The 57,671-nt window shown below is 32.2% G+C and carries 49 protein-coding genes (1 of these 49 running past the window's edge); 12 read left to right on the forward strand and 37 right to left on the reverse strand.

Annotated elements, in window-relative coordinates; translation table 11 throughout:
- Nucleotides 1-36 precede the first annotated feature (36 nt).
- From D9V42_RS12455 to D9V42_RS12465, 3 genes are all read right to left on the reverse strand, one after another.
- Nucleotides 37-582: a trypsin-like serine peptidase gene (locus D9V42_RS12455; protein WP_122065210.1), complete on the reverse strand. Its 546-nt coding sequence runs from the start codon at nucleotides 580-582 to the stop codon at nucleotides 37-39.
- A gap of 299 nt (nucleotides 583-881) precedes the next feature.
- Nucleotides 882-1,916, reverse strand: a complete 1,035-nt coding sequence (locus D9V42_RS12460) for a M42 family metallopeptidase (protein ID WP_107556042.1) — start codon at nucleotides 1,914-1,916, stop codon at nucleotides 882-884.
- 119 nt (nucleotides 1,917-2,035) lie between these two features.
- Complete coding sequence (locus tag D9V42_RS12465) at nucleotides 2,036-2,962, reverse strand: D-2-hydroxyacid dehydrogenase (protein WP_122065212.1); 927 nt, start codon at nucleotides 2,960-2,962, stop codon at nucleotides 2,036-2,038.
- A 353-nt stretch (nucleotides 2,963-3,315) separates the two neighbouring features.
- Between D9V42_RS12465 and D9V42_RS12470 the strand changes: the two genes are divergently transcribed.
- Nucleotides 3,316-4,407 (forward strand): prephenate dehydrogenase, encoded by a 1,092-nt coding sequence (locus tag D9V42_RS12470; protein WP_107556040.1) that lies wholly within the window; start codon nucleotides 3,316-3,318, stop codon nucleotides 4,405-4,407.
- A gap of 146 nt (nucleotides 4,408-4,553) precedes the next feature.
- Here the strand turns inward: D9V42_RS12470 and D9V42_RS12475 are convergent, their stop codons facing one another.
- Nucleotides 4,554-5,816: a Y-family DNA polymerase gene (locus tag D9V42_RS12475; protein WP_122065213.1), complete on the reverse strand. Its 1,263-nt coding sequence runs from the start codon at nucleotides 5,814-5,816 to the stop codon at nucleotides 4,554-4,556.
- Nucleotides 5,817-5,967: 151 nt separating this feature from the next.
- Here D9V42_RS12475 and D9V42_RS12480 point away from each other — a divergent pair, with 151 nt between their 5' ends.
- Nucleotides 5,968-6,153, forward strand: a complete 186-nt coding sequence (locus tag D9V42_RS12480) for a 2-hydroxymuconate tautomerase (protein ID WP_017724403.1) — start codon at nucleotides 5,968-5,970, stop codon at nucleotides 6,151-6,153.
- Nucleotides 6,154-6,410: 257 nt separating this feature from the next.
- On the opposite strand, the gene D9V42_RS12485 is transcribed toward D9V42_RS12480, so the two are convergent.
- Nucleotides 6,411-7,391, reverse strand: a complete 981-nt coding sequence (locus D9V42_RS12485) for an LCP family protein (protein ID WP_107556038.1) — start codon at nucleotides 7,389-7,391, stop codon at nucleotides 6,411-6,413.
- A 139-nt stretch (nucleotides 7,392-7,530) separates the two neighbouring features.
- Between D9V42_RS12485 and msrA the strand changes: the two genes are divergently transcribed.
- Nucleotides 7,531-8,046 carry a peptide-methionine (S)-S-oxide reductase MsrA gene (gene msrA, locus D9V42_RS12490; RefSeq protein WP_107531579.1) on the forward strand — a complete coding sequence of 172 codons (516 nt, stop codon included), beginning with the start codon at nucleotides 7,531-7,533 and terminating at the stop codon, nucleotides 8,044-8,046.
- Nucleotides 8,047-8,238: 192 nt separating this feature from the next.
- On the opposite strand, the gene D9V42_RS12495 is transcribed toward msrA, so the two are convergent.
- The 8 genes from D9V42_RS12495 to D9V42_RS12530 form a co-directional block, all read right to left on the reverse strand.
- On the reverse strand, nucleotides 8,239-9,153 hold the full coding sequence (locus D9V42_RS12495) for a D-ribose ABC transporter substrate-binding protein (protein WP_107556037.1): 915 nt from the start codon (nucleotides 9,151-9,153) through the stop codon (nucleotides 8,239-8,241).
- A gap of 13 nt (nucleotides 9,154-9,166) precedes the next feature.
- Nucleotides 9,167-10,111 (reverse strand): ABC transporter permease, encoded by a 945-nt coding sequence (locus D9V42_RS12500; protein WP_107556036.1) that lies wholly within the window; start codon nucleotides 10,109-10,111, stop codon nucleotides 9,167-9,169.
- Nucleotides 10,098-11,588, reverse strand: a complete 1,491-nt coding sequence (locus D9V42_RS12505) for a sugar ABC transporter ATP-binding protein (protein ID WP_122065215.1) — start codon at nucleotides 11,586-11,588, stop codon at nucleotides 10,098-10,100. Before D9V42_RS12505 ends, D9V42_RS12500 begins: the two co-directional genes overlap by 14 nt.
- Nucleotides 11,589-11,602: 14 nt before the next feature.
- On the reverse strand, nucleotides 11,603-11,992 hold the full coding sequence (rbsD, locus tag D9V42_RS12510; protein ID WP_107556034.1) for a D-ribose pyranase: 390 nt from the start codon (nucleotides 11,990-11,992) through the stop codon (nucleotides 11,603-11,605).
- A gap of 42 nt (nucleotides 11,993-12,034) precedes the next feature.
- A complete protein-coding gene (locus tag D9V42_RS12515) occupies nucleotides 12,035-13,009 on the reverse strand; it encodes a LacI family DNA-binding transcriptional regulator (protein WP_172592870.1) in 975 nt (324 codons plus the stop codon).
- 249 nt (nucleotides 13,010-13,258) lie between these two features.
- On the reverse strand, nucleotides 13,259-13,573 hold the full coding sequence (locus D9V42_RS12520) for a hypothetical protein (RefSeq protein ID WP_122065217.1): 315 nt from the start codon (nucleotides 13,571-13,573) through the stop codon (nucleotides 13,259-13,261).
- Between the two features lie 624 nt (nucleotides 13,574-14,197).
- A complete protein-coding gene (gene mprF, locus D9V42_RS12525) occupies nucleotides 14,198-16,723 on the reverse strand; it encodes a bifunctional lysylphosphatidylglycerol flippase/synthetase MprF (protein WP_122065219.1) in 2,526 nt (841 codons plus the stop codon).
- A 488-nt stretch (nucleotides 16,724-17,211) separates the two neighbouring features.
- On the reverse strand, nucleotides 17,212-18,438 hold the full coding sequence (locus D9V42_RS12530; RefSeq protein ID WP_107555966.1) for an AI-2E family transporter: 1,227 nt from the start codon (nucleotides 18,436-18,438) through the stop codon (nucleotides 17,212-17,214).
- Between the two features lie 447 nt (nucleotides 18,439-18,885).
- Between D9V42_RS12530 and D9V42_RS15590 the strand changes: the two genes are divergently transcribed.
- Complete coding sequence (locus D9V42_RS15590) at nucleotides 18,886-19,017, forward strand: hypothetical protein (RefSeq protein ID WP_279634289.1); 132 nt, start codon at nucleotides 18,886-18,888, stop codon at nucleotides 19,015-19,017.
- A 14-nt stretch (nucleotides 19,018-19,031) separates the two neighbouring features.
- Here the strand turns inward: D9V42_RS15590 and D9V42_RS12535 are convergent, their stop codons facing one another.
- From D9V42_RS12535 to parE, 5 genes are all read right to left on the reverse strand, one after another.
- Nucleotides 19,032-20,123, reverse strand: coding sequence for an acyltransferase (locus D9V42_RS12535; RefSeq protein WP_122065221.1), 1,092 nt, complete (start codon nucleotides 20,121-20,123; stop codon nucleotides 19,032-19,034).
- 293 nt (nucleotides 20,124-20,416) lie between these two features.
- Nucleotides 20,417-21,280 carry a glucose PTS transporter transcription antiterminator GlcT gene (gene glcT, locus D9V42_RS12540; RefSeq protein WP_107555964.1) on the reverse strand — a complete coding sequence of 288 codons (864 nt, stop codon included), beginning with the start codon at nucleotides 21,278-21,280 and terminating at the stop codon, nucleotides 20,417-20,419.
- Between the two features lie 140 nt (nucleotides 21,281-21,420).
- On the reverse strand, nucleotides 21,421-22,863 hold the full coding sequence (alsT, locus tag D9V42_RS12545; RefSeq protein ID WP_107555963.1) for a glutamine transporter AlsT: 1,443 nt from the start codon (nucleotides 22,861-22,863) through the stop codon (nucleotides 21,421-21,423).
- Between the two features lie 238 nt (nucleotides 22,864-23,101).
- Nucleotides 23,102-25,504, reverse strand: coding sequence for a DNA topoisomerase IV subunit A (gene parC, locus D9V42_RS12550; protein WP_107555962.1), 2,403 nt, complete (start codon nucleotides 25,502-25,504; stop codon nucleotides 23,102-23,104).
- Nucleotides 25,501-27,495, reverse strand: coding sequence for a DNA topoisomerase IV subunit B (gene parE, locus D9V42_RS12555; protein WP_167456110.1), 1,995 nt, complete (start codon nucleotides 27,493-27,495; stop codon nucleotides 25,501-25,503). The genes parC and parE overlap by 4 nt, the downstream gene beginning before the upstream one ends.
- A 200-nt stretch (nucleotides 27,496-27,695) precedes the next feature.
- On the opposite strand from parE, the gene plsY reads away from it, so the two are divergent.
- Together plsY and D9V42_RS12565 are read left to right on the forward strand one after the other, a co-directional pair.
- Nucleotides 27,696-28,304, forward strand: a complete 609-nt coding sequence (gene plsY / locus D9V42_RS12560) for a glycerol-3-phosphate 1-O-acyltransferase PlsY (protein ID WP_017724388.1) — start codon at nucleotides 27,696-27,698, stop codon at nucleotides 28,302-28,304.
- Nucleotides 28,305-28,598: 294 nt separating this feature from the next.
- Nucleotides 28,599-28,895 (forward strand): HesB/YadR/YfhF family protein, encoded by a 297-nt coding sequence (locus D9V42_RS12565; RefSeq protein ID WP_107531526.1) that lies wholly within the window; start codon nucleotides 28,599-28,601, stop codon nucleotides 28,893-28,895.
- Between the two features lie 227 nt (nucleotides 28,896-29,122).
- Here the strand turns inward: D9V42_RS12565 and menI are convergent, their stop codons facing one another.
- The 3 genes from menI to D9V42_RS12580 all read right to left on the reverse strand — a co-directional run bounded on the left by menI (nucleotide 29,123) and on the right by D9V42_RS12580 (nucleotide 34,543).
- The gene (gene menI, locus D9V42_RS12570; RefSeq protein ID WP_122065225.1) at nucleotides 29,123-29,581 is read right to left on the reverse strand and encodes a 1,4-dihydroxy-2-naphthoyl-CoA hydrolase MenI; all 459 of its coding nucleotides are present in this window, start codon (nucleotides 29,579-29,581) and stop codon (nucleotides 29,123-29,125) included.
- Between the two features lie 337 nt (nucleotides 29,582-29,918).
- Entirely contained in the window at nucleotides 29,919-32,621 is a 2,703-nt protein-coding gene (acnA, locus tag D9V42_RS12575) for an aconitate hydratase AcnA (protein WP_107556197.1), read from the reverse strand.
- A 278-nt stretch (nucleotides 32,622-32,899) separates the two neighbouring features.
- The gene (locus tag D9V42_RS12580) at nucleotides 32,900-34,543 is read right to left on the reverse strand and encodes a BCCT family transporter (RefSeq protein ID WP_122065227.1); all 1,644 of its coding nucleotides are present in this window, start codon (nucleotides 34,541-34,543) and stop codon (nucleotides 32,900-32,902) included.
- 204 nt (nucleotides 34,544-34,747) lie between these two features.
- Between D9V42_RS12580 and mscL the strand changes: the two genes are divergently transcribed.
- On the forward strand, nucleotides 34,748-35,101 hold the full coding sequence (mscL, locus tag D9V42_RS12585) for a large conductance mechanosensitive channel protein MscL (RefSeq protein WP_017724383.1): 354 nt from the start codon (nucleotides 34,748-34,750) through the stop codon (nucleotides 35,099-35,101).
- Between the two features lie 131 nt (nucleotides 35,102-35,232).
- Here the strand turns inward: mscL and sbcC are convergent, their stop codons facing one another.
- From sbcC to sosA, 8 genes are all read right to left on the reverse strand, one after another.
- The gene (gene sbcC / locus D9V42_RS12590) at nucleotides 35,233-38,262 is read right to left on the reverse strand and encodes an exonuclease subunit SbcC (RefSeq protein WP_122065229.1); all 3,030 of its coding nucleotides are present in this window, start codon (nucleotides 38,260-38,262) and stop codon (nucleotides 35,233-35,235) included.
- Nucleotides 38,263-39,393, reverse strand: coding sequence for an exonuclease subunit SbcD (sbcD, locus tag D9V42_RS12595; protein WP_122065231.1), 1,131 nt, complete (start codon nucleotides 39,391-39,393; stop codon nucleotides 38,263-38,265).
- A gap of 229 nt (nucleotides 39,394-39,622) precedes the next feature.
- Nucleotides 39,623-40,090 carry a CcdC family protein gene (locus D9V42_RS12600; protein WP_107531353.1) on the reverse strand — a complete coding sequence of 156 codons (468 nt, stop codon included), beginning with the start codon at nucleotides 40,088-40,090 and terminating at the stop codon, nucleotides 39,623-39,625.
- A 247-nt stretch (nucleotides 40,091-40,337) separates the two neighbouring features.
- Complete coding sequence (locus D9V42_RS12605) at nucleotides 40,338-40,523, reverse strand: hypothetical protein (protein ID WP_029377392.1); 186 nt, start codon at nucleotides 40,521-40,523, stop codon at nucleotides 40,338-40,340.
- A gap of 1,029 nt (nucleotides 40,524-41,552) precedes the next feature.
- Entirely contained in the window at nucleotides 41,553-41,792 is a 240-nt protein-coding gene (locus D9V42_RS12610; RefSeq protein ID WP_017724378.1) for a YneF family protein, read from the reverse strand.
- Between the two features lie 207 nt (nucleotides 41,793-41,999).
- Nucleotides 42,000-43,988 (reverse strand): transketolase, encoded by a 1,989-nt coding sequence (gene tkt, locus D9V42_RS12615; protein WP_107555678.1) that lies wholly within the window; start codon nucleotides 43,986-43,988, stop codon nucleotides 42,000-42,002.
- A gap of 76 nt (nucleotides 43,989-44,064) precedes the next feature.
- Nucleotides 44,065-44,313 carry a DUF896 domain-containing protein gene (locus D9V42_RS12620; protein ID WP_107531355.1) on the reverse strand — a complete coding sequence of 83 codons (249 nt, stop codon included), beginning with the start codon at nucleotides 44,311-44,313 and terminating at the stop codon, nucleotides 44,065-44,067.
- A 128-nt stretch (nucleotides 44,314-44,441) separates the two neighbouring features.
- Complete coding sequence (gene sosA / locus D9V42_RS12625; RefSeq protein ID WP_122065233.1) at nucleotides 44,442-44,675, reverse strand: DNA damage-induced cell division inhibitor SosA; 234 nt, start codon at nucleotides 44,673-44,675, stop codon at nucleotides 44,442-44,444.
- 142 nt (nucleotides 44,676-44,817) lie between these two features.
- On the opposite strand from sosA, the gene lexA reads away from it, so the two are divergent.
- On the forward strand, nucleotides 44,818-45,441 hold the full coding sequence (gene lexA, locus D9V42_RS12630; protein WP_122065235.1) for a transcriptional repressor LexA: 624 nt from the start codon (nucleotides 44,818-44,820) through the stop codon (nucleotides 45,439-45,441).
- A gap of 197 nt (nucleotides 45,442-45,638) precedes the next feature.
- Here lexA and D9V42_RS12635 read toward each other — a convergent pair whose 3' ends face one another.
- The 3 genes from D9V42_RS12635 to rpsN all read right to left on the reverse strand — a co-directional run bounded on the left by D9V42_RS12635 (nucleotide 45,639) and on the right by rpsN (nucleotide 48,110).
- Nucleotides 45,639-46,652 (reverse strand): CAP domain-containing protein, encoded by a 1,014-nt coding sequence (locus D9V42_RS12635; protein ID WP_208639079.1) that lies wholly within the window; start codon nucleotides 46,650-46,652, stop codon nucleotides 45,639-45,641.
- Between the two features lie 20 nt (nucleotides 46,653-46,672).
- The gene (gene guaC, locus D9V42_RS12640) at nucleotides 46,673-47,650 is read right to left on the reverse strand and encodes a GMP reductase (protein WP_122065239.1); all 978 of its coding nucleotides are present in this window, start codon (nucleotides 47,648-47,650) and stop codon (nucleotides 46,673-46,675) included.
- Nucleotides 47,651-47,840: 190 nt separating this feature from the next.
- The gene (gene rpsN / locus D9V42_RS12645; RefSeq protein ID WP_107555682.1) at nucleotides 47,841-48,110 is read right to left on the reverse strand and encodes a 30S ribosomal protein S14; all 270 of its coding nucleotides are present in this window, start codon (nucleotides 48,108-48,110) and stop codon (nucleotides 47,841-47,843) included.
- Nucleotides 48,111-48,260: 150 nt separating this feature from the next.
- On the opposite strand from rpsN, the gene rpmG reads away from it, so the two are divergent.
- The gene (gene rpmG / locus D9V42_RS12650) at nucleotides 48,261-48,410 is read left to right on the forward strand and encodes a 50S ribosomal protein L33 (RefSeq protein WP_017724369.1); all 150 of its coding nucleotides are present in this window, start codon (nucleotides 48,261-48,263) and stop codon (nucleotides 48,408-48,410) included.
- 402 nt (nucleotides 48,411-48,812) lie between these two features.
- On the opposite strand, the gene D9V42_RS12655 is transcribed toward rpmG, so the two are convergent.
- Nucleotides 48,813-50,300: a catalase gene (locus D9V42_RS12655; protein ID WP_107555683.1), complete on the reverse strand. Its 1,488-nt coding sequence runs from the start codon at nucleotides 50,298-50,300 to the stop codon at nucleotides 48,813-48,815.
- Between the two features lie 226 nt (nucleotides 50,301-50,526).
- On the opposite strand from D9V42_RS12655, the gene D9V42_RS12660 reads away from it, so the two are divergent.
- On the forward strand, nucleotides 50,527-51,972 hold the full coding sequence (locus tag D9V42_RS12660) for an amino acid permease (protein ID WP_122065241.1): 1,446 nt from the start codon (nucleotides 50,527-50,529) through the stop codon (nucleotides 51,970-51,972).
- A 287-nt stretch (nucleotides 51,973-52,259) separates the two neighbouring features.
- Nucleotides 52,260-52,574: a hypothetical protein gene (locus D9V42_RS12665; protein ID WP_017724366.1), complete on the forward strand. Its 315-nt coding sequence runs from the start codon at nucleotides 52,260-52,262 to the stop codon at nucleotides 52,572-52,574.
- A 263-nt stretch (nucleotides 52,575-52,837) separates the two neighbouring features.
- Here the strand turns inward: D9V42_RS12665 and D9V42_RS12670 are convergent, their stop codons facing one another.
- From D9V42_RS12670 to D9V42_RS12685, 4 genes are read right to left on the reverse strand one after another with little or no spacing between them, the layout of a single operon-like run.
- Complete coding sequence (locus tag D9V42_RS12670; protein WP_122065243.1) at nucleotides 52,838-53,644, reverse strand: Cof-type HAD-IIB family hydrolase; 807 nt, start codon at nucleotides 53,642-53,644, stop codon at nucleotides 52,838-52,840.
- 44 nt (nucleotides 53,645-53,688) lie between these two features.
- Nucleotides 53,689-54,609, reverse strand: coding sequence for a homoserine kinase (gene thrB, locus D9V42_RS12675; RefSeq protein ID WP_122065245.1), 921 nt, complete (start codon nucleotides 54,607-54,609; stop codon nucleotides 53,689-53,691).
- Between the two features lies 1 nt (nucleotide 54,610).
- On the reverse strand, nucleotides 54,611-55,672 hold the full coding sequence (gene thrC, locus D9V42_RS12680; protein ID WP_107555687.1) for a threonine synthase: 1,062 nt from the start codon (nucleotides 55,670-55,672) through the stop codon (nucleotides 54,611-54,613).
- A 5-nt stretch (nucleotides 55,673-55,677) separates the two neighbouring features.
- The gene (locus D9V42_RS12685; RefSeq protein WP_107555688.1) at nucleotides 55,678-56,958 is read right to left on the reverse strand and encodes a homoserine dehydrogenase; all 1,281 of its coding nucleotides are present in this window, start codon (nucleotides 56,956-56,958) and stop codon (nucleotides 55,678-55,680) included.
- A gap of 188 nt (nucleotides 56,959-57,146) precedes the next feature.
- Here D9V42_RS12685 and D9V42_RS12690 point away from each other — a divergent pair, with 188 nt between their 5' ends.
- Nucleotides 57,147-57,671 carry the 5' portion of an aspartate kinase gene (locus tag D9V42_RS12690; protein ID WP_122065247.1) on the forward strand. The gene runs 843 nt beyond the window's last position, so only the first 525 of its 1,368 coding nucleotides appear in the window; its start codon is at nucleotides 57,147-57,149; the stop codon falls past the right edge of the window.

Here is a 57,671-nt window from a genome sequence, read left to right on the forward strand (position 1 = left end):
CAGAAGACTCCTTTTTGTTAAAATTATACTATAAATTCAACTTTGCAACAGAACCTCTTTTTCTCTATTTCCAGGATAGCCAGCTATATGAAATTTATTGTTACTAGTTGTTAACCATTGGTCATCAATATAATTTGCATTACCAATATTTGCTGGCGCCACTACTTTATTAAGGGGCAAATTGTCTTGTTTAGGTTTAACTTTAAGAATAGCTACATCTTCCTCTGCATTTGAAGGATAAATTGCAGAAACTACATCATACGAACCTAATATTTTCTGGCCTTTATTATGTCTATTAAGTGCTAACTTAAAATCTCCAGTTCCTTGATTCAAATTATTTGCTACATGCCTATTCGTGAGTATTGTGTCTTGTCCTATAACAAAACCGGTAGCAGAAAAACCAGTGCTAAAATGTAATTTACCAACAATATTATGTGGCGGTTGATCTGAGTTGCTAATTGGATAAACTTCCTCTTGTGTTGCTGATGCTGTTGAACTGACTTGATTATCTTGTGACAATGTTACAGGTGGTATTACTAATAACATCAATAATGCTACTACAAATTTTTTACAAAATTTCACATAAATAACCCTCTTTCTTTAATTTTAATTGTACAAAATAATAATATATCCATTTATATAAAAAATCAATACAATTTTAAAAGGATTATTTTAAATTTAAAGAATATTACACATTAATCTTAACTGTATTCATTTTTTATCTAGAATAAGTATTGAATTGTAATAAGTAATAATTAATCTTTACTTTTATCAAAATAAAAAAGCGTACCACAAAAGTGATACACTATAATAATCATTTATTATTACCTGTCTCTATATACAAACTGTTCAGGTTACAGTTCTCTTCGAATATATCTAAATTATTGTATAGGAGCTAAACAATACGCATGAAGTAGCGCCTGAGTTGCTTTTAAAGAATCTATATGCGTACGCTCTAGTGCATGCGAAGATTCAATACCTGCACCAAACAATCCATGTCTGATATCAGCGCCTGCCTTTAATGCTGCAGAGGCATCTGAACTATAATATGGATAAATATCTACTTTATAAGGGATATGATTAAGTTGGCATAAATTAACTAATTGTTCACGTAACACCTTATGATAAGGTCCTGATGCATCCTTCGCACAAATGGATACTGTATATTCATCGGATGCTTGACCATCACCTAAAGCCCCCATATCAAAAGCTATAAAATCAACAATTTTGGGTGAAATTGAAGCATTTGCCCCATAACCAATTTCTTCATTGTTTGAAATATAGAATTGTGTCGTATGAGGTAGTGTTAAGTTTTCATTGTTAATTGTTTTTAAAAACTCTATAATCATTGCAACACTAGCCTTATCATCTAAATGACGTGATTTTATAAATCCTGATGATGTGATTTGAGTCCTTGGATCAAAACTTATAAAGTCTCCTACATCTATACCTAAACTTTCAGTATCTTCTTTTGACATTACTTTTTCATCTAATCTGACTTCCATATGTTCAATATTTCTTGATATATCGTCATTATTTCGATACACATGTACACTCGTCTCGTGTAAACAGATGGTACCAGTATAAGTTTGTCCTGATGAAGTTTCTATTTCACAATATTCTCCTTCAATTGCGTTATAACTAAAGCCACCAATCAAGTCCAAGGCTAATCTTCCATCTTCTTTAATTTCTTTGACCATAGCACCGAGCGTATCAACATGTGCAGTGATACATTTTTGGGCTTCATCGTTCTCACCTTTCACAGTGATCAGCAATGCCCCTTTGTTCGTTAGCGTTGTTGTATAACCTAAATGTTCAACTTCAGCTTTAACGTAATTAATTGCCTTTTCTGCGTGTCCTGATGGACTATTAATTTCTGTTAATGCTTGAATTGTGGTGAAAATTGATTCAGTCATGCAATCCCCTCCTAATATATGTAAGTCTATTTTAACTTTTATCTTCGAAAATTGGTATAATTGTACTAAAATCCTTAACAGTTATAATTAAAATAAACTTGTTTAATTCTTAACTAAATTTAGTATCCTTTATTGAAATCAACTTGATTAGATACTGATTCATTATTTTCTAATTTTTTCAATGTGCTACAAAAGCATGATATCGCATCATCGATATTTGTTAACGCTGAAATATGAGGCGTCATCGTAACATCTTCCCTTTCCCACAACTCAGAGTTCTCTGTTAATGGTTCTGACTCAAAGACATCTAATACAACATGCCTTAACTTCCCTTCATTTAAAGCATCTAGTAAGTGGTCTGTATCAACTACTTTTCCTCTACCTACATTTATAAAATACCCATTGTTTAAATAATCAAAATGATGTTGATTTAATAGCTTTTCTGTATCTTGTGTTAATGGTAAGGTACTAATTATATAATTTGAGTGTTCAAGTATAGTATGAGCATTTTCTATGTTACTTATTTGATGAAAATACGCTTTATCTTGGCCACTTTTTGAAATGCCATTTACAGTTGCCCCAAATGTTGAGAATACTTCTGCAATCTTTTGACCAATCTCACCTGTCCCCAGTATTGTTATGATTTGATCTTTCAATGACCTTGGTGTTTTAATAGACCAAACTTTAGCTTTTTGCTGTGCTTCGAATTGGGAGTGATATTGTAAATCAGCTAATATATAACTCAAGCAATACTCACTCATTTTTTCTCCGAAATCACTGATTGTTCTAGTTAACAGTGTATGATCCCAACCAGAAATGGCTAAATAATTATTCACTCCTGCATTAAAAGTGTGCACCCATTTGAATTTAGAAGGTTCAAAACTTTCATTAGGAACAAACCCTACATATGTATCTGCCCAATTCATATCCTCTTGTGAAATGGTATCGGTCGCCTTAAAACGTAAATTATAATGCTCTAGCTGTTTCAAATATGGATGAAAATCAGATTCATATGGACCTGCAATTAAAATGTTCTTTATTTTCAAATTTCACACTCCCTTTATTTTTTGAATATCCTTATAAATAGTCTTATTTTTAAAAATTATTACTATCCTTGTCATTGATTATGTTGTTCATTGTTTACTTTCTCTTACTTTATCATAATTCTATTTGGTTTATGTTCTTATGTTTCACACATTCATTTCTTATCTTTTTGTTTTAGGTCATATTTCGTATTATGAACGTTAACAATTCATTTCCAATAAAATTATCACTACGATTTTGAAGTTCTCAAAATATCATTGGTGGTTAAGCAAAAATTTCATCACGTATTGCGTATTAGTAATACCTACTATACAATGTTACTATTCTGAAAATTTTGATAGAGGTGATTCGCTTAATGAAACAAATACTTTTCGTTGGTCTCGGCCTAATCGGCGGCAGTCTAGCGAGTAATTTAAGATACTATCATAATGATATAGAAATTACAGCATTTGATGCTGATACATCTCAATTAGATAAAGCTTTATCTATTGGTATCATCGATTTTCAATCGACAGACTATAAATCAAGCGTCGAAAATGCCGATATCATTATATATGCCACACCCGTACAACAAACAATAAAATACTTACAAGAATTACCAAGCTATCAATTAAAGAAAAACGTTATTATTACCGATACTGGTAGTACAAAATCAACGATTCAACAGTATGAACAATTTCTTTTAAAATATGATATTCACCTTATCGGCGGCCATCCAATGGCTGGGAGTCATAAATCTGGTGTATTAAATGCTAAAAAACATTTGTTTGAAAATGCTTTTTATATACTCGTGCATAATGAACCAGCTAATGATCTAGCTTTTGAAGAAATCCAAGATCTATTAAAAACAACTGATGCTAAATTCATTTCAACAACTGCAGAAGAACATGATTTTGTCACTGGGATTGTTAGTCATGTCCCGCACATTATCGCTTCAAGTTTGGTTCATTTAAATGCGCAACATGTGGATGATTCTGCTTTGGTGAAAACATTGGCTGCTGGTGGCTTTAGAGATATCACTAGAATTGCAAGCAGTAACCCCGTTATGTGGCGTGATATTACAGTTGAGAATAAAGACACTATATTAAGTATCTTAAAAGAATGGAAAGATCAAATGGGAGAAGTTATATCGTTAATTGAGCGTAATAACGCTGAAGATCTCCATGCTTTCTTTAATGATGCTAAAACTTATCGTGATGAACTTCCCCTTAAACAACAAGGGGCACTTTCCGTAGAGTATGATCTATATGTTGATATTCCGGATAAACCAGGTATGATTAGCAAAGTGACAAACATTCTGAGTTTACATAATATTTCTATAAGCAACCTTAGAATTTTAGAAGTTCGCGAAGACATATATGGGGCATTGCGTATTAGTTTTAAAAATCCTGATGACCGTAAAGCTGGCGCTGAGGCACTCAATGATTTTGATACTTATATTGGTTAATATATGAAATTTTATAAGTGGGGCTACGAAATCATTTTTGGTAGCCCCACTTATTTAATAGATTAAACAGTGATTTTTAGGTTTACCTGAGGTATTGCTCATGCATCAATCCCATTAACTCAACTAAATTGAGAAGAAGTGAGACTTTACATTTTATGTCCTGCCATAAGACCAAGACGACCATGTTTTGTACCTGCATCTGTATAAGATACCGCTTTAGATACAATTCCTCGTCCAAATTTCCGATGTAAGGCGTCTATAGTTTTAGCTAGCTTTTCTTTTCTTTTTCTTTCATACTCATCAATAAATAAATTCAATTGTCTATCCTTCTCATCGATGAACTGAGTTAAAGAAATGCTTACTGTACGGAATAATGCATAAGGGTCACATAATTTATCTGCAAATCCTTCAACCACTTTATACATATTATCTTCTAGATTGGTTGGATCTTCTAACGTATACTGTTTGCTTATACCTCCTTCATCACTGTAACCAAATGAAAAGTGAATCGTCTTAGCTAATTGATTTCTCCCTCTAACACGACTAGCAACATCCTCAATCAATTCACGCATAACTATTTTGGCTTCGTTATATCGATAATCTCGCATGAGTATTTGACTCTTACAAATAGATGGATTCATCACTTTATATTTATCTCTCACTCTACTTTCATCAATTCCATTTGCATGTAAATGTAAATCGATACCAATGATACCTAAGTCTCTTTTTAAATACGTATATGAATAATGTGCTAAGTCACCAACAGTAAAGATTCCCCTTTTATTCAATTTAGCTTCTGTTCTTCTGCTAATCCCCCAAAATTTGCTCAATGGTTGAATTGGCCAAAGTTTTTTAGGTACATCTTGATAACGCCATTCTGCAATTAAACTATCGTTATGTTTGGCTTCTATATCCATTGCAATTTTACTCAATAACATATTTGAGCCTATGCCTATGGAACAATTAATACCTGTTGCTTCTTTAATCTCAAGTTGTAATTTTTGACAAAATGAATGAACTCTACTACTAAATCTATGATAACTATTCGTCACATCCATAAAGAATTCGTCTATACTGTATTGATGCAAGTCTTCTGGTGCAATATATTGCAATGCGATTTTTGATATTTCTATAGAAACTTCCAAATATTTTCGCATGCTTGGATTAATTATATAAATGTCATTTCTATGTGGTATTTCAAATAATCTAGATCCAGTTTTGATGCCTAGTGCTTTTAATGGTCCTGTCGCAGCTAATACTACTGAACCTTGTCTTTTAGTATCAGCAACCACCGCTAATTTTTCAGTCATAGGGTCTAATCCTTTTTGAATACAAGATACACTCGCAAAGAAACTCTTTTGATCTATACACAATACGTCTCTTTCTTCCACTAGATTATAATCATACATATCAAACAACCTCCCTGAATTAATTCTATTATATACGAACGTTTGTTCTTAATCAATACGAAAAGGAACATATGTTCTCGCTTAGTTATTTTTATAATTTTTCGAATTTTCGTGATATAATATCTTTAAATTATTTTAGGAGGAATTACATATGCCAATCGTCAATGTGAAATTATTAGAAGGTCGTTCAGATGAACAACTCAAAGATTTAGTAAGTGAAGTAACAAATGCAGTTGAAAAAACAACTGGTGCTAATAAAGAAGCAATCCAAGTAGTTATAGAAGAAATGAAATCATCACATTATGGGGTTGCAGGAGTTAGAAAATCTGACCAATAGTAATACTCATTCTATTAACAGAATATAGATAATAAATAGCTAACACTATAAAAAAATCCCCCTTACTATGACAGTAGTAAGGGGGATTGATGTATTAATGCTAACCTTTTTCTTTAAATCTGTTATAACATAATGCAAAAAACTTAAACAGCGCTATATTTCTTACTAAGCATCTTTACTTAGACAGAAACTAACGAAATATGATAAAAATCAAGTGCTATATTACTTCTTTGTCTTACACTTACATAGTAGCAATACTATTCATCCAAGAATTTTTTAACTGCTTCTTTGTTTTTCTCTTTATCAATTTCTAAAGCACTGCCATCCGTTGGTGACTGGATATCTTGATAAGTACCCTTAATTGGTAATGTGATAGAATCTACATTCTTATCACCACGAATACCGAAGTTTAATCCTGATTGCACCAATGCAGAATCTGGCATATTGGTGTTTAAGTAGCCTCTTAAAATACCTGCAACTCTAGGTAACTTGAGAATTGAATCTACACTCACAAGTTCCTCTTTTAGCGATTGCATCACTTGTTGCTGTCTACGGACACGTCCAAAATCTCCTTCAGGGTCATGTCTAAATCTCGCATAACCTAAGAGCTCTTTACCATTTAAACGATGATGACCTTTTTTCAACGATACGCCAATATTTTTTGACATGTCTTTTTCAACATCAATCGGTACACCGTTCGGTTCCAGTTCATCTATCATTTTTTCAAAACCAGTAAAATCTAAAACAGCGTAGTATTCAGGATCAATACCTAAATTTTTCTTCAACGTTTGTCTCAATAACTCTGGTCCACCTATAGAATATGCAGAGTTAATCTTATGTTGACCACTTCCTGGAATGTCTGCATAAATATCACGCATGACAGACACCATCTTCATCTTTTTATTAACATAATCATATTGAGCGATCATAATAGAATCTGTTCTAGAAATACCACCGTCTTCGGCGTCTGCTCCTAATACCATTACCGTAATCTTACCGTCATTTTTAGCGGCACCATTAAATTTTTCTTGTTTTAATGTTTTACCGTGGTCTTTCGCATAATTAATACCGGAATTATAACCATGCACTGCATAACCTACGATAATTGCTAAAATCACAATAAAAATTAAAATGATTATCGGTAATTTCTTAAGCCGCTTCTTCTTAACCCTACGCATAGGCGCTTCTTTAGTGTTGTTGCTTGAGTTTGTATTACTTCTTTGTTTGTCTTCATTCATTAGTATCAACCTTATATCTTCAAAATTGCACTTCTATGTACTATAATTAACATATATTAAAGTTATATAAAAAGAGTATAAAAATCAAGTGATATCTTTATATATGGTACTAAGGTCTAATACGGAAAGGATGTTAAGCATGAATATTAATAAAGCATACTTCGCTGGAGGTTGCTTTTGGTGTATGGTTAAACCCTTTGATACATTTGAAGGCATAGAAAAAGTAACCTCTGGGTATATGGGAGGACATGTAGATAACCCTTCATATGAACAAGTCAAAAGTGGTAATACCGGCCATTTGGAAACTGTCGAAATCGAATATGATGTCGCATTGTTTTCCTACAATAAATTATTAGAAATTTTCTTTTCTGTAATAGATCCATCTGATGAAGGCGGGCAATTCCAAGATAGAGGTTCACAATACAAAACTGCTATCTTCTACACAAATGAAGATCAAAAAGAACTGGCAGAAATTTATATTGAGAAATTAAAGGATACTATGGATAAAGACAAAGCGATTGCAACAAAAATTCTACCCGCTTCTACATTTTACGAAGCAGAAGCTGAACATCAAGATTTTTATAAAAAGAATCCTGAGCGTTATGCAAAAGAACAACAAGATCGTCAAAATTATGAAAAAGGGTTAGACATCTAATTTACATCAAACCCTTTTTTTAACTTCATTGAAATGATAGTAACTTTAATTTTATAGTCAATTCGTGTCAACGCAATAAATGAGACAAAACTATTGATATCATTCTGTCTCATATAAATAATCATCAGTTATATAAATTTTAAAGCCGGAGTAGTGTTTACTACATCCGGCTTTATTATAGATGATTACCAATTAATTTTGTCTTTTCATTTCTAATGGAATTTTGTTTTTTTGCTCTACTTTCTTACCATCAAATAAATTCATTACTGTTTTAATACTTTCTTCACCCATTAAATGAGGTTGTTGCGCAACAGTAGCATATAATTTATTGTTTTCTACCGATTTAATTGCATCCTCGTTACCATCAAAGCCAATAACTTTAATATCCTTATTACCAACCGCTTCTACAGCACCTAATGCCATTTCATCATTTTGTGCAAAAATAGCTTTGATATCTGGATGTGCTTGTATAATATTTTGCGTCACATTCAAACCTTCTGTTCTATTGAACTTAGCACTTTGTTTCGATACTACATCAAGCGATTTATCTGCTACGTTATGAAATCCTTTACCACGTTCTCTCGTTGCACTTGCACCAGGTATACCTTCTAATTCAGCAACTTTCGTATTTTTACCGAATTGCTCTACAATGAGTTGGCCACCCATTTCTCCACCTTTAACATTATCTGAAGCAATAAATGATGCAACCTCCCCTTTAGCAACTTCTCTATCCAAAGTGATTACTGGGATATTTTGATCATTCGCAATTTGAATGCTACCAGAAATCGCATCTGAATCTGTTGGGTTAACAATAAGGTAGTCTACATTTTGTTGAATTAAATCATCAATATCATTTGATTGTTTTGCTGCATCATCTTGTGCATCAGCAAATTTCACTTTGACTCCTTGTTTTTTCGCTTCATCCTCAATACCATCTTTTATTTTTACAAAGAACGGATTATTTAATGTAGATATACTGACACCAATCACAATTTCAGATTTTTTCTTGTCTGATTTATCTTTGCTATTATTTTCTAATGGAGATTCTAGGGAACACCCTGCTAAAAGTAACAATATTGCAATAGCACTAATAAATAACTTTTTCATTAAATGACCTCCTCTATGATTTATTCTTTCTATCTATTAGCACTGCAATAATAATCACAACACCTTTAACGACTTGTTGATAAAATGAAGATACACCCAATAGATTTAAACCATTGTTTAGTACCCCTATAATAAGCACACCGATTAATGTACCGAGAATACGTCCTTTCCCCCCTGTAAGTGAAGTACCTCCAAGTACTACAGCTGCAATAGCATCCAATTCATATGACATGCCCGCTGTTGGTTGTGCAGAATTTAAACGAGATGTTAATATTGCTCCTGCCATCGCAGACATTAAGCCAGCTAAACTATAGATCATCACCTTCAACTTATTGACTTTGATTCCTGAAATAAATGCCGCTTTTTCATTACCGCCCATGGCATAAGTTTGTCTACCAAACACCGTTTTATGTAAAATAATATATAAAATAATGAAGGTGATAAACATCGTAACTGCTGGTACAGGTATACCTAAAAAGTAACCACGTCCAAATAGTTGAAATGCATAACTACCATTTAAATTTGTAATCGGATTACCATCAGTGATAACAAGTGTGAGCCCTCTAAATACGGTCATTGTTGCTAAAGTTGCGATAAATGGCGCCATCTTACCTAATGTAATTAAAAGCCCGTTAATCGCTCCTAAAATAGCACCAAAGATACAACCAATTAACAACGCAACTATTGAATCAACACCAGTTACCATTAATATAGCTATCATCGCACTAGATAACGCAAGCGTGGACCCAACTGATAAGTCTATCCCCCCTGTCAAAATAACAAATGTCATACCAAATGCTATTAAACCATTAATAGATACTTGTCTTAATAAATTAAACAAATTAGATGGTTCTAAAAAAGCACTGTTTAATACACTTATGATAATGACTAATAATATTAATCCAATAAATGGTATAATTTTTTCTAAATATGAAAAAGATAACTTAGATTGATTCATTTATTTTCCCTCCAGTAGCTAAAGTCATGATACGTTCTTCAGATAACGATGCCTTGTCTAATATCCCTGCAATGTTACCTTCATGGACAACAGCAACATTGTCACTCATGCCAATAACCTCAGGTAATTCTGATGAAATCATAATAATAGACATTCCTCTTTCTGTAAGTTCATTCATTAATTGATATATTTCTCTTTTAGCACCTACATCTATCCCTCTAGTAGGCTCATCTAAAATCAATACGCGTGGTGCTGTCGCTATCCATTTTGCTAAAACTACTTTTTGTTGGTTCCCGCCAGATAAATCTACGCACACATCATCTTGTTTGCCTTTAATATTTAATCGCTTAATCATTTGCTGTGTATATTGTTCCATTGAACCTTGAGCTAGAAAACCTGATTTTGAAAAGCTTTTTAACGCAGGTAATGATATATTCTCTAAAATAGAATCCTGTAGAACTAATCCTTCTTCTTTTCTATTTTCAGTGATAAAAGCTAAACCATGTTTTATAGATTGATGAGGATTGTTCATATAAATAGCTTTACCATTCAATTCGACTTGCATAGTCCCTTTATCTAGACCAAACAACACGCGCATAATCTCTGACCTACCTGCACCCATTAAACCACTAAAACCTAAGATTTCTCCTTTATGCAACTCAAAGTGAACCGATTTTAGATTATGCTCATTTGAACTAAGCTCCTTAACAGAAAGTACTAATTCATCTTGCTCATAGTTCCTTTCAGGATATTGGTTATCTAAATCTCTACCTATCATCGCCTTGACGATTTGTGGATGTGTGGTAGATTCAGTAGCAGACGTTAAGATAGAGCGACCATCTCTCATAACGGTAATACGATCAGAAATACTAAATATTTCTTCCATTCTATGTGAAATATAGACAAAAGAGACGCCTTCACTTTTTAACTTTTTGATTTGTTCAAATAACACTTCTATTTCATTATTGGTTAATGCAGCAGTTGGCTCATCCATTATAATAACTTTAGCCTCTTGCATAAGCGCTTTACTAATTTCTAACATTTGTTGCATACCAACAGATAAATCTCCTGCTAATTGATTTAAATCAATCGTTATATTCAATTTTTTAAATATCTCTTGTGCTTGTACCCTCATGGCTTTATTATCTACAATACCAAAAAATTTAGTTGTTTCTTTTCCTAGAAATAAGTTTTCTAATACTGTCAAATTAGGCCAAATATTCAATTCTTGCTGTATAAACGCGACACCATGATTTTCAGCATCTTTAGTATTCTTAAAATGGATTGGTTCTCCATTTTCTACTACGTTGCCATCATCCGCTTCATAGACACCTGTTAGTATTTTCATTAATGTACTTTTACCAGCACCATTTTCACCCATTAATGCATGGACCTCTGCATCGGCGATTTCAAAATCCACACCCAACAACACATCATTTTGTCCAAACGATTTATATATTTGATGCATATTAATCATTATTAATCACCCCTTTAAAATAAAACGCCACTCTTTAATATCGCATTAGCAAAAGGTTTAGCTTCGCCTGTTCTGATAATAGCTTTAACTTTCTCACTATCCGCTTTTAACTGTTCATGAGATACAGTGCTAATATCAATGTTTTCTGACACCAGTTGTATATAGAGGTCATCATTTTGCTTAATCATTTCATTAGCAATCGTTACTTGCTCAATTACCATATGATTTTTTATTATGTGAAATACTTCTAAGAATGATGGTTTCCCAAAATCTAAGGCAAGGTCTATTTTCTTAACTCCTTGTGGTACTGGCAAACCACAATCAGCAATAATAATTTGATCTGTATGACCTAAATCACTTAGCAATTTTGAAATTTCACTATTTAAAATACCTGTTTTATACATCAAACCACTCCTTTATTTATGTAACCCGTTACATGTTACGCATTAATGACGTGTACTCGATCTCTTTATTACGGAAATGGCTACTTTTTCTAGTTCGACATCATCTTGATGATCATACAATTTAATTAACTTTGACATTGCTAGCTCCCCTAAACGATAAGCCGACTGATCGATTGTACTAATTTGGGGAAATGTCATTGTTGAAAATGGTATATTATCATACCCCACAATTTGAACATCCTTTGGAATTTGCAAGTTATGTTGTTGAAGTATCCCCATTACTTTAATTGCTAATAAATCATTACTGCAGATAATACTATCTATATTGTGTGACCTGATTAAATTAATAAATGAACCTTCATCGTTTAAATCCTGCGCTAAATATGTTTTATAGTTAATACCATGTTCTTTAAAAATTGACACTACACCTTTGACGCGATGTTTAAAAGCATCAATCGTTAAATCTTCATGTACGACTAGACCATCATTACAGCCTCCTTCAATAACTAATTCTGCTTGACGTTGTCCACCTTCATAATGATCAGTTGAAACACCTGATATTTCATTATGAGTTCTATCGACAAATACAAAAGGCATATGAAGCGGTTCTAACATATTTTCAATTATATTTTCGTTAAGTGCAGTAGTAATCATGCCAGCGCAATTATGAGATACAAATGTTGTTAAATAAGCCTTTGCTTTTTCTATATCATTATCACTATTACCAATTAAAACTTGGTAGCCATGTTCAACAGCAACATCTTCTACGCCTCTTGCAATTAACGTAAAGAATGGATTACTTATATCTGGTAGGAGCAATCCAATCATTTTTGATTTTCTTTTATATAATGTTCTTGCAGCTTCATTTGGTTGGTAATTCAGTTCTGCAATTGCACGATCAATTTGCGATCGCGTTTGTGCCTTAACATACCCAGTATTGTTAATCGCTCTAGAAACAGTTGCAACTGAGCAACCGGCTAATAGTGCTACATCTTTTATCGTTGTCAGTAAAATCACTCCTTATATGTAACCGTTTTCATACTATCACATATTTTCTCTATTTAACAGAGTGTTTACATGATTAAATTTTGTTCGTATAAAAATTCTACATTTCCTATATCACTAAGATTAATAGCAATATAATTCATACATTCACTTTTAATATAGATAACGCGCCTGTTAAAGATGATGATCAACTATGCAACGCACAGCACAAATTAGGTATGTTTAAATAAAATTGAATTGATATATCTTTGTACGAAGATATTATTTACTACTATTGATAAAATCTTCGTACAACAATTTATCTTTTCCTTCAACTAATTTAACCTCATAAATAGCTATATTCTTTTTACATAGTGCCCTAATTAAATCTGGTATAAATTGTTGCTCTGCTTTTAATAATAATACTGTTACATTATCAACATCTATAAATGTGTAACTATAATAGTTCGGGAGAATGGGTTTAATTAATTTTCCAATGATTTTTATAACTTTCTTACGAATTTTATACCAATCTAACCTTCCAATACTAATTATAAAAACTTTTTGTTCATCTGAATATGCTCTATAATCTATCAATTTATATACCTCATTTTTTATTTTTAATTATTATAGATTATTGGTTTATAAGAAACAATTAAAATATACATCCGCATTTTTGTAATAGCATAAAGTTTATTTATGAAGTAGGTGTTTATCCTTTTAAATCAAAAAAATATCTGTATTTTAAAAACTTACAACTTATTAAACAAATTAAACACTTACCTGTAACTATCAATACTTCTCATAAAAACAACTTGATGGTTAAAATATAAGTTCAAAAACTATCGGTAAGCCGCTTGATTTATCACTATGAGTAGAAGACATTTTTTAATTTGTCGCTACGAAAAAGTAATAATACATATAAATATTAATAAGAAAACACACGTATAATATGTTCATAATAAAATGAATAAGATTTCAATACATCATTGAAAGCGTTTTCTAATGATGATATATTTATATTGTACCTTTAACAAAGGGGTAACGAGAAATTCAAATATAGTTAGAATTAAAATGATATTTAAAAGGGTAACAATTGTTAGTTTATTAAAGTAGTTAATAACTTCTCCAAAGATTAACTACACAAACCATTAAGCACTATTAAACTCCTTAAGAAGCCCCCCACATGCATATGACATGTGGGGGGCTTCATGTTGTACTTCAACTATTTTTTCTAATGACACGCATTACTTTTAACATGCTCACCCATAATGAGTGGCGTTTACGATAAACAAGAAATCTTGGCTCCCATTTCGGATTAAATTTCTCTTTATATCTTCTGAGACCTTGGAATCTATATAGACCGTTGAAATGTTCAAATACACGGCCAGCTATTCTTTCACCATAAAATGAATAAGGAATTTGTCCCACATTAGATAATGTCGCCATTCCCATATTAAAATGTTCATAGTTATTAGTTTTTGACCAAAGTAGCATATTCAAGTATAGACTATCCATTAATGGCAACTCAATGTCTTGTTTCCAACGTATTAAATCAACTGAAATCACGCCATTATAATAAGTTGGCATCAATGTGCAGAAAGCAATGACGGATTGTTCATTATCTTTTAACACGCCTATGGGAGCTTGTGATATATAATGTTCGTCAAAACTACCAACAGAAAAATGCATTTCATTTTTATCAGCTAACCACTCATCACTTATAGCTTTTAAATCAGCAATCATCTGTTGCGAAAACGGTGGCTCCACCACTTCAAATGAATAACCCAAATCATCAAGTTTATTTAGCGTCGCTCGCAAACCACGCTTTTTCTTCCCTGACGTTGTAAATGTCGTTAAATTTATAACGGCTTCTTCACCTAATTTAAAGAATTGGTTACCAAAACTATGATAGAGTGACATGTGCTTATCCGTTACTTGATAAAAAATAATATCATAACCTAAATATTCCGCTTCTTGATAAAATGCTTCTAATAAACTATAAAATGATTCTGTATTACCAATTGGATCACCTAAAATAATATACGTATTATTATGATAGCGATACATTACAAAAGCATCTTCATTGTCATTTATAAAAAACTTCTTATCCCCACTGTACATTAAGTGACTTAAATAATTCCCATTATATTTATCAATAATCGATTCACAAGTAGCAATGTTATCTCTACTATTTGATAATCGATATCTGTATTCAAACCACCATACGATAACACCAACTATAATTGCTACTAATAAAATAGTAATCCAGAAATAATATCTCAAAATAGAAGTCAGCATTTCAATATGATAAATATCTAAAGAGTAAAACGTACTCTTAATCACAAGGTGATTAATATATAGGATGATCGCACCTGTAATAACACTTAATAATAACTTGGAATATCTAAACGGTCGTTTGATAACTCGAGCCCGTTTATAAAATACAAGCAATAATACAAAGATCACTGTAAGCCAACTTAATAGTATGAATGATGCATACGTATAAGCCGTTGCAATAAATATAAATAATACGGAAATAATTGCAAATAGTATCGCACGTTTAGATAATTTATAAACACCTATAACATTCAATAATAATAATAAACACGCACAGGTATGAATTGAAACAATAATATAATAGATATAGTGATTTGGATCATATAATCCATCATAAATAATTGTTAAATTATTTAAAAAGAATACTAAACTCGTAAATAGCAATAAAAGTGCCATAGCAAAAGATGGTATACGTGCAATTATGTCCTTTTGATATGAGCCTAACAAAGATGTCATATCTTTTACTGGTACTAATATGCGTGAATCTTCCCAGTAACGTTTAGCAGTACTACGGAATTCAAATGTAGATAAAATCAATGCAATAAGTACAGGGAATAAATAATAAGCAAAACGATAAAGTAACAAACCTAATACGATTGCTTCCTCATTAATATTTAACGCCTTTAAACCTAACAGTACAACTAAATCAAATGTACCAAATCCACCAGGAATAAAACTGATTAATCCCGATAACGCTGCTAGAATAAAAATCCCCATAAATGTAGCAAAAGGTATTTGAACACCCACGATAGCCATTGCCATGTATAACACTAATGCTGCAACAAACCATTCAACTCCTGAAACAATTGTGCAATATACACCAAGCAATCTATGTGTTTTTTGTACGGGCTTAATGATAGTAAATACCACAAATATTGGTAAAAACAATGCTACTACGTACATTAACCATTTAATCCATGGATACGGTGTGAAAATATGCGAAATATCAAAGACATGAATCACTACTAAGATAGAAAGCAAACTCAAACCAGTTAACATTGAAATTAAAACAATAGAAATGGTATGTAGCAGTGCTTTTTTATCATCAGTTGTATTTTTATAAAATAGGAAACGTACACTGGCCCCTATAAATCCCCCAAAGCCAACAACAGCATTCAAAGCATTTACAATATAACCAATTCTAATCGTTTTAGCTAAACCAATTTTTAACTTTAATGTTTTAGCTAAGATCACATCATACATTGAGAGCACTATAATAGATGCGCCACCACTAAGGAACAGTGCAACGAGCCAAAATCTATTAATTTTACTAAATGATTTTATTGCGTCTTTGAGATTAATATGTGAAAGCTCTTTGTATAAAGTAATAGCAACAATTGTAAATAACGTAAATGCGAATGCAATTTTTAATATAGAAAATAATTTGCTTCTCAATTCTTTTGACATCTTTTCACTTCACTTTTAATAATCTAATCGTTCCATAAAAATATAGCACAAGAACAATACATAATAAATAAATTTTTTAATAATAACTACTAACAAAATTGTTAGACGCATGACTCAATTTTAAATAGCATGAATCAAACGCCATTAAATAAGGTGAAATGCTCATTAATATAGCCATATAATACAAAACTTACATCAATAACGATAATCTAACTCAGTATATTAATAATACATCACGACAATAATAAAGGACGAGACAGGAACCATATTTTAGAAATTGGTTTCATCATCTCGCCCTCGATTGTTTTTATAACTAAAGTATATGATAAAAACGTCTATAGATTACAGTATGTATCTGTATAATATCTATAGACGCTTATCAATTTGTGTACTAGTCGTACCGCTTCAGTATGAACACTTTTATGATATAAAATCAAAATGAAAATAGTGTTCATTGTCAAAGCACACTGAAGAAAACTTATAATAATTTAACGAATTTCTTCGTCTGTTGTAATTTCATATTCTCCAGCATCTTCACCATAATACTTATTATATCTACGTTTAAACATAGTATATAAATGTGAAACTAATACTTTTAATATCGCATAAGCCGGGATACCTAAAATCACGCCTACAATACCTAATAAGTTACCTGCACTTAATAAGATGAAAATAATTGTTAATGGGTGTATTTTAAGTGTTTTACCCATGACATTAGGTGAAATCAGATGACCTTCGATAAACTGAACAGCCGTCCATACTACAATCAATTTCAATAGCATAATTGGAGAAGTGATTAACGCAATAATAATTGCTGGCGATATTGCGATTGTAGGACCTATGTATGGTACTACACTGGTAACAGCAGCAATTGATGCTAAAATCAAACTATAATCTAATCCAATAATGCTATAACCTATAAATAATAAAATACCAATACAAAATGAAACAATAATTTGACCTTGAATATAAGAACCAACTTGAACACTCATTTTGTCTAATAAATCATGGTAATCTTTTCTGAATTTAGGTGGCATTAATTTTGTGGAAAACTCTTTAAAACGATGTCCATCTTTCAACATAAAGAACAACACAAATGGTGTTGTCGCAATGACCACACCAACATTGACAATTGCCTCAGCAAAATTCTTTACCTTTGAGCCAAATCCATTAAAGTAATCTGAAACCATAGATGGCAATTTATTAGCCAACGCGTCCAACTGCTCTTGAATTTGACTGTAGAAATTCGATATCAATGAGTACTTCGTAACACTATCTATAAATTGATTGACCTTATCTACATATAATGGGAAATTATTACCAAAGCTTCTGAATTGAGACCCTATTACAGGGATTAAAAGGTTAATAACCAGTGTTATCACACCTACAATCAACAGGAATAATATAATTACGCCCCATAATCTAGAAATATTATAACGTTCCATTAAATTGACTAATGGATTCAATAGATAATATAGGATAACTGAAACAATAATAGGCGCAACAATCGTATTAAAAATGATAATGAATGGTTTGAAAATATAAGATACTTGATCAAATATAAATATAGCGATACCTACTAATATTAAAATTAACAAACCAAAAAGTAAGTCTTTGCCACCCGCAAACTTCATGAAGCGGGTTTCAGGGAAACTAAGTTTTAACTTGTCTTTCCCCTTCTTATTTTCTTGTTTTACATTGTCTTCGTTCGACATATAACTCACCATACCTTAAATTAATTCTAAAAATAGTAATTACTTATTATGATTATAAAAAGACGGTACAAAACTCTATCATAAAAAGCTTTAATAGTTTGTTGTACTATGCTTAATAATAACACATTCTTTAAATGACAATCATCTATTATACTAAATTATAAGTATCATCTCGCTTCTGCATAGATTATTCACTATTCCATTACAATTAAACACATTTTCTAAATTTTTCTCAATTATAATTAAATGAAAAGTGATATTGATCTTGCATGCTTGACTGAGCTATGGTTCGATCTTGTAGTTTCTCACTCATACTATTCTCCTGACGTCAACACGTTACAAAACCGAAAAAATTATATGTTTTACTACAAAAAATATGACCCTTTCGTATAATAAATTACCATCATATAATTTTAAAAGAGATGCCTTAGGTATAAAGGTTATAACATGACTCAACTTACACCACCAATGGAGACTTCAATATTTCATAAAAAACAAAGAAAACATCAATTTCTATATAACTCAGTAGAAATTGATGTTTATTCTTTAGCCAGAGATATTCAGGTCTCAGACCCTTAAAAAATACTTTCTTTTTACGTCGTTGCTTTATTACCAGTATCACTATTATCTCGAATATTAGCAAGGTGTTTACTAGCTTTCTTTTTCGGAATAGGCACAATGTAATTGCCAAATGGTAACTTGCCAATTAAGTATATAATGAATACTGATAAAGCAACAGCTGCTATAAATACACCCATAAATTTACTTTGGGCATCGATATTCTCAACAAGTGGCAAACGCTTCACGAATTGGATTGCTACATAATGTACTAAATAGATACCCATTGAGTAATTTCCTATTAATGTGAGTGTATGCAAGATGATTTTATTTTTCTTTACATGTTCAAACATGTAATTAAGAAATACAATAAAAAACGGGATATAAATTATATTTGAAACATGGATTGAACTGTGTAAATTGTCTAAATCAATACTGATTAATAAATCAATAAATAATATGCCTATAATAATTGAAAGTAACGCCTTATATTTAAATATCAGTACTTTTATTTCATTGTAAAATTTTGCATAAACAATGCCTAAAATGAAAAAGGATATCCAATTCATAATGAATAGTTTATCATTTACAAACCGTTCTACTCCACCGCCACCCAATGACATTGGTCCCATCATTATCCAAACTATATTAGCAATAGTTGCAACTACGAATAAAGCAATAATTGGCCATCCTTTTTTAAATTTGTGTACAAATGGAAATAAAAAGTAGAATTGTATTACTGTTAATATAAAATATAGATGAAAGTTTGCCTTGCCGAATACAAAATAATTGATTAATTTACCATCATCCTCTAAGTTATGTAAAAAATAAGCCCTGTATAATAAATAAAAAATGGTCCATATAATATAAGGGATTAAGATTTTGCTAAATCTTGATTTTATAAAATAATTCAAGCTAAAACCTTTATGAACGACAGAAATAGTTAATAAAAAAGCACTAATTACTGCAAAAATAGGTGTACCTAACCTTGCAATTTGATTTATATACCCTAATCCATCAGAAGTGAATGAGTCTCCTGAAAGTGCGATACTATTAACTGTATGAATGGCAACAACAAGCATAGCTGCCACTGACCTAATTATAGGAATTTCATCATAGAACTTAATACGAAAACATCCCCTTTAAACAAAACAACTTTAAAACTAATTCTATGATTTTTAGTTGGTATAGTAAAGTGAATTTTCATACATAAATAAAAATATAATACTTTCATTACACGCAATTAAAACTCTTAATATTAACTTTATAATATGCAACTAATTACACATTTATCTTCCTATAAATTCCGAATTTGTCATAGATATTAGCACTATAAATTAAATATAATTGCAAAATTAAAAATACGACATCACACTGTTTAGTGACATCGTATTTTTTGAATGTAAACTTTTTAAAGATTTTAATCATTAGGTGTATTCGTATGATCGGCATCTACCATAAAATGGTAGACATGCAAAGTTAAATAAATAACTTCTGCATCATATATTTTAATACCCAATTCTTGCTGCAACATTTTCATTATTTTTAATGCGATATTGAAGCATAAAGGATACTGAGTTTTCAACAACTCTTCAAAAGCATTTGTTTTTTGCAAATTCTCTCCAGTTCTCAATCTTTTAATTAAAAATTGAATATGCCTAATAAAACGTTGATACTGGACTGTGTCTTTTTCTATTTCATGTTTTAAGTCATGTTCTAGAATAAATATACTTTTATTAATCAACCGGTTAATCAGTTCCATTTCACGTATAGATAAAGTTTCCGTATTAGATGCTATATGTAATGCTATAAAACCTATTTCGTCTTCTGGAAAATGCACATCTAATACGTGGTTTAAACGATCAATTACTTTTTCAGCAATGCCATATGCCTCTGTATATAATTGCTTTGTTTCTACAACAAAGGGGTTATTTATTAATTGATTTTGTTTCAATCGGTTATATGCAAATATAATATGATCTGTTAAAGATATGACCAATTTTTGATTATCTATCTTCATTACTGAATTCGTAATAATATTAACAGCTTCAATGACTGCTTGAATTAATGTATCATCAGCTTGTTCAACCAGAGATTTATAATGGTCTTGTTGAGATTTTTGATCTAATATATACGTTTTCTCAACTGTTTGATTTTCTTGCAAAGTCATGCCTCTTTTTTTATTAAAGCCAATGCCTTTAGCAATGAGCACATATTCTTCTTGTGCTTTTTTACAGATAATAACATTATTATTTAAAACCTTAGTTATCAGGTAATCACTCACATGAATCATCCTTCTTTTTCTGTCAATCAATATTATATAGTGTATTTTCAAAAATTGAAAGACCTAAAAGAGCCTTTCAAATTCTCACTAACCAGTGATCTATTTGAAAGGCTCTATACGTTAATACAAATAATTTTTAATTATTTTTTCATGCCCCAACTTTCAATACCAAACAAATTAATTTCTAAGTCTTCAGGTTTGAAAACAGGTTTTTTACCAGCTTTACGTTGACGTTGGTAATCATTCATAACAGCAAAAGCGATATTTGATAATCCAATGATTGCCACTAAGTTGACAATTGCCATTAATCCCATAAATACATCAGCAGTACTCCAAACTGTTTCAGTTTTAATTACTGCACCAACAAATACTAGTACAACGACTAAACACCTAAATATGAATAAAATCGTTCTATTTTTAGATAAAAACTCAATGTTCGATTGACCATAATAATAATTACCTACAACTGAAGAGAATGCAAACAATGTAATAGCGATTGTTAAGAATATACCGCCTCCACTACCCAAATGTTCATTTAAGGCAGATTGTGTAACCGCAACACCTTGTGCTGCATTGTCCCCAAATTCTAAACCTGTATAAAGTAAAATCATTATTGCCGTAGAGGTACAAACTAACATCGTATCAAAGAATACGCCTAATGATTGAATTAAGCCTTGTTTGACTGGGTGTGGCGCAGCAGCTGTCGCAGCAGCATTAGGTGCTGACCCCATACCCGCTTCATTCGAGAACAAGCCTCGTTTTACACCTTGAAGAATTGCTGCTCCAACTGCACCACCAGTTGCTTGCTCAAAACCAAAGGCACTTTTAACGATAGTTGTTATCATTGGTATAATTTGATCATAATTAAATACTAATATCACAACAACTAAACCAATATAAATTATTGCCATAAATGGTACGATTATTGAAGATAATTTAGCTATACTACGCACACCACCAAAAATAATAGCAGCCGTAACAATTGCCAAAATAATACCGGTTACAATTGGACTTACATTATATTGCGTCTTTAATGATTCCGCGATTGTGTTTGATTGAACTGTATTAAACACAAATGCAAATGTAACTGTGATTAATACAGCAAAGACAACACCTAGCCATTTTTGGTTTAAACCTTTAGTAATGTAATATGCTGGGCCTCCACGATAACCACCGTCTTCATCAGGCACTTTATACACTTGAGCTAAAGTTGCTTCTATAAACGCACTAGCAGCACCGATAAAAGCAATAATCCACATCCAAAATACCGCTCCTGGACCGCCGAGTACAATTGCAGTTGCAACACCAGCAATATTACCAGTTCCAACACGAGACCCGGCACTAATTGCAAATGCTTGGAATGGTGAAATCCCTTTCTTACCATTGTCTAATGTTTCAGGTTTTTCACCAATTGCACGAAACATTTCTGGAATCCATCTTAATTGAACAAATTTTGAGCCGATTGTAAAGAATATACCGGCTGTTATTAACAATCCAATTAAATACTGTGACCAGATTAAATCATTCCCGACTTGAACAAATGTTTTGAACCAATCTGGAATTAAACTATCAAAATCTCTCAATTTAATCCCTCTCATCTATGTATATTTAATTTCAAAATTAGAGCAAGAGATTTATAGCTACGCTCATAGTCATACGCCTTATATTATAACTATGAGTAAGAGTATAAAATTGTGAATACTGATAACTAAACACATCTTTTATACTGCGCTATAAACCTCTTTATTAATTATTTATTGCACCTAACTGGTATTTTATCACTATATAGTTGTATTTACTAACAATTTTTTATAAGATGTTTTATTTTACTTCTAAATCTTTTATTTCACCGAAATCACTAGTATCTACGATAAAGCTACCATTTGTATATTGTTCTGATAAGTGGATATCCTTGATTAAGCCAGACTCTTGCTGTTTATCAGAGTAAATTGTATAAGTTGTTTGGTCTGATTGAATGACTGCAGCGTCTATAATACGGTGCGGTGCTTTCTTTAATTCTTTTAATAACGTAATACCACGTTGTGCGCGTTTTGCTGTTTGTAATACTTTAAAGCTGATACGTTTTAAAGATCCGCGTTGTGTCGCCATTAATATTGAATTATTTGGAGTTACAATATCTGTTAATACCGCATAGTCTTCATCTTTTAAGTTGATAGATTTAACACCTGCCGCTCTCAAGCCAGTATCAGAAAGTTCATCACTATCGTAAGTAAGCGACATACCTTTGTTTGTTATCACAGTTATCAATTGTTTCTCTGATATACGCATAACACTTATAATTTCATCATTGTCTTTCAACTTCATGGAAACAAGTGGCTTATTATATCGTGTCGTTTTAAACATAGATACGTTACTCTTTTTAATCATACCATTACGTGTCGCTAAGATATAAAATGCTTCTGGCTTAAAGTCATTTTCACAATAAGCGTTAATAACATATTCACCTTCATCAAGTGGCACAATTTGAGAGACATGTTGTCCTAAATCTTTCCATTTTATATCAGCTAATTTATGAACAGGTATAAATAGGTAACGCCCTTTATTGGTAAACACTAATGCCGTATCTAAAGTGTTGACTTCTTCATATTTCATGATTGCGTCCCCATCTTTAGTACCTACTTCATCTACACCACTTGCATTAAAACTACGTAATGAAGTGCGCTTAATATAACCATGCTTAGTGATACTCATAATTACAGTTTCACTAGGGACCATCACTTCTTTGTCAATCTTAATCTCTGATATCTCAGCCTCTATAGAGGATAGTCGATTTTGTTTAAATCTGTTACGAATTTCGGTTAATTCCTCTTTAATTACATTTAATAATGCATCGTGATTATCTAAAATATTTCTCAAACGCTCGATTAACGCTTTCAATTCATCATGTTCTTCTTGTAGCTGAACAATATCTGTATTCGTCAAACGATACAATTGTAATGTCACTATCGCTTCCGCTTGAGCTTCAGTAAAGTCATATTCAGCTACCAAATTAGCTTTAGCATCTTTTTTATTTTTTGAAGCTCTAATAAGTTTAATCACTTCGTCTAATATAGATAAAGCTTTCATTAAACCTTCAACAATGTGCATTCTACTCTCAGCATGGTCTAGTTCATAACGTGTACGTTTCGTTACGACATCTATTTGATGATTTAAATAACTATCTATAAATTGACGAATGCCCATTAATACTGGTCGCCCTTCACTAATAGCAACCATGTTAAAGTTATATGAAACTTGTAAATCTGTATTTTTGTAAAGGAAATTAGCTACAGCTTCACTATTAATATCTTTTTTCAATTCGATTGCAATACGTAAGCCTGTGCGGTCAGTTTCGTCTCTAACTTCGACGATACCATCAACCTTTTTATCAGCACGTAATTCATCCATTTTTTTAACTAATGCACTCTTATTCACTTCATAAGGTACTTCTGTAACAATGAGTTGTTTTCTACCATTTCTTAATTCTTCAACCTCTACTTTTGAACGAACTACGATTTTCCCTTTACCTGATTCATAAGCTTTCTTAATACCATCCACACCCTGGATAATACCACCTGTTGGAAAATCAGGACCTTTGATATATTTCATCAATTGATTCACTGTTATCTCCGGGTTATCAATAAACTTAAGTGTTGCTTGAATCACTTCGCCAAGGTTATGTGGCGGAATATCTGTAGCATAACCAGCAGAAATCCCAGTACTACCATTTATCAATAGATTAGGAAGTCTTGCAGGCAAGACCATCGGTTCCATCGTCGTATCATCATAGTTTGGCATAAATGGTACAGTTTCTTTGTTAATATCTCTTAAAAGTTCTTCTGAAAGACGGCTTAATTTTGCTTCAGTATAACGCATTGCTGCAGCTGGGTCATTATCGATACTACCGTTATTACCTTGCATTTCTATAAGTACATGACGTAGTTTCCACCCTTGACTTAAACGTACCATCGCATCATATACAGACGTGTCACCGTGCGGATGATACTGACCTATAACATCACCGACAGTTTTAGCACTTTTACGGAAATTTTTGTCGTAAGTGTTACCGCTTGAATACATTGCATATAGAATACGTCTTTGAACAGGCTTGAGACCGTCACGAACGTCTGGCAATGCACGTTCTTGAATGATGTATTTACTATATCTACCAAAACGATCGCCAATAACATCTTCTAGCGATAAATCTTGAATTACTTCACTCAATTTACTTCCTCCTCATTAGGCGCTTCCTGTTCCAATATTTGAATTTCATTATTATCTAAAATACTTTGTTGTTCTTGTAAACCAAATTCAACATGATTTTCAATCCATTCACGTCTTGGTGCAACTTTGTCACCCATTAGTGTTGTAACACGTTTAGATGAACGTAACTCATCTTCAACTTGTACTCTGATCAAGGTTCTCGTATCAGGGTTCATTGTCGTTTCCCACAATTGGTCAGCATTCATTTCACCAAGACCTTTATAACGTTGTAATGAGAAACCTTTTCCTAATTTTCGTTGTAATTTCTCTAATTCTTCATCTGTCCAAGCGTATTCTACTTTTTTAGATGCACCTTTTCCTTTTTCAAGTTTGTAAAGTGGTGGTAATGCAATAAATACTCTACCCGCCTCAACTAATGGCTTCATATATTTAAAGAAGAATGTTAATAATAGCACTTGAATATGTGCACCATCTGTATCGGCATCTGTCATTATAATGATTCTATTGTAGTTACTATCTTCAATTTTGAACTCATTTCCGACACCAGCGCCAATAGTATGAATAATTGTATTAATTTCTTCATTTTTAAAAATATCGTCAAGACGTGCTTTCTCAGTATTAATTACTTTACCTCTAAGTGGTAAAATCGCTTGATATTTACGGTCACGACCTAACTTTGCAGAGCCACCCGCTGAGTCACCTTCGACAAGGTATAATTCTTTTTTCTCAGTATTTTTACTTTGTGCAGGTGTAAGTTTACCAGAAAGCAAAGTATCTTTACGTTTATTTTTCTTACCTGAACGTGCATCTTCTCTCGCTTTACGCGCTGCTTCTCTAGCCTGTTGTGCCTTTAAAGCTTTTTTAACTAACGATTTGGATAATTGCCCTTTTTCTTCCAAATAATATGGCAATTTTTCGGCTACTACTGAATCTACTGCGCTTCTGGCTTCAGGTGTACCTAATTTAGATTTAGTTTGTCCTTCAAATTGTAACAATTCTTCAGGAATTCGAATTGATATAATAGCAGTTAAACCTTCTCTTATATCATTACCGTCTAAATTTTTATCTTTTTCTTTCAATTCATTAATACGACGTGCATAATCATTAAACACACGAGTCATAGCTGTTTTAAACCCAACTTCATGTGTTCCGCCATCTTTTGTACGTACATTATTAACAAAACTTAATATGCCTTCTGAATATTGATCGTTATATTGGAATGCAACTTCCACTTCAATATTATTAGCTTCCCCAGAGAAATCTGCTACATCGTGTAATACTTCTTTCCCTTCATTGACATAAGCAACGAACTCTTTAATACCATCTTCATAATGGAAGATATCTTCACGTTCTTTGCCTGCTCTTAAGTCTTTTAGAATGATTCTCAAGCGTTTAAGTAAAAACGCTGATTCTTGTAGTCTTTCACTTAAAACATCGTAATTAAACGATGTAGATGCTTTGAATATTTCTGGATCTGGTTTAAATGTCACTTTAGTACCAGTCTTTTTAGTTTTACCATGTTTTTTCAAACCAGTTGTCGGTTTCCCGCCATCTGCAAAGCTCTGAGAATATATGTTACCATCTCTATAAATTTCAACTTCCAACCATTCACTCAAAGCATTGACAACTGAAGCGCCAACACCGTGTAAGCCACCTGACGTTTTATAACCGCCTTGTCCGAATTTTCCACCTGCATGAAGTACCGTAAAAATGACTTGAACAGTAGGTTTTCCAGAAGTATGAATACCTGTAGGCATTCCACGTCCATTATCTTCTATAGTAATGCTCTCATCTTTATTTATCGTAACAGTGATTTCACTACCGAAACCATTTAATACTTCATCGACGGAATTATCGACAACTTCATATACTAGATGATGTAAACCACGTTTATCGGTAGAACCAATATACATCCCAGGTCTTTTTCTAACGGCCTCTAGTCCCTCAAGTACCTGAATGGAATCATCCGAATAATTATTTTTTTTATTCATTGCCAATCGTTTCGCCCTCCTACAAACGTACGTTCGTTTTTAAAACTATACATTAGTTATTCTTATATAAATCTTGATAAATTGCAAGTGTCAAATCAATTTTCAGTAGATAAATGCTTTTCATTTGAAATTTTTATTCGTATTATGATGCTCTTATGTGGTAAAATAATTTTAATGTCATTAAAGGATGTGGATTATATATGATGATTGTAATCATGTTAATACTAAGTTACCTCATTGGTGCTTTTCCAAGTGGCTATGTAATAGGTAAATTATTTTTTAAAAAAGATATTCGACAATTTGGTAGTGGCAACACTGGCGCAACAAATAGCTTTAGAGTACTAGGAAAACCTACTGGATTTTTAGTTACTTTTCTAGATATATTTAAAGGATTTATTGTGGTCTTTTTCCCACTATGGTTGCCTGTTCATGCGGAAGGTACAATTAGTACATTTTTCACAAATGGACTTATCGTAGGTGCTTTCGCGATTCTAGGTCATGTATATCCGGTTTATCTTGGTTTTAAAGGCGGCAAAGCCGTTGCTACAAGTGCTGGAGTCATACTAGGAGTTAATCCTGTCTTATTATTAATATTAGCAGTAATTTTCTTTGGAATATTATATTTAACAAAGTATGTATCACTCTCAAGTATCATTGCATCAATTTGTTGTGTTATCGGTGCACTATTAATTCGAGACTATATCCTCTTTGTTGTTAGTATTGGTGTAGGCGTACTACTGATAATTAGACACCGTACTAATATTGTAAGAATATTCAAAGGTGAAGAGCCTAAAATAAAATGGATGTAACTATTACAAAAGTCGCAGTATAAAAACAAATAAATTATGTAAACAAACGCTAAGCTGGGACATTAAGATGTTTCCAGCTTTTTAACATTGTATCTATTATACTACGTAAACAACGTTTTATCATAGTATTTATATCGTTCATATTTTTGTAAATCATTTGTCGAAATTAATTGAAAAATTATGTTATACTACTTTTAACGTTACTCAAAGTGGGTAATGTATAAATTACTAAATTAAAAATTAGTAATCAACGTTCATAAGTGAAATCTTATGAATCGAAAGGAGACTTTTATTATGGAAATAGAACTTTCAGATAATGCTGTATCTTGGTTTAAGGAAGAACTAGATTTACCAGAAGATGACAAAGTCTTACAATTCTTTGTACGTTATGGTGGGGAATTCCAACTAAAACAAGGATTTAGTCCTGCTTTCAGTGTAGACAAGAAAAATGATGTAGAAATTGGTTACGAAAACCATTACGATGGATTAGATGTCGTAATTGCTGAAAAAGATTTATGGTATTTTGAAGACCATAATTTATATATTGATGTTAGCAACAATATTGATGAAATTTCATATGCCACAAAATAAGCCATAAATTGTTCCAAGGTCTTTCTAATTCCCTTGGCCTTTATTTTTTGGAAATAAGTGTATGAAGTCTTTATACATTTTAAATAAATCATGATAAATAGTAAAAAGCGTTCGGGTCTTACCCCAAACGCTTTTTTATTTCACTTAATTCTAGTTTGATTGCTATTTAACAACATGAGCTCTCTTGCTCGTTTCACTGTGCTAGTCATTGAAACATAAAACAGGCCTTATATGCCTTTAATCACTTCTAAATCCTCGCCTGCCTTATTTCTTTCAGCAACTTCGCTATACACAGTGTGCCATTCAGGAAAATATTTATCTAATCGTATTGGCTTGAAGTCTTCTTTTTTAATACAAGTCAATGTAGTTGATCCTGCAGTTGCTAATTCTCCAGCTTCGTTATATATTTCATAACAATATATTGATCGTAATCTAGAATATTTTTCAACCCATGTTTTGATTTTTACGGTTTCTGGATAAAAAATAGATTTGATATATTTTATGTCCAAATCAACAACTGGGGAGATGATACCCGAATCTTCCATAGCTTTATAACTAAAACCTAATTTAGAGATATAATCTGTACGAGCTACCTCAAACCACGTAGGATAATTACCATGATAAATCACGCCCATTTGGTCAGTCTCTGAATACCGTGATTCAATTTGTGTCATACTGTAAATCATTATAAACGTCCTCTTTTCAATTGTTCATCTTATATCTTTTTTACTATTAAATATTAACATAAAAAATTAAGTATAGCATTTTACTAGTTTATCCCTAAATAATACTCCAACAAAGTATCTATAACCGATTCTATATTCATTTTTCAAAAGCCACTTACAGATAAGGCTATTTCAAAATAATGTTAATCCAAACCTTTACCCCGACTGATATAATAAAGGCATACAATATGTACATCTTCATATGTCTTCAATAACAACTTTGAGGCTGAGACATACCTATGTATGCCCCAGCCTCATTTGAATCTTCATTATTAAATTAATGCTTCTAACAATAAATTTATTCAGCTAATTTATTTCTTAATACTAATTGAAGAATACCACCATGACGGTAATAATCCATTTCAACATTAGAATCGAAACGAGCCATTGCTTCAAACTCTATTACTTCGCCATTTTCTTTCTTAGCTTGTACTTTTACAAGATCATGTGGTTTTACATTTTCATCAATATCTACTGAAATAACTTCAGTACCATCGATGCCAAGGCTATCCGAAGATTCGCCTTCTTTGAATTGTAATGGTAAAACACCCATCATTACTAAGTTTGAACGGTGGATACGCTCATAACTTTGTGCGATAACTGTTTTAACACCTAATAAGTTTGTCCCTTTAGCTGCCCAGTCACGAGATGAACCCATTCCGTAATCATTACCAGCTAAAACAACTAAACCTGTGCCGTCTTCTTTATATTTCATAGCAGCATCAAATATTGACATTTGTTCACCTGTTGGCCAGTAAGTTGTGAAACCACCTTCAGTACCTGGTGCTAATTGGTTTTTAATACGGATGTTCGCAAATGTACCACGTACCATTACTTCGTGGTTACCACGACGTGAACCATAAGAGTTAAATTGACGAATAGGAACACCATGTTCAAGTAAATATTTACCTGCAGGCGTATCTTTACCAATTGCACCTGCTGGTGAAATGTGGTCAGTTGTTACTGAATCTCCAAATTTACCCATAACTCTTAAATCTTTTAATGAATCAATAGTACCTGGTTCTTTAGAAAGACCTTGGAAGAATGAAGGATTTTGAATATAAGTTGATTCAGGATCAAAGTCATATAGTGGTTGATCCGTAACATCAATTTCATTCCACATTTCGTTATTATTGTATACAGTTTCATATTCTTCTTTAAATAGTTTCGGAGTCACAACTGTATCAACAGTGTCTGAAACTTCTTTAATTGATGGCCAGATATCTTTTAGATAAACGTCTTCTCCATCTTTACCTTTACCAAGTGGTTCATTTTGTAAATCGATATCCACAGTTCCTGCTAATGCATAGGCAACAACTAATTGTGGTGAAGCTAAGTAGTTAGCTTTAACTAATGGATGGATACGACCTTCAAAGTTACGGTTACCTGATAACACAGAAGAAACGAGCAAATCTTCATCAGCAATTGCTTTTTCAATTTCTTCTCGTAATGGACCAGAGTTCCCGATACAAGTTGTACAACCATAACCAACAAGGTTAAAGCCTAAATCATCCAGATATTCAGTTAAGCCTGAATCTCTTAAATATCCAGTAACAACTTTAGAACCTGGCGCTAATGATGTTTTAACATATTCAGGGACTTTTAATCCTTTTTCTACAGCTTTTTTAGCAACTAATCCAGCACCTAACATAACATATGGATTAGATGTATTGGTACATGACGTAATCGCTGCAATCGCTAAATCACCAGTTTTCATTGTAGTTGATGTACCATCTTTAAATTCGATTGTTGCAGTTTTATCGAATTCACTTTCATCAAAACCGTGTCCTTGGTTACCTGCTGGCGCAGTAACTGATTTTTCAAATTCTTTCTTCATATCACTTAAGAAAATTAAATCTTGAGGACGTTTTGGTCCTGATAATGATGGTTCAACAGTAGATAAATCTAATTCAACTACATCAGTGTATTCAGGGTCTTCTTTTTCAACAGTGAAGAACATGCTGTTTTCTTCTAAATATTTTTTCACTAGATCGATTTGTTCATCAGTACGACCTGTTAAACGCATGTATTTTAATGCTTCTTCGTCTACAGGGAAGAAACCACAAGTAGCACCATATTCTGGAGCCATGTTAGCAATTGTTGCACGGTCTGCTAATGGTAAGTGTTGTACACCTGGACCAAAGAACTCAACAAATTTTCCAACTACACCTTTTTTACGTAATTCTTGAGTTACACGTAAAGCTAAGTCTGTAGCAGTCGCACCTTGAGGCAACGCATTAGATAATCTAACACCGATTACTTCAGGAATTGGGAAATATGACGGTTGACCAAGCATACCAGCTTCGGCTTCAATACCACCTACACCCCAACCTAATACACCAAGACCATTAATCATTGTTGTATGTGAGTCAGTACCTACTAATGTATCAGGGAAAGCTACTGTTTCACCATCTACATCACGTGCATGTACAACATTAGCTAGATATTCCAAGTTCACTTGGTGAACGATACCAGTTGCTGGTGGTACAGCGCTGTAATTATTAAACGCTTTTGTAGCCCAATTTAAAAATTGATAACGCTCATAGTTTCTTTCAAACTCTAATTTCATATTGCGCTCTAACGCGTCTGGATTTGCATAGCTATCAACTTGAACTGAGTGGTCAATAACTAAATCTACAGGTACTTCAGGATTAATTTTATTTAAATCTCCACCTACATCATTCATTGCTTTACGTAACGACGCCAAGTCAACAACTGCAGGTACACCTGTAAAGTCTTGTAAGATAACACGAGAAGGTTTGAATGGTACTTCGCCTTCAGTGCCTTTAGTAAATTCTGATAACGCTTTAATATGTTCATCAGTAATTACAAAACCATCCTCTTGTCTTAATACAGATTCTAGTAATACTCTAATTGAATATGGCAATTTTGAAACTTTCGTTAAACCTTGTTCTTCTAAAGTGTTCAAATCATAAAAAGTATATGATTTGCCGTTTAACTCAAACGATTTTTTCGATTGCTGTTTAATATTAGAAGCCATATAAATCCCCCTTGAAATTTTTGTAATATATATGCCGTTATTTAAATTGTATAATTATATGTAATTTAAAACAACTAGCTAAAGCCAGAAACATCTATAATTTAGATTTGAATTTTCAATCAGTATGTATAAGCAAAACTTATCTTGACTCTAGTGTGTAATAAGTTATTATTATCAATTGAGAATCATTATCATCCTAATGACATACATTTTCTCATTTTTCACATAAAAAAAATGAGCATCCAAATGGATACTCATTTTTAAATTATAAAGTTTGTTTATTGATCATCTTTTTCTGCATTTCTAAGTGGTTTACGTTGTTCAATAATATCATCTTCATAATCTTCTTGTTGATGCTGTAAGTAATCTTGTAATCTATGTTTATTAGGTGTCAATGTTAAGCCTAAGAATTTACGTTCTTGGTTAGCATCTTTATAGAATGAAATCATCATCATAATTACTACAAATGAGAATGGCAAGGCACTTATAATGGCGGCACTTTGAATTGCGTTAAGTGCCTCAGCACCATTTCCTCCACCTGCAAATAGTAATACAAAAGCGATTAATGATTGTGCTATACCCCATGTAACTTTGACTACGTTTGATGGCTCTAATGAACCATAAGTCGTTTGCATACCTAATACAAAGGTTGCAGAGTCAGCCGATGTAATAAAGAATGATGCAATTAATACTAAAGCAATGATAGATAATACCATACCCAATGGTATTTCATTAAACACTCCGAAAAGTTGAGTTTCAGCAGTCATATCGAATAATTCTGGTTTTTTCTTACCAGTTTCAATACCTAACACACCAAACACACTGAACCAAACGAAACTTACAAGCGCTGGTACTAATAGTACGCCTCCGATAAATTCACGTATAGAACGTCCTTTAGATACACGTGCAATGAAAATACCTACGAATGGGCTCCAGCTTAACCACCAACCCCAATAGTAAAGAGTCCAACTAGACATCCATTCACGTTTTTGAGGGTTTTGTGCTGCAGTGTCAAACGTATTTAATAAGAATGAGTTTAACAAACTACCTGCAGAGCTCGTCATCATATTTAAAATCAATACGGTTGGTCCAATAATAAGTACAGCAATCATCAAGATTGCACCTAAACTAATGTTTAAGTTACTTAAATATTGGATCCCTTTACTTAATCCAGACCAAGCACTCATAATAAATAGAATTGTTACTACTACTATGATGATTGCTTGTACCCAAACATTGTTTGGTATACCGAATAAATAATTAAGCCCACCATTAATTTGTAAGGCACCCATACCTAGTGATACGGCCACACCTACTACTGTAGCGAATACAGCAAGTACATCAATGATTGTCCCAATTGGGCCTTCAACTTTGTTACCTAAGATAGGACGTAATGTTCTTGAAATCAAACCTGGTTCGCCTTTTCTAAATTGGGCATAAGCTAGTGCTAATGCAACAACACCATATATTGCCCACGCATGGAATCCCCAATGGAAGAATGTTGAACGTAATGCTTCTGTATAAGCTGCTGTCGTTTTTGGATCTGCATTTGGTGGAGCTGCAAAATCAGCCATTGGTTCTGCTGCACCATAGAATACAAGTCCAATCCCCATACCAGCACTGAATAACATTGCAAACCATGAAATTGTATTGAATTCAGGTTTGTCATTTGGTTTACCTAATTTTAATTTCCCAATAGGGCTAAAAATTAGAAATACACAGAAGAAAACTATAAACGTTGTAAGAATTAGGTAATACCATCCAAGTTTATCTGTAATCCATAGTTTAATCGTATTCGTAACATAATCAAATTGTCCCGGTAATACTGCACCGATAATAACCACGATTGCTACGATGATAGCACTATAGATAAAAACTGGAGATATCTTCTTACCATTAGGTTGGTTACTAGAAGAATTCATAATTAATTACTCCCTTTCTTATCATATTAAATTTTCAAGCCAAATAGAACTTTCATTTTTCAAAAAGATTCTATTTATGTATTAACCACGTATTAGAATAACAAAACAAAGCGGTAATATCAAATTTCGTTAAAAAAACTATTCTCTTACTTTTAAATATATTGTATAATAATCTTTAAAATTAAATAAAAGGGAGTTAATCATATGTTTCAAGAGTTTAAAGAATTCGCATTAAAAGGCAATGTACTAGACTTAGCTGTAGCTGTAGTTATGGGCGCAGCATTCAACAAAATTGTTACAGCTTTAGTTTCATTTATTATCATGCCATTAATTGGGTTGATTTTTGGTACAGTTGATTTTGCTAAGAGCTGGTCATTCATGGGCATCAAATACGGTATGTTCGTTCAGTCAATCATAGACTTTATCATTATTGCTTTTGCATTATTTATCTTTGTGAAAATTGCTAATACGCTAATGAGAAAAGAAGAAGAAGAAGAAATCGAAGAGAATACTGTTTTACTTACTGAAATTCGTGATTTATTACGTGAAAAAAATTAATTAAAATACTAAAAAACGAGAGTCCTAGCAGAATGACAACTACTAGAACTCTTTTTATTTAGCTTGTTTTATTGGATTTTCACACATTATATATTATTTTGAGCTAATTTAGTATATATTATTTAAGTAAATTATTGTTTCTTAAAAGTTGTTGTACTTTGATATTGTTCCGTAACTACTTCTAAAATGAGAGGAATTCTTTGTTTCAATTCACTTACATGTGAAATGATTCCTACCATTCTCCCTGTAGATTTTAAACTTAACAGTGTATCTAAAGCTGTTTCTAAAGTTTCTTGGTCTAATGTTCCAAATCCCTCATCGACAAACATAGAATCTAATGCAATACCACCTGATTCTTGTTGAACTATTTCACTTAAACCTAAAGCTAAAGCTAACGAAGCTTGGAAAGTTTCCCCTCCAGACAATGAACTGATGTGCCTAGATTGATTAGAGTGCGCATCAAACACATCAATCTCAAGTCCACTGTATCCTTGCGAAACTTGTGATCTACGTGTCAATTGATATCGCTGACCTGTCATTAAAGATAAACGTTGATTAGCTTGAGCTAAAATTCTTTCTAAATAATAAATTAGCACATAATTTTCTAATGTTAATTTTTGTTCATTTTTTCCTGCTAGAATTTCTGCTAGTTGAAAAATTTCTTGTTGTGCTTTTAATTCACTTTCTAAGTTACCAATGATATCTCTAATTTCACTAATTTTTTTATTATTAAACGCAATTTTATATTCATGTTGACTCAATTCAGTAGCGATTAATTCAAACGCTTGTTGTTGTTGTTCAAAAACTTCCATTAGATGTTGAGTATCTTCTAACTTTTTACCGGAAAGCTCTGCTTTCAATTGTGAGATTACCACTTCAAAAGATTGTTTTGATTTATTAAATTCAGTTATTTCATTTTCTAGTGATTCTTTTTCACTAACTTTAGAAACTGTATTATATACTTGTTCTAAATCCGTGAAACCAATACGCTTCATTTCATCATCAATTTTCACACTTACATTTTTAATTTCTTGTTCAATTTCAGATGAATTTTTACTAAAATGATTTTTATTATTTTGTTCTATAGCAAGTTTACTCTTATATTGTTGTATATTACTCTCCAACGCACCCAAGTTTTTTTCATATTTTTCAATTTCACTTTGATTATTTTCAAAAACTTCTATAAAAATATTGACGTCAGTATAACCTGTAGTGTTTTCAAAATCATTTATAGTAATTTCATTTTGTTTTAGATTATGTTGTTTAGTTTTTTTATTTAATTCTAATTGATGATACTGTTGTTCATATTGTTGTTGTAATTCTTTTAATTCAACAATCGCTTCATTTTCCTTTTCAATGATCTGTTTTTGTTCTGTTTTTTTCTTAATTTCGATCTCAAGTTCTTGATAATTTATATTTTCTAATTTCTCTTTATCAAATTTTGACAACTGTTCTTCTATATAATTCAGTTCGCTTTCAACTTTAATTTTATCTTCAGTTTTATCGTTTTTCTCTCGTTCTAACTGTGCGAGACTCTGATGTCGTGCAGTTAAATCATCAAAATCGATATGTTGCGTTATAGTATGTACTTGATTACCACAAATTGGACAAGTATCTCCAACATTTATTGCTGATTGCAAAGTACTAATCAAATCTTGCTTGTTATTTAAATCTATACTTGTTTTATCTATTTTTTTATAAGCATTCGTTATTTGTTGAAGTTCATCAGATAACTTTTTACTGTCATTGGCTTTTTGCTGTTTTCTTTCTTGTAATTGTTGGTATTCTTTTTTATCAAGTTCATTTTGTTTTAGCACTGTAACTTCATTATTCAACTTGTAAATTGTTTCATTTACTTGTTCTACTTTTTTATAGTTCGGTACTCTACCGTTTATTTTCCCCTTAATTTCTTCTAATTGCTTTATTTGTAGGTCTATTTCTGTTTGAAGTGATACAAAGCTTTCTTGAAGTGATCGTTGATCTTCATATGCCGCTTTGTACTTCTGAGATCTTTCAAAGAAAAGTTTTGTCTTTTCAATAAAGTTTTTACTATCTGTTATTTTATCTGAGTCATTTTTATGAGCTTCTAACTGTTCATCTGCTTTTTCTATTTGAGTTTCAAGTTCTGAAATAATTTTTATTTTCTTATTGATATCTTCTTTTATTTTTTGCTGTTTTGCATATAATTCGTCTTTAGATTGTAATAAATGAGCAATTGGTCTTACCTCATTAATTGCATTCAAACGATTGATTTTTTCATTTATATTATTTTCTTGCATTAATAATCGTTCATAATTTCGCTGATTTTCTTCCAACTTATTTAATGTTTCTTCTAATTTTTGGTTGTTTTTCAAACAAGTTTCAGCATCATTCAACTTAGTTTTATACTCAACCTTTTGTTGTTTTAATTTATTATGAATATCTTCCGCTTTTTCATCAAATACATTTAATACTTCAAGCACTTGATTTGTTTGTCTTGGATTAATAGCTTTATTCTCAATTAATGCTTCATCATTGAACGTTTCTAAATCTAGCCAATTTGTTTCTAACAAATGATATTTTTGTTCAATTTGCCCTCTAACTTCTTTAACATCTTCAGATAAGTTTTTTTGTATTTCTTCAAATCGTTGACTATTAAAGAGTGTTCTTAGTATTTCTTGTTTCTCAGAACTTTTTGATAATAAAAATCTTTTAAATTCTCCTTGAGGTAAGATAAATAACTGCCTAAATTGCTCAGCGTTTACTCCCAATAATTCTTTAATAAATTGATTACCATTCGTTATTTTACTTTCTCTAAGCTCATACTTTTCAGTTTCCATTTCATACACAGCAAGTTGACCAAGTGTTTTATTTTTATTACCTTCTTTAACAAAAGCCCCTTGTCTTTTTATTTTGAAATATTGGTTTCTTAATTTGAATTCAAATTCTACTACCATAGGCATCTTACTTTCAGCAAAATGACTTCTCAAATCACTTTCTTTTCTATCTTTTGTAGAAGCTTCTCCAAATAAAGCGTAAACAATGGCATCAAAAATCATAGTTTTTCCTGAACCAGTTTTACCACTAATTAGAAACAATTGGTTATGATTCACATAATTAAAATCAATTGTTTCATCTAAAAAAGGACCAAAATTATTTAATTTAAGTGTTATTGGTCTCATTTATTTAGAACCTCCTTCTAACATTGTACGCATCACATACTCAATTTTTTCTTTTTGGTTTGTTGTTAATTGTTCATCAGTTATGCTTTGATAAAAATTATCTATTATAGTCCCATCATCAAGCTTTTGTATTTCTATATTTTCGTGATGCATCGATGTATTAAATTCAAAGGTTTGGTTAGTTAATGCTAGTGTATTTGGATAAATTTGTTTTAAATGCATCATTGGATCATTCACATGTGACATATGCTTTAATTTAAAATGCATATAGTTTTCTTTATTTTTAACTTCTAATTTTTCTTGTATTGCATCCTCATAATCACCTTCTATTACTTCCAGTTGTCTTAAAGGCTTCAAAGGTGTAAATTTATCTTTTATATCATTTTCATTTATTGCAATCACTCTATAACCTTTAGGTTGATTCACTTCTGAAAATGAATACTGTAATATAGATCCACTATAATTTATAAAATTTGATTCAATACTAAATGGGTGATGTAAATGACCTAATAGTACTCTATCAAATTGCTGAAACATATTCTCTTCTACTGATTCCACCGTACCAATAGTTAATGGTCTCTCGGAATCTGAACGTATGCCACCTTGCACTGTTAAGTGACCAATGAACATATTGATTCTATGCTCATTAATTACTTCATTCATTTGACTCAAAGCATGTCCAAGTGCCTGCTGAGGTGTTTCAATTTCTTCATTATCGAAGTAGTATTGCATCTCATTTATCGTTGCATATGGTAATGTATAAAAGTCGACACCACCTATTGAAATAGGATTTTGCATCTCATTCAAACTCGTGCGAATATACATATTCGATTTTTCAAACCATTTAGCACCATAATTCAATCTTTCTTTACTATCGTGATTACCACTAATTAAAATTAATGGAATCTTCATTTCAAGATTCAAGGTATCAATCGTATGCTCCAACAATTGAATCGCATTTTTATTAGGATAACTCGTGTCATATAAATCTCCAGCAACGACAATTACATCAGGTCTTTCTTCTCGCATCGCTTCAATAAATTGTTCCAATATGTATGATTGATCTTCTAACAATGATTTACCATTTAGAATTCTACCTAAATGCCAATCTGCTGTATGTACAATTTTCATTTCAACACTCCTCTTAAGAACATTTGTTCGTCACTTATTATATTATCACCTATTATACTTCAAGCATATAAAAAATGAAGCAATAATTATAGCAATCTTATTTCATAAGGTGTCATAGCCTACCCCGATATAGATTGCTAGGATGATATGATTAAAAGCACTACCTGAACTAACGATTATTTAATGATTAAGGCTGAGACAATTAATTTGTCCCAGCCTCGTGTATAACTTATTGAATTAAAGTTCTTTTCACCTTTTTATATTTGTATAACATCGCTAAACGCCAGGGTACAATCATACAAAATGCAAGTAGGAAAAACATTCCTGCAATTTCGCCAGGATCTATCTGATTACTTATAAAAATTTTAATTATTGTACGTATTAAGAGTAATGTTATAAGAATTATAGGAAAGGCTTTTGAACGTTTCATATAAATTTCACTACCTTGCGTTTCAAACCTAGAGGTCCAAATCAAAATTGTAGAAAATAAAACACCTAGAATAATACATTCTACTATTTCAAAACCTGTTAACCTAAAATACGGAACGACGTACATTAATGCCCCCGTTGCCATAAAAAAAGGAGGTAATATAATTTTCTTTTCATTTACTGGAAAGTGTTGTGCTTTCATTCGCACAATTATAACACCTATTCCCATTAGAAAGGCAAATACAATGGAAAATATTAAATACAACATGCTTACACCTACTTTAAGTTTCTACAAGATGATATTCACTTTGGTTAGTATATCATTTAAATAAATAATAATCAGTATTTGTACGTTCATTTTTGTTTACTATTAACCAATAGCACATATATTATATCTTAGTATTTTTAAAATTACTAAGAAAATAATTGTAGATTAATCGAATATCGATAGATAAACACAAATAAAAATACGATAAGATAAGCCTTTTTAAAAGCTCATCTTATCGTACCTTTATTTAAAAAGCATGTGTCTGGTTACATGCCGATAATGCATCATTTAAAGTGTATCTAAGATAATTCATATCATGAATTTGCATCGCATTATGATATTTCTTAAATGCCTCATCGGTCGGAAAGTTAATATGCATATTTGCTAGTCGATCAAGTACTTCTTTATCTTCCATGTCATAAGCATCCTTCACTTATCGATACCTCCCTTATATATACATTATAACAAACCACATTTTAGAATCAATTATTTTCTGAATATTTCAATAAATTAATACAGCTATAATATTATATAAACTTAATACCAATACTTTCATTCACAAAATCATCAAAACTTCATTTTATTATTTACTTTTCTATATATAAGAATATTTAACTGATAATATTTATATTACTTACTTAAAATCAATTTAAAAATTCATGTATATAAGCTCACTCAATTTTAAGTACAAAGCTATTTAAAAACTCAAACACCAAGTAAATATATAACTTACAAACAGAGCCATGATATTTTATCCATTTGCTGTCGAAAATTTGTGTAATCAAATAATAAAAATCGAGCAATTTATTTTAGAAACAGGAAATAAGATATTCCATATATACATAAAAATAGCATTAAACTGATTATTGAAACTAAAACCATTTTAATACTAATTTGGACATTCATTTTATTAGCTACAAAAGAACCTAAAAATACTGCAATAAAGCAACTTAATCCTAATAAAAAATTATCTAACTGCAACATAATAACTCCCTTTATCTTACCGATAATATCAACTGCTAATATACCTATTTACGTACTATCGAGGTTAAACATAGTACTACAATTAATTCACTTAAGTGAGTCTACTATAGTACCAATTTTCTACAACTATTAACACAACCCTTTTCGACAACTTTTGTTAAAAGTTTGCCTCTTGCGTTAAAGATTGCACTAAGAAGAGGTTACCTAATATTTTATAATTAATATTAATTATAAATATTATATCACGAAATATTAAAGGCATCATTTGAGATTCAAAGAAATATTATCTATTCTTATCTGCAACGTATGACTTCCTAGTCGTCTTCACTACTACTAAATTACCATTTAATTAGTCAAACTCGTAGTCTTTTTAATCCTATGCGTTATAGTTTTGCCTTTTATTATAAATTCATAATCCCATAAAAATAAGGGCTAACAACTACTCAATGTAAGTAGCTGTCAGCCCTTTATTCATGCGCTATTTCTTCTTCTTCATAGCGTCTTCTTGATTTTTATTCATCATCGTCATCATTTGATTAATTTTCTTTTGAGATGGTTTTTGACCCATTTGCATCATCATCATACGTAGCATTTCTTCATTAATTGGTGGGTTCTTTTTAAGATAATCCATCATATATTTTCTTGCAAGGAAAAATCCACCGACTAATCCTAGAATTAGTGCTAACACGATTAATAATATTGCTAACCAAGTTGCCATTGTTTCACCCACTTTCCTATCCTAATGAATTTTACTAAAATTAGTGCCCCTTTTCAAGAGCAACTCAATTAATATAGCGTTTCGACTTATGTATTATACCAATTAAAAATTAACTTTGTAAATATAAGTATATTTTTATTTCTAAAAATAAAAATTGGTATGAGAACCTAGGCTCTCATACCAACAAATTAAGCTTAGTTACATAAATTAAAATGTTTGAATTTGATTCAATACATTTTCTTTTGTGAAGCCATATTTTTCAACAACTAAGTCTCCAGGCGCACTTGCACCGAAACCGTCGATACCGATCACTTTACCTTCAGTACCCACATATTTATGCCAACCAAGTGGTGAAGCCATTTCAATTGCTACACGTTTAGTGATTGATGATGGCATTACTGATTCTTTATATTCAGCAGTTTGTTGATCGAACGCATTCCAGTTTGGCATAGAAACAACACGTACGCCTTTACCTTGTGCTTCTAAATCTTTAGCCGCTTCAATTGCTAAGTTAACTTCAGAACCAGTAGCTAATAATAAGAATTCTGGCTCTTTGTCTGATTCGAATACGACATACGCACCTTTACGTACGCCCTCTTCTACAGTTTCTTTCGGTAAATCCATCGTAGTAAGGTTTTGACGCGTTAATACAAGTGATGTCGGTGTATTTTCAGATTCTAATGCTACTTCCCAAGCTACACGAGTTTCGTTACCATCCGCTGGACGAATAACATTCATGTTTGGAATAGCACGTAAACCAGCTAATTGTTCAATTGGTTCATGTGTAGGACCATCTTCCCCAACTGCAATTGAATCATGTGTAAAGATAAACGTTGAGTTTAATCCCATGATAGATGAAAGGCGTAATGCTGGTTTTAGGTAGTCACTGAATACGAAGAAAGTTGCGCCGTATGGGTGTAAACCACCATGTGCAGCCATACCATTTACTGCAGCGCCCATTGCAAATTCACGAACACCAAACCAAATATTTTTACCTTCTGGTGTATCTTTATCAAAATCTGTCGCATCTTTGACATTTGATTTATTTGAACCAGCTAAGTCGGCTGAACCACCAAAGAATGAAGGTACCGTTTTACTTAAAGTTTGAATTACTTCACCAGAGTCAGCACGTGAAGCACCACTATGCCCAGCTTCAAAGTGTGGTAACTCATCTCTATAGTTTTCTGGTAATTTACCACTGATAGCCAATTTAAATTCTTCAGCTAATTCAGGATATTTATTACTATATTCTTCAACAAGTTTATTCCATGCTTCTTCTTTTTCGTTAGCACGTTTCAACATACTTTGTTGGAAAATTTCATAAACTTCTTCTGGAACATTGAAACGTTTTTCAGGGTCTAAACCGTAGTTTTCAAGCGCTAATTTTCTTTCATCTTCACCAAGAGGCGCACCGTGAACACCATGTGAAGCTTGTTTATTAGGCGCACCATAACCAATAATTGTTTTAATTTCAATAATTGTTGGTACATCTTGAGATTTAGCTTCTTCAATCGCTTTATCAATTGCGTCTAAATCATTACCTTCTTCAACTAAAATGTGTTTCCAACCATAGGCTTCAAAACGACCCTTAACATCTTCAGAAAAGGCTTTATTTAAATCTCCATCTAATGAGATATCATTTGAATCATATAAAACAATCAATTTATCTAATTGGTTATGCCCTGCTAATGAAGCTGCTTCGTGAGAAATACCTTCCATTAAGTCACCATCTGAAGCAAGTACATATGTGTAATGGTCAACAACTTTAGCATCTTCTTTATTAAATTTACCTGCTAAATGTTTTTCGGCCATAGCCATACCAACAGACATAGCAAAACCTTGTCCAAGTGGACCAGTTGTAACTTCTACACCATCAGTGTGTTTGAACTCAGGATGTCCTGGTGTTTTAGAACCCCATTGTCTAAATTCTTTTAATTCTTCTAATTCTAAACTACCTGAAACATGTAATAAGCTATATAATAACGCAGAACCATGTCCAGCTGATAATACAAAACGATCTCTGTCAAAGAAATCTTTTGATTGGGGATTAAAATTCAAGTGACGTGTCCATAATGTGTATGCCATAGGAGCAGCGCCCATTGGTAATCCAGGGTGTCCTGAATTTGCTTGTTCAACTGCATCGATACTTAACGCTCTAATCGTATCTACCGCTAATTGATCTTTTTCTTTATTCATCTAAATGACTTCCTTTCTTCTAGCAAGTTTCTATCTTATTATACCTTATTTGGTATCTATTTAACAAAAAATTGATTTAGTTTTTATCTTCTTTATTTTTAGAATCTAATATATTTTTCACTTTATCAGGCGTTACATCGTTTCCTTCAGGATCTATGACTCTTGTACTTTCAATTTGCTGCTTAAATTTTTCTCTAAATGAATCTAAGTAAGCTTTTCTCAATTTAGATTGTTCTTTAGCTTCTTTTTCAGTCAAGCCTTTTTCTTTTTTCTTTTTTGCCAATTCATTTATGCGTTGTAAATCTACACCGTCTTTATCAGCCATAATAAACCTCCGATATTATTTATATAAAAAAATATAACAAAAAAATGAACGAAACTAAATTGTTTCGCTCACAAAAACACCATTATATTAACATTTCTCTTCACTAAAATTTACACCACTAAAAACTATTAGTGAACAGCTGCCATCACTTGCTGTGAAGTTTGTTCGCTTTGTAGTTTAGTTTCATCATTACTCTGTTCGCCATTTACTGATTGGCTTGTCATTTGATGGTCAGTCATTTCGTACGTCTGTTCTGAATTCGCATTATTGTGAGCACTTAATATAAATAAGGCGCAAAGCACCATTGTCACTATCAACACTATAATATAAGACTTTATTTGCGATTTATAGTTCTTCATCATTCATAACCACTCCTAGAACGTTTGTTTGTATAGTTACTTTATCAGAACATCTGTTCTATGTCAACAGCCAAACGAACAAACGTTTGTAAAAACGCTATAAGCATGCTATAATTAAGTTAAATTAAATTAGGGAGTGCCTATTATGAGAGAGTTAACTAAACGACAAAATGAAATTTTTGAATATATCAAGCAAACCGTCCAATCCAAAGGGTATCCACCAAGTGTTAGAGAAATTGGAGAAGCTGTTGGATTAGCCTCTAGTTCGACAGTTCATGGCCATTTATCTAGATTAGAGGAAAAGGGTTACATTAGAAGAGACCCAACTAAACCTCGTGCCATTGAAATTGTATCAGAACAATTAGGTGAATCAATTAATATGGAAGAAACAATCCACGTTCCTGTTATAGGGAAAGTAACTGCAGGTGTACCTATTTCTGCGGTTGAAAATGTTGAAGAATACTTTCCATTACCAGAACATTTCACTTCAACCCATAATAGCGATATATTCATCTTAAACGTTGTTGGTGACAGTATGATTGAAGCTGGTATTCTTGATGGAGATAAAGTTATCGTAAGAAGTCAAACTATTGCAGAGAACGGCGATATTATCGTTGCGATGACAGAAGAGAATGAAGCGACTGTTAAACGTTTCTATAAAGAAAAAACGCGTTATCGTTTGCAACCGGAAAATAGCACAATGGGACCAATTTATCTTGATAATGTAACCGTATTAGGAAAAGTGGTTGGATTATTTAGAGAAATGTAATTGATATTTCGACTCTAATGCTAACACTCTCAAAAAAAGAGGATGCGCTCATCGCGCACCCTCTCTTTTTTCATCTTTTTTCTCTAAAACGTCTTTTACTTTTTCAAGTATATCTTCTGTTTTGTCTTTTTTGTTTGTTGTCATAACTTTTCATCCTCACATGATAACAGATACCCTATCACAACAAACCTTAAACATTATCCAGTATAATTTTCTGTCCAATAAGGCTGACGATCTTTATTAAAGTCAACACCTACACCAAGTGTATTAAATTCTTTCTTAAGAATATTCTTTCTGTGTCCTAATGAATTCATTAGGCCCTGGTGAGCATAAATACTACTTGTTTGACCATACGCCAAATTTTCACCTGCTGCATTAAAATCGTGCCCGTCAGCTTCCATACGATCAAATGGAGTATCGCCTGATAAATTATTATGATCAAAATAATTATGTTCAGCCATATCTTTACTGTGTTTTCTAGCTGTCTCAGAAATACTAGGAGAATATTTAAGTGGCTCTAACTCATGCTGCACTCGTTCTGAATTAACTAAATCAAAGTTTTGCAATTCAAAGCTTTGAGCTAATCCCTCAGATGGTGCGCCATATTGTTGTTGTAATCGATTTTCCATTTTTTCACTAACTTGTAATAGTGCTGTTAAGTTATTGCTCTCATGTTTATCATAAAAAGTCGTTGTATATATTTTGTCTTTATGAAAATTATCAAATTCATCATCTTGAACATCAAATTTCACATGACCTTTTTGCTTATCAGTAATAGGTTTACCTAAACGGTCCCTTACCTTATCTTTAGGAGTACCATATTTAATTTTTGATTTAGATGATATAACGTTTTGGTTACTATATAGCGCATTTACTTTATCATCTATATAACTAACCATCACAAATCCTCTATAACCATCCGAATAATACGTGTGCCAATTTGTACCATATTCATTTGATGTGACACGTTGGGAACTCCCTAGCTTTTCTTCTACAGCGCCTTTAGTCATATTCATTTGAATATTATTAACTGCAAATTCTTGTTTACTGGGTACTTTCAACGCATCTTCATTAGTTGTTTTTGACGAAGACCAAGCGGCAACTTTATCCTTTAATTGTTGTTGTACTGTAATCATTGGTTCTGTTTCTTTGATTGGTAAGACAAGAATAACTACTAAGAAAGTAAGTACATACAAGAATAATTTTCTAATTTTTTACACCCACTAATATATTAGTCTCTATCACCGTTAAAAATTGAGTTTCTCACAATTACATAATCTACTTTTCTTAATGATTTAAGGTCAGTGCCACCCGCATATGAAATTGAACTTTGCAAGTCTTGTTGCATTTCAATCAATGTATTAGATAATGAACCTTTGTGTTCAACAAACATCTTCTTACCTTCTACATTTTTATGTTCACCTTTTTGGAATTCAGAGGCGCTACCGAAATATTCTTTATATAATTTACCATCTAATTCCACCGTTTCACCAGGTGACTCTTCATGTGCAGCAAATAATGACCCAACCATTACCATAGATGCACCAAAACGTATAGATTTAGCAATATCACCGTGTGTTCTAATACCACCATCAGCAATAATTGGTTTTCTTGCCGCTTTACTGCAGTGATTTAATGCTGATAATTGCCAGCCGCCTGTACCAAATCCTGTTTTAATCTTAGTTATACAAACTCTTCCTGGTCCAATACCAACTTTGGTAGCGTCTGCACCAGCGTTTTCTAATTCGCGTACACCTTCTGGAGTACCAACATTACCTGCAATTACAAATACTTCAGGAATATGTTGTTTAATATGTTTAATCATATTGATTACAGAATCTGAATGACCATGTGCAATATCAATTGTAATATAATCTGGAATTACTTTTTCATTAGCTAATTGCTCTACAAAATCAAATTCACGTTCTTTAACACCTACAGAAATTGATGCAATCAAACCTTTTTCATGCATTCTCTTAGTAAATGGGACACGTGCCGCTTCATCAAATCTGTGCATTATATAGAAATAATCATTTTCAGCAAACCATTCAGCTAATTCTTCATTCATTACTGTTTGCATATTTGCTGGAACGACTGGTAATTTAAAACTTTTTGGACCAAATTGAACCATCGTGTCACATTCAGAACGACTATTTACAATACATTTATTCGGTATTAGTTGGATATCTTCATAATCAAAAATTTTCATTGTTAACAAACCCCTAACATTTTTAATAAAACATTTATTTAATGGTAAGATTTTCATGATGTATTCTATAATTATATAGAGAATAATAGTTATATTTACCAAAATTCCCGAACAATAACTTTTTCTTTATCTTTACCAATAGATAATATACATTGTTTTAAACTAAATGTAAATGGACTTAGGTCGTAAATTACCAACTTGCTTTTTTAACGCCTGGTATTTGCCCTTTATGTGCATGTTCACGTAATGCAATACGTGACATTCCAAACTTACGATATACACCTCTTGGTCTCCCTGTAACTTTGCAACGACGCGTTAATCTTGTAGGTGATGAATCTCTTGGTAATTTTCTTAAAGCCTCATAATCACCTTTAGCTTTCAATTCTTTACGTAACTCATAATATGATGCAACTAATTGTTCTCTTTTTTGTTCTTTAGCTATTTTTGATTTCTTTGCCATTGTTCTATCTCTCCTTATAAATCGTAATCATTACGTTTTAAATAATAACATACTCACTTTATATTTCAACTTAAAAGTATTTGAAATTATTTTATTTATATGCTAAAATTTTAAAACGTAATCATTCCTGTTAAGAAAGAGGTGTTAACTTTGCGTGTAAATATTACATTAGCATGTACAGAATGTGGCGATCGTAACTATATTTCTACAAAAAATAAACGTAATAATCCTGAGCGTATTGAATTAAAAAAATTCTGCCCTAGATTAAATAAATATACGTTACATCGTGAAACAAAATAATTTCTCTGCTAAAATTATCTTTTAAATACGACAATTTAAATACAACAGTATGTTGTAATGATATTTAGCTTATAACACTAGAGTTATCTTTATTAAATTAGGATGACTTATCATTGCCAGCTACATTTTTATAATTGTGGTTGGCATTATTTATTTTTATAGAAAAAAACACCTCCATATGATTCATTTTAAATGAATTCAACGAAAGTGTTTTTATTTCATTTCCACTATCTAGGGCCAGTTCATGGTTCACCTAAGGTTTGTTTTGTCTATGTTCTGAAGAGACCCATCACGAGCCTCTTTTCCACATGTAAGTAAATACTTCTAAACTAATCATCATTTTCAAAAGGATTGGGAACACTTATTTTAAAAGTATTCGTACCTCATTGTTTTTCTACATTATTAATCTTTAATTTCTAAATCAACATCATTTATATCAATACCTAAAGCTTTCGCTACACCTTTACCATATTCACTATCAGCTTTATAACAGTGACGGATGTGACGGTGTTGTACTTCTAATGTAGTACCCTGCATCTCGTTTGCAGTATTTTCAAAAATGCGTTCTTGTTGTTCTTTAGATTGCAATCTAAATAAGCGTCCTGGTTGTTCAAAGTAGTTGTCGTCATCTTGTCTGAAGTCATATTCATAAGCTTCGCCTTCAACTTTTAAGCCAGGTTTTTTGAATTCAGGTTGATCCTCAAATGAACCATCGCTATTTGGATAATAATGAGTGCCTCCACCTTGATTATTATCCAAAATTCTCATTTGACCATCTCTACTAAATGGACAGATGTTTTCTACGCCTACACCTTTTGGTTGGTTTACTGGTATTTGCCAATGATTTACACCTAATCTATAACGTTGAGCATCACCATATGAGAATAAACGACCTTGCAACATTTTATCTGGTGAAAAATCTAAACCAGGTACAATATTTGTAGGTGCAAAAGCAGCTTGTTCTACATCTTGGAAATAGTTATCTGGATTACGGTTAAGCTCCCATTCTCCTACTTCTATTAATGGATAATCTCCTTTATACCATACTTTAGTTAAATCAAATGGGTTATCTTTATGATTTCTCGCTTGTTCTTCCGTCATTACTTGGATGTACATCTTCCATTTCGGATAATCTTTATTTTCAATTGCTTCGAATAAATCACGTTGTGATGATTCTCTATCGTCAGCAATAATTTTCGCTGCTTCGTCAGGTTGTAAGTTTTCAATACCTTGTTGTGTTCTATGATGGAACTTCACCCAAACGCGTTCGCCTTTGTCGTTGTACATTGAATAAGTATGAGAACCAAAACCATGCATATTTCTATAACCTTTTGGAATACCACGGTCAGACATCAAGATTGTAACCTGATGTAATGCTTCTGGTAATGATGTCCAAAAATCCCAATTATTTTGAGCACTACGCATGTTTGTTCTTGGGTCACGTTTAACGGCGTGATTTAAACTGGCGAATAATTTAGGATCTCTGAAGAAGAATACTGGTGTATTGTTACCAACTAAATCCCAGTTTCCCTCATCTGTATAGAATTTCAAAGCGAATCCACGAATATCACGTTCTGCATCTGCTGCACCACGTTCACCGGCTACTGTTGAAAAACGCGCAAACATTTCAGTCTGTTTACCAACTTCAGAGAAAATGCTTGCTGAAGTATATTGCGTAATATCATTAGTAACTGTAAAGGTACCAAATGCGCCTGATCCTTTTGCATGCATACGTCGTTCTGGAATCACCTCTCTGTCAAAGTGAGCCATTTGTTCTAAAAAATACCAATCTTGCATTACTAGTGGGCCTCTTGGTCCAGCAGTCATACTATTTTCTCTATCAGAAACTGGTGCACCAAATAGGCTAGTTAATTTTTTATTGTTGCTCATCACATTTCCCCCTCATTCTCTATCTAAATAATAATAATTATTACCTAGTACTTATTTTAATGTAAAGTAGTTTTTAAAGCAACATATCTAACATTAATTAATTAGACTATTTTCGCAATATTTAAACATTTTGTGACTTTTAGATGATAAAAAGCATTGCTTGTGTCTATCAAAAGCATTAAAATGGAGTGTATATATATTTTAAATTACTATTAGGAGACTTATTATGGCACAAAATAATATGAATCGTGGTCTAAATTCTCGACATATTTCAATGATAGCAATTGGGGGTGCCATTGGAACCGGACTTTTTGTTGCTACAGGTAATGTAATTTCTCAAGCTGGTCCTGGTGGTGCTATATTAGCTTATTTAATTATTGGGGTCATGTTGTATTTCTTAATGTCCTCTATTGGGGAACTAGCCACATTTTACCCTGTTTCAGGATCTTTTAGTTCTTACTCTACCCGCTTTGTAGATAAGTCATTAGGATTCACGATGGGATGGCTCTATTGGGCAATATGGTTACTCGTTACAAGTGTAGATATCATTATTTCTGCAAGTGTACTTAATTATTGGGATACGTTTCAATTTTTCAGTCCTGTAACCTGGAGTATTATCTTTTTATGTTTACTTTTCTTATTAAATATATTTTCAGTCAAAGCATTTGGTGAAACTGAATTTTGGTTATCATTAATTAAAGTAATTACAATTATTGTCTTTATCGCCATTGGTGTTCTTACTATCTTTGGTATTTTAGGTGGTAAAACATATGGCCTTTCAAATTATACTGTGGGAGAAGCACCATTTGTTGGTGGTTTTTCAGGTTTCTTAGGCGTACTACTCGTTGCAGGATTTTCGGTTGGTGGTACAGAGGTAGTTGCAGTTACTGCAGGTGAATCATCTAATCCTGATCGTTCAATGCCAAAAGCAATAAAACAAGTGTTTTGGAGAATATTATTATTCTATGTTTTATCTATTGCAGTTATTTCTGCAATCATACCTTATACTGATCCTTTGTTACTAAACGAAAGCGAATCTGTATCTCAAAGTCCATTTACAATTGTGTTTGATCGTGTGGGAATTGCTTTTGCAGCATCAGTGATTAACGCAGTTATCTTAACTTCGTTATTATCAGCAGCTAACTCTGGTATTTATACCACTAGTCGCATGTTGTACTCAATGGCCGAAGACAAACAAGCACCAAGATTCTTAGCGAAATTAAACAAAACAACAAAACTACCTTTGGTTGCACTATTCACAACATTCATTATTGTATTAGCAGTAATTATATTGGCGCAATTCAAATCAGATATTGTGTTTACATTACTTAATATCATCGGTTCTTTAGTTATTGTTATTTGGGCAGCTAGTATTCTAGCCCAAATTAGACTTCGTTTAGCAATTAAAAAGCAAAACAAAGATCCTAAAGATGTGCTACCGTATAAAGCACCGTTTTATCCTTTAGGTCCTATTATTGTAATCATCGCTTTACTGTTCCTATTTGGAGGTAATTCGTTCGGTGCAGCATTATCAGGAGATATTGGCGCACTATTTAGAAACATAATACCTATGGTCATTTTAGTTCTAATATACTTAGTACATAAATTTATTAGAAAAACTAAAATTGTAAAACTTGAAAAAATTGACTTAAAACGTCACGACTTAAACTAGTTATATCATATTAAAGAGGCGTATACACGCTTTAGTATAATGAACACACTAGCAATTAAGAAAATAGCAAAGTTACGAAAACAGGAATACGAAAGCAATTTAAACATTGATTTCGTATTCCTGTTTTGTTGTTATATAGTATTTTATTTAAAATACATAGATTTGTCAGTATAATACGTAAATATTTTTATTAATTCTTTCCAAATACATAAGCCTCAGTTATTTTCAGTTATATAGAAGTATAGTATAATAATTAATAACAATGACGTAACTTAGAGGTGGAAAATATGATTGGGCAAACGAATTTATTTGACGATATTTTAGAAACTGAAGAACGCTTCGTTATAGTTGTGCAATCACTTGAAGATAAGCATCAACGCTTAATCAAACGTACATTAAGAGAGTATAGTAGTTTAGACCATTCACAAATGGAAAGTCTTTTTGAACATTTGAAAGACTTATTCTTGCAAGAAGACTTTGAGGAAAACCAGTCTGCATTTGCAATAACTGTTTATACTAACTTAGACTATGCGGCAGACCATGTATATGCACACGTCAAGCGACATCGTGGCAAAAATGAATGGACGCACACTGCAAAGTAATATACACCATACGTTGAAAACTTAGTACATTAGGAATCTTACTACTGCAACTTTTATAAAATCACAAATTACTCTGATTTAAACATATTAAGTAGGATGCCACACTGAGATTTCATATTCATTAAATCAATGTCAGTTCTTATGTACAAAAGTAGTTCATTCATTCTAAAACTTGCTATAAACTACTTTTCAATGTTAAAAAACAACCATTATCATTAAAAATAGAGCCCGAGACACATAACTAAATGTCTCAGGCTCTATTTTTAATTTAATAAAGTTTTTAAAGCATGTGGAATACCGTTATCACTGTTACTTAAAGTTATCTCATCAGCAACTTTTTTCACATCATCATTAGCATTTCCCATTGCTACAGCGTGTCCAACAACTTTTAACATAGAGATATCATTGGAACTGTCGCCAAAAGCAATCACTTCTGATAGGTCAATTTGTACTTTTTTACATAATTCCGTAACGGCATTTCCTTTTGATACGCCGTTAGCCATAAATTCTAAGAAATATGGTTTACTTGTCGTAACATCAATTTCTTCATTAAAATGGCCGGCCAAATCTTTATTAAGACCTGTAATCGTAGGTACATAATCGACACCCATGACTTTAGGCACATCCTCTTGAATAAAGCCCTTTAAGTCATCTACGCGTTTCATAGGCAATCCAGTTAATTCAGATTCAATATTCATATATTCATGTTCACCTTCGTAAACAATAAATCCATCTTGATAAGTTAATACGAATAATCCATTTTTCCGACAATAGTCGACTATAAAATCAAAATTTTCTTTAGAAACAGTACGGCTTACTTCCACCACTTCTGTATTAACATTCACGGTTTTCCCACCATTATAGCTAATCACATAACTTTGAAATTGATCTAATTGTAAAGTTTTAGCAGTAGGTAACATACCTTCTGTAGGACGTCCTGATGCTAATACAACTTTGTATCCTTTATTTTGTATGTCAATTAAATAACTTTCTGTTTCAGGACTCATCTGATTCTCATGGTTCATCAATGTATCATCCATATCCATTACTATCATTTTATATTCACTCATGTTGCTTGTCTCCCTTCAACGTCTTCACTATATATTACAACAAATTATTGACGTTGGTACAACACTTTGAGTTCAACACCCGTCTCATTAATCGTCACCAACTCTGAACGACAATTTTCAAATGTTCTTTTTAATTCTCTAACCAATTCACCACTACGTTCAGGACCTATCATAGTTAGTACAGTTGGACCAGCACCACTAATCACTGTAGCGTACGCTAAATATTGTTTTGCTAGACCTTTAATTGTCTGGAATTCAGGAATTAAATCTTGTCTGTATGGTTCATGAAAACCATCTTGCTCCATCATTTTTCCAGCTAATACGTAATTATGTTGAATAAGTGCACTAATCATCGTGTTACTAATTGCACTATTTTGAACAGCCTTTTTATGTGAAAAGGTATCAGGTAAAGCATTTCTTGAATCAATCGTTCTTAATTCATAAGATGGCACTGTGATAATGATATCTACTTTAGGTGTATCAATATAAGAAACATCAGTTACCTTGGTTTCTGGATTGTAATAACCTAAGACTAAACCACCGTAAATCGTCGGTGCAACATTATCTGGATGACCTTCAAATTCGGTAGCGAGTTGCAATAATTCATATTTCGACAACTCAATGTCACCAAAATAGTTTGCTATGTATAAGGCACCTACTAAAGCAGATGCCGAAGAACCTAATCCTCTAGCCAACGGGATTTCACTTCTCATTTCTACTGCTAAAGGAGGTAAAACCACGTTATACTTATGCGCAACTTTTTGTGCAATTTGGTAAATATAATGACTACTATCTGTTGGTAAACCTTCTACATTAGGACCAATATGGTTAAACGACCAATGAGCTTCATCACTTATTTTCACATCTAAATATAAAAATTTATTTAAAGCCATACCAATTGAATCAAATCCGACACCTAAATTTGCAGTAGATGCCGGGATTTTCAAATGTAACCTTTCGCTCATGCTAAAGTGCCCCTTTGATATATTCTAAAATACTTTCTCTATCATTTGGCAATGGTTTAATCGGATTATCCAACAAGGAAATTGCAGTATCTGGATCTTTCAAACCATTACCGGTTAATACAGAAACTACTTTTTTACCTTGAGGTAATTTGCCTGCTCGATGTAACTTAATCAGTCCGGCAATTGATGCATTACTAGCTGGTTCACTGAATACACCTTCGTTGCGCGCCATCAATTGATAGGCCTCTAATATTTCTTCGTCAGTAACACTATCTATTTGGCCATTAGACTCCTCAAGTGCGGCAGTTGCTTTGTCCCAACTTGCAGGATTTCCAATTCTGATTGCTGTTGCAACTGTGTCGGGATTTTTCACTACTTTATTTTGAACGATTGGTGAAGCACCTTCAGCTTGAAAACCAAACATTTGTGGTAATTGCGTATCATTTGCTTCATGGTAATCTTTAAAGCCTTTCCAATATGCAGAAATATTTCCAGCATTACCAACTGGGATGGATAAAATATCAGGCGCAACACCATCTAATTGTTGGATGACCTCGAAAGCACCTGTTTTTTGTCCTTCAATGCGATAAGGGTTTACTGAATTAACTAGAGCAATTTCTCCATTTTTAGCAATTTCTTGAACAATTTCTAAAGCTTCATCAAAATTACCTTCAATTGAAACAATTTCTGCTCCGTACATCACAGCTTGTGACAATTTACCCAACGCGATTTTACCTTCTGGAATCACTACAATGGCTTTTAATCCAGCACGTGCAGCATATGCAGCTGCCGAAGCTGATGTATTTCCAGTAGAAGCACAAATTACAATTTTCTTGCCTTCTTCTTTCGCTTTAGCCATTGCCATGACCATTCCTCTATCTTTGAATGAACCTGTCGGATTGGCACCTTCATATTTTACGTGTAATTCAATCCCTAACATTTTAGACATATTTTCACAGTAAATTAGTGGTGTATGTCCTTCATTTAATGATAAAGATGGTGTTTTTTCAGTTACTGGTAAATAATTTTTAAACTCTTCTACTAAACCTTTCCAATTCTTCATATTAATTAAACCCCTTCTACTGGATAAATTTTCTTAACGATATAACCTGACTCTGTAATTGACGCTTCTGGATTTTCATCGATTCCGATTACTGCAACACCTACTGTATGAGCGTCACGTTCAGTTACTGCTAATGATTTATGGAAAGGTAATGCACCCTTAAGTAAAGTTTCAACTTTATTGACATCTTCACCGTCTGTTTGCACTACAACGTAGTAACTTTCTTTTTCTTTAATTGATACCGTATCTCCATCGTCCATAATCGCTTTTGTTTTTTCAGTTTTTAATTCAAAATGTGGTGGTAAAGTGTGTAAGTTCGTATCGAAATTTAATGTTACATTTAATAGATCACTTACAACTGCGCTACCAGTAGCAAGACTACCAGCGCCTTTTCCGTAAAACATTGTTTCGCCCACTGCATCACCGATGACATAAATTGCATTAAACTCATCTTCAACAGCAGCTAATTGATGAGCTTTGTTGATAAGTGTAGGTGAGACAGAAGCTTGTACTTGGCCATGCTCATATGTACCTTTACCAATCAACTTAATCTTATAACCTAAATCATCGGCAACTTTAATGTCTGAGGGCTCAACATCACTAATTCCATGTCTTACCACATCGTCTAAATTAATAACTTGGTTAAATGATAAATATGAAGTAATGACAACTTTTCTAGCAGCGTCGATGCCTTCAACATCATCAGTTGGATCTGCTTCTGCAAAGCCTAATCTTTTCGCTTCATCCAAAGCATCCTCGAATGACGTTTGTTCTTTTGTCATTTTACTTAAAATAAAATTAGAAGTTCCATTTAATATACCCATAAATTTACTAATGTTATTAGCATTTAATCCATTGTTAATTGCGTTTACAATTGGGATACCGCCTGCAACACTAGCCTCATATTTTAAAGCTACATCATTTTCTTGTGCCAAATCTTCTAATACATTTAGATGCACTGCTAATAAATCCTTATTTGCAGTCACTACATGTTTCTTTTGACTTAATGCGCGCTTCAACCAATCCACTGTTGGCTCAATACCACCCATAACTTCTACTACAATATCAATTGAATCATCGTTTAATATTTCATCAATGTCTTCAGTTAAATTATAATTCGACACATTGATTGGACGTTGTCTTGATTTATCTCGAACCAATATGTGTCGAATATTAATGTTTTTATTCATTGTTTCTTTTATTTGTTCTCTATTTTCTTCAATAATTTTTACTACACCAGAACCTACAGTTCCTAAACCTAGTAAGGCTACATTTAATTCCTTCATAATTTCATTCCTCCGATTGTTCTTCTAAAAAATACAGTTGTACAGTTGAAAAATACTTGAATATGGTATAGTATAAATTCATTCATTATTTTTGTAAAGGTGAAAATTTAGATTCTATATCTATCCTATCACTCTCGTGATAAAAACTAAACAAAATTTTCTGATTTTTTAGAAAGGTTGTATGTCCCATGAAAGTTGCCAAGTTTGGAGGAAGTTCTGTATCTACTGCAGATCAAATTAAAAAAGTATTAAATATCGTTAATTCCGATGAAGATCGGAAAATCATCATTGTTTCCGCACCAGGTAAGCGACATAAAGAAGATGTTAAAACAACAGATTTACTTATTCGTCTATATGAGAAAGTCATTGATGATTTAGATTATATTTCTAAAAAAGAAGAAATTATTCAGCGTTATGCTGATATCATTTATGAATTAGATATGAGTGATAACTTATTAACTATGATTGATCAAACGTTAGAAAATTTTATTGCTACATTAAAAGATAAACCTTCACGTTTATTAGATGCTTTACTTTCATGTGGTGAAAATTTCAATGCACAATTAATTGCAGAATATAACAATAGCCAAGGCATACCAACGCGCTATGTATCTCCTGGCGAAGCGGGTATTCAAGTAACTGATTTGCCCCAAAACGCACAAATTTTAGATCAATCATATGAAGCGTTATATAACTTAAGAGCATATGACGAA

The organism is Staphylococcus pseudoxylosus (assembly GCF_003697915.1).
Classification (GTDB): Bacteria; Bacillota; Bacilli; order Staphylococcales; family Staphylococcaceae; genus Staphylococcus; species Staphylococcus pseudoxylosus.

What these genes read in the sequence shown, in the direction of transcription:
- D9V42_RS12460 (WP_107556042.1), bottom strand. Translation starts at nt 1,916, where the DNA reads ATGACTGAATCAATTTTCACCACAATTCAAGCATTAACAGAAATTAAT.
- tkt (WP_107555678.1), bottom strand. Translation starts at nt 43,988, where the DNA reads ATGAATAAAGAAAAAGATCAATTAGCGGTAGATACGATTAGAGCGTTA.
- thrC (WP_107555687.1), bottom strand. Translation starts at nt 55,672, where the DNA reads ATGAAGAATTGGAAAGGTTTAGTAGAAGAGTTTAAAAATTATTTACCA.
- D9V42_RS12485 (WP_107556038.1), bottom strand. Translation starts at nt 7,391, where the DNA reads ATGAATGAAGACAAACAAAGAAGTAATACAAACTCAAGCAACAACACT.
- mscL (WP_017724383.1), top strand. Translation starts at nt 34,748, where the DNA reads ATGTTTCAAGAGTTTAAAGAATTCGCATTAAAAGGCAATGTACTAGAC.
- guaC (WP_122065239.1), bottom strand. Translation starts at nt 47,650, where the DNA reads ATGAAAATTTTTGATTATGAAGATATCCAACTAATACCGAATAAATGT.
- rbsD (WP_107556034.1), bottom strand. Translation starts at nt 11,992, where the DNA reads ATGTATAAAACAGGTATTTTAAATAGTGAAATTTCAAAATTGCTAAGT.
- D9V42_RS12685 (WP_107555688.1), bottom strand. Translation starts at nt 56,958, where the DNA reads ATGAAGGAATTAAATGTAGCCTTACTAGGTTTAGGAACTGTAGGTTCT.
- D9V42_RS12580 (WP_122065227.1), bottom strand. Translation starts at nt 34,543, where the DNA reads ATGAATTCTTCTAGTAACCAACCTAATGGTAAGAAGATATCTCCAGTT.
- sbcD (WP_122065231.1), bottom strand. Translation starts at nt 39,393, where the DNA reads ATGAAAATTGTACATACAGCAGATTGGCATTTAGGTAGAATTCTAAAT.
- D9V42_RS12565 (WP_107531526.1), top strand. Translation starts at nt 28,599, where the DNA reads ATGGAAATAGAACTTTCAGATAATGCTGTATCTTGGTTTAAGGAAGAA.
- D9V42_RS12505 (WP_122065215.1), bottom strand. Translation starts at nt 11,588, where the DNA reads ATGATTAATATGCATCAAATATATAAATCGTTTGGACAAAATGATGTG.
- D9V42_RS12670 (WP_122065243.1), bottom strand. Translation starts at nt 53,644, where the DNA reads ATGAGTGAATATAAAATGATAGTAATGGATATGGATGATACATTGATG.
- acnA (WP_107556197.1), bottom strand. Translation starts at nt 32,621, where the DNA reads ATGGCTTCTAATATTAAACAGCAATCGAAAAAATCGTTTGAGTTAAAC.
- menI (WP_122065225.1), bottom strand. Translation starts at nt 29,581, where the DNA reads ATGATTTACAGTATGACACAAATTGAATCACGGTATTCAGAGACTGAC.
- msrA (WP_107531579.1), top strand. Translation starts at nt 7,531, where the DNA reads ATGAATATTAATAAAGCATACTTCGCTGGAGGTTGCTTTTGGTGTATG.
- D9V42_RS15590 (WP_279634289.1), top strand. Translation starts at nt 18,886, where the DNA reads ATGACTCAACTTACACCACCAATGGAGACTTCAATATTTCATAAAAAA.
- D9V42_RS12655 (WP_107555683.1), bottom strand. Translation starts at nt 50,300, where the DNA reads ATGAGCAACAATAAAAAATTAACTAGCCTATTTGGTGCACCAGTTTCT.
- D9V42_RS12665 (WP_017724366.1), top strand. Translation starts at nt 52,260, where the DNA reads ATGATTGGGCAAACGAATTTATTTGACGATATTTTAGAAACTGAAGAA.
- parE (WP_167456110.1), bottom strand. Translation starts at nt 27,495, where the DNA reads ATGAATAAAAAAAATAATTATTCGGATGATTCCATTCAGGTACTTGAG.
- plsY (WP_017724388.1), top strand. Translation starts at nt 27,696, where the DNA reads ATGATGATTGTAATCATGTTAATACTAAGTTACCTCATTGGTGCTTTT.
- D9V42_RS12600 (WP_107531353.1), bottom strand. Translation starts at nt 40,090, where the DNA reads ATGTTGTATTTAATATTTTCCATTGTATTTGCCTTTCTAATGGGAATA.
- D9V42_RS12500 (WP_107556036.1), bottom strand. Translation starts at nt 10,111, where the DNA reads ATGAATCAATCTAAGTTATCTTTTTCATATTTAGAAAAAATTATACCA.
- D9V42_RS12610 (WP_017724378.1), bottom strand. Translation starts at nt 41,792, where the DNA reads ATGGCAACTTGGTTAGCAATATTATTAATCGTGTTAGCACTAATTCTA.
- thrB (WP_122065245.1), bottom strand. Translation starts at nt 54,609, where the DNA reads ATGAGCGAAAGGTTACATTTGAAAATCCCGGCATCTACTGCAAATTTA.
- sosA (WP_122065233.1), bottom strand. Translation starts at nt 44,675, where the DNA reads ATGATGAAGAACTATAAATCGCAAATAAAGTCTTATATTATAGTGTTG.
- D9V42_RS12620 (WP_107531355.1), bottom strand. Translation starts at nt 44,313, where the DNA reads ATGGCTGATAAAGACGGTGTAGATTTACAACGCATAAATGAATTGGCA.
- D9V42_RS12530 (WP_107555966.1), bottom strand. Translation starts at nt 18,438, where the DNA reads ATGTCGAACGAAGACAATGTAAAACAAGAAAATAAGAAGGGGAAAGAC.
- sbcC (WP_122065229.1), bottom strand. Translation starts at nt 38,262, where the DNA reads ATGAGACCAATAACACTTAAATTAAATAATTTTGGTCCTTTTTTAGAT.
- D9V42_RS12480 (WP_017724403.1), top strand. Translation starts at nt 5,968, where the DNA reads ATGCCAATCGTCAATGTGAAATTATTAGAAGGTCGTTCAGATGAACAA.
- D9V42_RS12470 (WP_107556040.1), top strand. Translation starts at nt 3,316, where the DNA reads ATGAAACAAATACTTTTCGTTGGTCTCGGCCTAATCGGCGGCAGTCTA.
- rpsN (WP_107555682.1), bottom strand. Translation starts at nt 48,110, where the DNA reads ATGGCAAAGAAATCAAAAATAGCTAAAGAACAAAAAAGAGAACAATTA.
- D9V42_RS12475 (WP_122065213.1), bottom strand. Translation starts at nt 5,816, where the DNA reads ATGTATGATTATAATCTAGTGGAAGAAAGAGACGTATTGTGTATAGAT.
- D9V42_RS12495 (WP_107556037.1), bottom strand. Translation starts at nt 9,153, where the DNA reads ATGAAAAAGTTATTTATTAGTGCTATTGCAATATTGTTACTTTTAGCA.
- mprF (WP_122065219.1), bottom strand. Translation starts at nt 16,723, where the DNA reads ATGTCAAAAGAATTGAGAAGCAAATTATTTTCTATATTAAAAATTGCA.
- lexA (WP_122065235.1), top strand. Translation starts at nt 44,818, where the DNA reads ATGAGAGAGTTAACTAAACGACAAAATGAAATTTTTGAATATATCAAG.
- D9V42_RS12660 (WP_122065241.1), top strand. Translation starts at nt 50,527, where the DNA reads ATGGCACAAAATAATATGAATCGTGGTCTAAATTCTCGACATATTTCA.